The sequence below is a fragment of the Iodobacter sp. BJB302 genome, from assembly GCF_002735645.1.
Taxonomy (GTDB): Bacteria; Pseudomonadota; Gammaproteobacteria; order Burkholderiales; family Chitinibacteraceae; genus Iodobacter.
Genome location: NZ_PDZG01000036.1, coordinates 1 through 50,506 on the forward strand (window position 1 = coordinate 1; position 50,506 = coordinate 50,506).

Genomic DNA, 50,506 nt, shown 5'->3' on the forward strand with positions numbered 1-50,506 from the left:
TTACATCCATTACTATAACCACGACCGAATCAAACTGAAGTTAAAAGGGCTGAGTCCTGTGCAATACAGAACCCAGCCCTTGAGCGCCTAGCTTTTATACTGTCCAACTAATTGGGGTCAGTTCAATAGGCGGCTCTTTGTTTGGGGGCTGAACAAAGCAGGTTTTATTCGCCCAGATATGCTTGCTGAATCTTAGGGTTAGCCAGCAGGTTTTCTGCGGTATCTGCTAAGGTGATTTTTCCTGACTCCATCACATAGCCACGGTTGGCGGTTTGCAAAGCCAGTTTGGCATTTTGTTCTACCAGCAGCATGGTGACCCCTTCGGCGGCGATCATTTTGATGATCTCAAAAATCTTTTGCACAATAATCGGCGCAAGGCCCATCGATGGCTCATCCAGCAGCAGCAGCTTGGGGCGGCCTAATATGGCGCGGCCAATTGCCACCATTTGCTGCTCACCGCCAGACAGCGTGCCCGCCAGCTGCTTCATCCGCTCTTTTAGTCTTGGAAAAAGGTAGTAAACGCGCTCCATATCATGCTCAATGCCTGCTTTATCGTTGCGCGTGTATGCCCCCATTAACAGGTTTTCTTCGACGGTCAGGCGGCTGAAAATGCCCCGGCCTTCGGGCACCATAATCAGCCCTTGTTTAACGTAATCGTAAATAGGTTTTTTAGCGGTCGACTGGCCATCAAATAAAATATCGCCCGAGCTGGGGTTGCACATACCGATCAGCGTTTTAAGGGTTGTGGTTTTACCCGCGCCATTGGCACCAATCAGGGCCACCAGCTCGCCTTGGTGGATTTCTAAATCAATTCCTTTTACGGCATGAATGCCGCCGTAGGCCACTTTTAAGTCTTTTACTTGTAATAATGGGCTACTCATTTTTGTGCAACTCCTTGAAAAGCTTCGCGCCAATTGTTTTTTGAGGGCGCTTTGGCTTGCAGTAACAGCGTGCTCATTCCGGGGCAACGCCCAGATAGGCTTCAATCACACGGGGATCATTTTTTACGATGTCGGGTATGCCTTCGGCGATTTTCTTTCCGTAATCGAGCACCGCGATGCGATCACATAAATCCATCATGAGTTTTACATCGTGCTCGATCAGCAAGATAGTGACGCCATCGTTTCTGATTTTTTCCATCAGCTTTTTCAGATCGTCTGTTTCTTTGGGATTCATCCCCGCAGCCGGCTCATCCAGCGCCAGCAGCTTGGGGCGTGTCGCTAAGGCACGGGCAATTTCCAGACGGCGCTGATCGCCGTAGGATAAGTTGCGTGCCAGCTCTTTGGCGTGCTTGCTGATTCCTACATAGGCAAGCAGTTCAGTCGCTTTAGTGTGGATATCGCGCTCTTCTTTGACGGCTTTGGGGCTATGGAAAATCGCGCCCAGAATACCGGACTGAGTGCGCACGTGCTGGCCGACCATTACGTTTTCGAGTGCCGTCATATTGGCAAAAAGGCGGATATTCTGAAAAGTGCGGGCAATGCCTGATTCAACAACGATATTGGGTTTTTGGCGGAATAAATCCAGACCATTAAAACTAAAGTGGCCTTCATCAGGCTGATACAGCCCGGTAAGCACATTAAACAGCGTGGTTTTGCCAGCGCCATTAGGGCCGATTAAGCCGTAAATTTCGCCTTTATTGATGGTCAGCCCAACACCAGACAAAGCATGCAGCCCGCCAAAACGCTTGGTAATGCCTTCAATTTTTAACAGTAATTCGCTCATGCTTTTGCCTCCTCATCTTTTTCATGAAATTCTGCTTTGCGGCGCTTGGATGGCCACAGGCCTTCGGGGCGGAGCAGCATAATCACGATCATGGCAAGGCCAAAAATCAGCATGCGTAAATTTTCTGGATCAACGACTTTGCGGCCAACGATGGCTTGTTGCAGCGGGTTGATTACATCACGCAAAATCTCAGGCGTGATCGATACAATAATCGCCCCCAGAATTACGCCAGGGATATGCCCCATTCCGCCTAAGACCACCATGCACAGCACCATGATGGATTCCATCAGCACAAATGATTCTGGTGAAACAAAACCCTGGAAGCTGGCAAATAAAGCCCCAGATACACCGCCAAAGCTTGCGCCCATTGCAAACGCCAGCAGTTTGATATTTCGGGTGTTAATGCCCATGGCGTTGGCGGCAATTTCATCTTCACGAATTGCTACCCATGCACGGCCAATACGGGAGTTTTGCAGGCGCATGGAGACAAAAATAATCAAAAGACAAAACGCCAGAATCAAGTAGTAGTAGAGGTGTACTTTTTCAAAAGAGAGGCCCAAAAACTCAATAGGGCGGCCAAAATCGTAACCGGCTACATGAATGCTCTTAATATTGTTAATGCCCTGTGGCCCATTGGTGATGTTGATGGGGCGATCCAGGTTGTTCATAAAAATACGGATAATTTCACCAAAGCCTAAGGTAACAATGGCCAGATAATCACCGCGCAGCTTTAAAGTGGGTGAGCCTAATAAAACACCAAACAGCCCGGCAACTAAGCCTGCCATTAGAATCATGACAGGAAAAGAAGGAGAAATAAGCCAAGCAGGCAAAACAGCAGCCAGATGAGGCGAGTTTAAAATGGCATAGAGATAGGCGCCTACGGCATAAAAAGCGATATAACCTAAATCCAGAAGGCCTGCGTAGCCGACAACAATATTCAGCCCGAGGGCCAGCATGATATAGAGCAGGGCAAAATCGATGGTGCGAATCCAGGATTTGCCGCTTTCAAAGCTGCCTGTTAATGCAAAAGGCAGGACCAGCATCACGACTGTCAGCACCGCCATGGCGATCAGCCGTGTGCGGGGATTTTCAAGTTTTAATAGCATCATGTTTCCCCTGGGCATTAAGCACGGTCAGCAACACGCTCGCCCAACAGGCCGGACGGACGGAAGACCAGTACGATAATCAGTACGATAAAAGCGAAGATGTCTTTGTAGTTACTGCCAAATGCACCACCGGTTAAATCGCCCAGATAGCCAGAGCCCAGGCTTTCGATGAGGCCGAGCAACAGCCCGCCTAATACTGCACCACCTAAATTACCAATCCCGCCCAGAACCGCTGCAGTAAAGGCTTTCAGGCCAATCAGAAAACCCATATAGGCATGGGCCTGGTCGTAATTTGCGGCAACCATGACGCCTGCTACCGCGCCCAGTGCAGAGCCAATCATAAATACCATAGAAATGATGGAGTTGATGTTTACACCCATTAAGCCTGCAACTTCCGGATTTTGTGCAGTTGCGCGCATGGCACGGCCCAGCTTGGTGCGCTCAATCAGGAAAAACAGGCCTGCCATTAAAGCTAGGGCTAGCCCAATGATGGCGATTTGCAGGCTGGTAATGGTTGCGCCGCCAATTTCATGCACGGTGCTGGGCAAAATGGCTGGGAAAGGGCGGTAGTTGCGGCCCCAGATCAGCATGGCGGCTTGTTGCAAGACAATGGATACGCCAATGGCTGTAATCAGGGGGGCAAGCCTTGGGGCTTTACGCAGCGGGCGATAGGCAATTTTCTCAATCGCATAGCCTAAAAGAATCGAGACAGGCACGGCCATCATAAAGCCAATTAATAAAAGCATAGGGCCGGGCAAGGCGACGTTGTGGCCAATTAAGACGTTGATGCAGGTAATGGTGACCATCGCGCCAATCATCACAATCTCGCCGTGGGCAAAATTGATCAGCTGCATGATGCCGTACACCATGGTGTAGCCAAGGGCAATCAGCGCATAAATGCTACCGACAACCAAGCCATTAAAAATTTGCTGGAGAAAAATATCCACGTTGTTTAGGCCCAAGTAAGGAGTGCAGATGCGATTGAATAAGACCATTACAGTTTGGTCTGAGTACAAAAATTAACCTTGAATAATTGCTGCGGATACTTGTGAATTTCCCCAACTGGCAATCTGGGGTGAGGCCGTTTTAAACAGGAAGATTAAAGCCTATTGGCTAATGTATTCTATTTAGATATAAGTTTGTTGTTATTTCATTATCATTGTTTTGAATGCTTTATTCTTTTTTTAAAACAGGAGTATAGGGTTTTTGCTCTGTAATCAGGATGAGGAATTAATTTAAGCTCGCTAAATAGGTGCTGGGGTTTAAACCTTAGGGAGTGGCGGGGGTGAACTTAGTTTTAGAAAAGGATATTAGCTAGGCGGCGTTGAAAATTGGCGGGGTAAGAATAGACAGACTGTTGTTTACAGAAATAAAAAAGCCACCGGATAGGATCCGGTGGCTTTGGGTAGGCTTATTTCAGACCTGATTAAAACTGCTTGGTTTGAACCTGAACTAAAGGCTCTGCAGTGTGATCACTTGCTGGCGCAGCTGCATCACGGCGCGGCGCACGGGGTGTATCTGCTGCCGGTTTTGCTGCTGCTTCAGTATTGCCAGCAGCTTGTGTTTCAACTTGCTGCAGCATCGGTGCTTCGTTCACCAGCGGTGTGTTTGCAGCTTGCACGTCACTGCGGCGACGGCGCACTGGTGCCACAACAACCGGCTCTTCGGCAGCTGCCGGCAGGCTGCGGGTAGCAACCATGACCAGTCCTGCGGCTTCAGGTGTACCAATTTGTAATGCTGGTGCTGGTGCAGCCGGCGTCACAGGTGCAGGTACAACAGGCGCTGGCTCAGCCGGGGTAACTGCAACAACAGGGGCTGCAGGAGCTGCAACCGGTGCTGGCGCAGCAACAGGCTCTGCCACGACAACAGGCGCAGGTGTGTTGGCTACTGCCGGAGCAGGAGTCGCTTCTGCCACCGGAGCAGCCGGAGCAATCACCGGTGCGGCAGGGATGACCACTGCAGGTACAACAACCGGGGCAGCAGGAGCAATCTCAGCAACTGCCGCAGGTGCTGCCGGAGCGACTGGTGCAGCTACAGTTTCCACTGGCGCAATATTAACCACAGGGGCCGCAGGTGTAACGTTTACAGCCGGAGCAATAACCGGTGCTGGCGCTGGGGCAGGGATGCTCACAACGGGCGCTGGTGCAGGGGCTGAAGCCACAAAGCCGGGTGCTGGTGCATCAATGGCTGTGAAGGCTGCTTCTGCACCGCTGGTTTCAACACGCTCACCACGACGCTCGCCACGGCGGCTGCGACGGCGGCGGCTGCGTTGCTGCTCGCTGGCTTCATCTGTGTTGTTTTCTGCAACAGGTGCATTTAACAACGCTTCTGTATTACTTGCTGCAGCGGCTTCTTTGCGTGGCTGACGTTCCTGACGTGGCGGGCGCTCGTTACGCGGGCGTTGTTCTGCCGGGGCTTCGCTGCGTTCAGTGCGATCATTGCGCTCGTTCCGTTCACGTGGCTCGCGGTTTTCACGCGCTTCACGATTTTCACGGCTCTTTTGCAAGTCTTCTTCGATGCGTGGTTTGCCACTGCCGCGACGTGCCTGTGCAGGTGCTTCTTCATTACGGGCAGGACGCTCTGCGCGTGGTGCCTGGCCTTCACGTGGCTCACGCGGCGGACGCTGGCCACGATCATTGCGGTTACGCGAGTTATTTTGCGGACGCGCGGCAGCCACAGGTTTAGGTGGCTCAACCGGAGCAGCAGGCTCACCCTGGAACCATGTCAGCAGTTTTTTCCACAGTGATGGTGCAGCAACGGTGTCGCTCGGTGCGGCAATACGATCACGGGCAGAGATTGGCGCTGGCTGGTCAGGCGTAATACCCTTCACCATGGCTTCCTGACGCTTGGTTTGCTCTTCTTTTACCTTACCTGGCTGGTAGCCGGTTTCACTTGGCTGATCAACCATTTTGTAGGAAGGAATGACGTCTTCATTGCTGCCAATGTCTTCGTGACGAAGGCGTGACAGGTTGTAGTTGGGTGTTTCCAGATGGGTATTTGGAATCAGTACCACACTGACTTTCAGGCGCGCTTCAAGTGCAAAAATTTCAGCACGTTTTTCATTGAGCAGGAAGGTCGCAACATCAACCGGCACCTGTGCATGGATTGCACCGGTGTTTTCCTTCATTGATTCTTCTTGAATAATCCGCAGAATATTGAGTGCAGAAGATTCGATGCCGCGTGTAAAGCCGGTGCCGTGGCAGCGCGGGCAAGCAATATGGCTGGTTTCTTCTAATGAAGGCTGCAGGCGCTGGCGGGATAATTCCATTAGGCCAAAGCGGCTGATTTTGCCTGTCTGAACGCGGGCACGGTCGTGGTGTAGGGCGTCACGCAGACGGTTTTCTACTTCGCGCTGATTCTTTGGGTTTTCCATGTCGATAAAATCGATCACGATCAAACCACCCACGTCACGCAGACGCATCTGACGAGCGATTTCGTCAGCGGCTTCCATATTGGTGCGCAATGCGGTTTCTTCGATGTCGGCACCCTTGGTGGAGCGGGCCGAGTTCACGTCAATAGAATAAAGCGCTTCGGTTTTGTCGATCACAATTGCGCCGCCGGAAGGCAAATTCACTTCGCGGGCAAAGGCTGTTTCGATCTGATGCTCGATTTGGAAGCGTGAAAACAGCGGTACGTCATCCTGGTAGAACTTCACGCGGTTTACATTGGCCGGCATTACATGGCTCATAAACTGGCGTGCCTGCTCATAAATATCGAGCTTATCAATCAGAAGTTCGCCGATTTCAGGCTGGAAGTAATCACGGATTGCACGGATGACTAAGCTTGATTCTTGATAAATCAAGAATGCGCCAGTCTGGGTAGAAGCAGCGCCCTCAACTGCACGCCAGAGTTGCAGCAGGTAGTTTAAATCCCACTGTAATTCTTCGGCATTGCGGCCAATCGCTGCAGTGCGTGCGATCAGGCTCATGCCGTTTGGCGTTTCAAGCTGATCAAGAACGGCGCGAAGCTCGTTGCGCTCTTCACCCTCAATGCGGCGGGAAACACCACCACCACGCGGGTTGTTTGGCATCAGTACCAAATAACGGCCAGCAAGACTGATATAGGTCGTCAGGGCTGCGCCTTTATTGCCACGCTCGTCTTTCTCTACCTGAACGATCAGTTCCTGACCTTCTTTAAGAGAATCACCGATACGCGGGCGGCCATTGCCGTCGCCATTGTCGTTCAGGTAGGCGCGGGCGACTTCCTTAAACGGCAAAAAGCCATGGCGATCGCAGCCGTAATCAATGAAGCAGGCTTCAAGGCTAGGCTCTACGCGGGTAATCACACCCTTGTAGATATTGGATTTCCGCTGTTCTTTACCAACGGTTTCAATGTCGAGGTCAACTAGCTTCTGACCATCAACAATCGCAACGCGCAGCTCTTCAGCCTGCGTTGCGTTAAATAACATACGTTTCATAAAAAAGACTCCAGCACGCACTCACGCGGCAGGAATTAGGTTCTGGCATGCCCAGTGTAACTGCCTGAACGCAGGCGGTTAATAAGTGCCCGCATCATATTGATGGCGCTGGGGGAGTTAGGCTGTTTCCATGCAATTATTTACAGCGGCCTGCAAAAGGGCGGTGAAGTTTATACCTGGACTTGGAAATCGGCCTAAAATCCTTGTTAAGCAATGATTTAAACAAGGATCTGGATTCGGTTTCTTGCTGGTTTTTATTCTTCTCTCACCTTTTTTTTGCGGCCATTACAATGGTGACTAGCTGCCGAACGTACCATACCGGCGTTTTTACTTGTTTTTCTGTAAAAGTAGGCCAGTACGCTAATAAGAATCCGATGAGTGCTTTATATATATAAATCAATTACCATCGCTGCTTTTTGCGGTGAGCGAGATAACCGCTTCCCGGAACTTGTTGCATCAGCTTGACGGCAGATAGGCGAGCCCCGCGCTCGCGCTCCCAGTTTTGCTAAGACTGGCTTTTTGTGCCAGTTGGGAGGGGCAGAGCATATTTCTCTACGGCGGGAAGGTAATCGCCGACTGTATCGTCTTGCAGTATTGCTTTAAGAGCGGGATCTAAAAGTGGCCTTGGCCACCTTGCGCAGTGCTTGTTCTGAGGGGGCTGTTAAAAAGTCCCTTATCAAAACAAGCCCTTGCGGTAATCGTTGCCGTTGCGTTTTTATCGCACCGGCCAACCTGCCGCAACCTTCTGGGTTGTGGCGTGCGGAGAGTATAAGTCAAGATGAAGGGCAGTAGCAAAGCATCCGTCACGTTCCTGACCGTGGATGAAGAAGATGCCGGCCAAAGGCTGGATAATTTTTTGTTAAAACACCTCAAGGGCGTACCCAAAAGTCATGTTTATCGTATTGTGCGCAGCGGTGAAGTTCGCGTAAATAAAGGCCGCAGTGATGTGACTTATCGCATCGTTGCCGGTGATATTTTACGTTTGCCGCCGGTCCGTGTTGCAGAGAAGCCAGATGCCACGCCAGCTGTGGCGGCTTCGCACCGTATTGATATACCCATCATCTTTGAAGATGATGCCATTTTAATTTTAAATAAACCCGCCGGACTGGCAGTTCATGGTGGATCGGGCGTCAGTTTTGGTCTGATTGAGCTGATTCGTGCTCAGCGGCCGCAAGCTAAATTTCTGGAATTAGTGCACAGGCTGGACAGAGAAACGTCGGGCATTCTGATGGTGGCCAAAAAGCGCTCTGCGCTGACTGTTTTGCAAGATGCCTTGCGTGATAATCACCGGATTGATAAGCGATATTTGGCTTTGGTGAAAGGTGTGTGGGAAAATCCACGCAGCCATGTTAAATTTTCTTTGCTGAAATACAACACTGCCGAGGGTGAGCGTCGTGTGCGTGTTTCGCCGGAAGGTAAGATTTCGCACACGGTTGTGAATCGCCGTCAGGTCTGGAAAGATTGTTCCTTGCTGGAATGCGAGCTTAAAACTGGGCGCACTCATCAGATTCGGGTGCACCTTGCTGCAAGCGAGCATCCTATTCTGGGCGATGAGAAATACGGTGACTTTGCTTTAAATAAAATCTTGCCAAGGCTAGGGCTGCGGCGCATGTTTCTGCATGCATGGCGCCTGGTGGTTGATCACCCCATTACTGGTAAATCATTAGAGCTGGAAGCGCCTTTGCCGCCCGAATTACAATCTTATATCGACCAACTTGAGAAAACGCATGCCTAAGCAATTTGATTTGCTGGTTTTTGATTGGGATGGCACTTTGATGGATTCCACGGGCACGATCGCCCGTGCTATTCAATCGGCTTTTGCAGAGGTTGGCTTAGCTGTGCCATCAGATAAAGAAGCGCGTTATGTGATTGGCTACGGTATGCATGAGGCCATGCAGCATCTTGCACCTGAAGCCAGTGCCACGCAGATTACTGAGGTTGTAGGGGCGTACCGGCGCTTTTATTTAGCCCAGGATCAGGATGTGGCTTTATACGACGGGGTGCTGGATGCACTGCCTTTGTTTGCTGATGCAGGCTTTCAAATGGCTGTGGCAACGGGTAAATCCAGAGTGGGTTTAGACCGGGTGCTGGCGTCTACGGGGCTGGATGCGTTTTTTAAAATTACGCGCACGGCTGATGAAGCGTTTTCCAAGCCTCATCCTGCAATGCTGCATTACATTCTGGATAAATGCGGAGTGGAGGGTAGCCGGGCAGTGATGATTGGTGACACCACGCATGATTTGCAACTGGCACAAAATGCGGGGACGCAAAGTTTAGCGCTCACCTATGGCGCACACAAATTGCCTGAGTTATTAACATGCAAGCCGCTGGCGCATTTTGATGATTTCCATGCTTTAAAAGACTGGATTTTATTAAATGCCTGATCGGGTGCTGTGCCAGAGCCAGAACTTAGCAGAGCGGGGCCTGGCGCTGCGCTTTACCCTTATGTGGGGAGGGCGTGAACGGAATGCTTTCGTACTTCGGTATGATGGTCAGGTGTATGCATATATTAACGAGTGTGCACATATTCCAATTGAGCTGGATTTTAAACCGGGAGATTTTTTTGATTACTCCCGCTCCTGGCTTGTTTGTTCTACACACGGCGCATATTATGCGCCCGACACGGGTCTTTGCTTGGGCGGCCCTTGCCCGGGCCGCAAGCTTGTTTCTTTACCGGTTCGCGAATACGCGGGCCAAGTCTGCCTGATTGAGGAAAAAACACAGCATGAATGAATCCTGGGAACGCGAACAATTACAAAGTTTGCTGCATGCCGGTATTAAAGAAAGACGCAGTGCACGCCGCTGGAATATCTTTTTTAAGCTGGTCACTTTTAGTATTGTGATTCTGATTCTGGCCATGATGATGGGCTGGGTGGGCAAGAAAGCCAGTGATGAGCTGGCTGGGCCGCATACTGCCGTGGTTCGGCTGGAGGGGGCTATTTCAGCGGGTGGCGAGGCCGATGCAGCTACCCTGATCGAAGGTTTAACTGCTGCGTTTGAAGATAAAAACACCAAAGCGGTGATTTTACAGGCCAACAGCCCGGGTGGCAGCCCGGTGCAGGCAGGGATGATGTCGGATGAAATTGCCCGCTTGAAAAAGCTGCATCCTAAGATCCCTTTCTATGTGGTGATTGAGGAAATTTGCGCTTCGGGTTGCTATTACGCAGCCGCAGGCGCAGACAAAATCTACGCGGATAAGGCTTCTATGGTGGGCTCGATTGGCGTATTGATGGATGGTTTTGGTTTTAGCGGTGTCATGGAAAAACTGGGCGTAGAGCGTCGTTTGCTGACGGCTGGTGCAAATAAAGGCTTTTTAGACCCTTATTCGCCAATGAGCCAGGGCCAGCGGGATAAGGCGCAGGTCATGCTGGATGAGATTCATCAGCAGTTTATTGCGGTGGTTAAAGCTGGCCGCGGGAATAAGCTGGCAGATAATCCAGATCTCTTTTCCGGCCTGGTATGGAGTGGTGCGGCCAGCGTCAAAATGGGTCTGGTTGATGCATTAGGCTCGGTGGACAGCGTTGCGCGTGATGTGGTTAAGGCGAAAGATATTGTCGATTTTACGCCCCGCCCAAGTTATGCAGACCGCCTGGCCCGCCAGATTGGGGTGTCTGCGGCAAACAAGCTGGTTTCAGAATTTAATCTGCAGCTGAAGTAATAGGCAGGACAGGTTTTAATATATTGGCTTGTGCAGGTGGGTGCAGCAATGTACCCGCCTTTTATCTTGAAAAGGAGCTCAGCATGGCACGCAAGCGCAGGCACGAGGAGCATGATAACCATGAGCGCTGGTTAGTGTCTTATGCAGACTTTATTACCCTGTTATTTGCTTTTTTTGTGGTGATGTACGCTATTTCATCGGTGAATGAAGGCAAATACAAGGTGTTGTCAAATTCAATGGTGGATGCATTTAAGCAAACACCAACCAGCAAAGAAGTGATCAAACAAAACCAGCCTGTTGCAGGTGTGCCGGATAAGCTTGTGGTGCTGACGGCTGTATCTACCCCTTTGCCCAGCCCTAAAGTGCTTGAGCAGACACAAAAAATGCAAGGCATGGCTGGTGATTTAAAAAAATCGTTGGGTACTTTGATTGATCAGGGCAAGGTGCGCGTCACTCAGTCCAAGCGGGGTATTGCGGTAGAAATCAGCGATTCAGTTTTGTTTGATACTGCCAAGGCAGATTTGCATACTGAATCGGCCACCGCGCTGATTGCGGTGGCTGAAATGGTTAAGAATACGGATAACCTGATTCAGATCGAAGGCAATACGGATAATCAGGCCATGCGCTCCGGGCAGTTTCCTTCCAACTGGGAATTATCTGCGGCCCGTGCAGCCAGCGTGGTGCGTTTATTTGTTGATGTAGGCGTAGCGCCGCAGCGTCTGGTGGCAATCGGCTATGGTGAATTTCGGCCGCAAGGCAGTAATGACACCCCGGAAGGCCGGGCCAGCAATCGCAGGGTGACTTTGAATATTCTTGCTGATAATAAAGACGAAGTAGCGGTGCTGCCCCTGGGGAATGAAGCCAGGCCTGCTCCCGCACCTCCTGCGCCTAAATAAAGGCGCATCAGTCATGCCTCCCTCAGGAAAAAGATCTGCAGGCACAGAGAACACGAAGTTTAAAGGCAGTACGCCAGGAATATCCTGAGGGATGATGGCGTTTGCTTTTCTGTTTGTGTTCTGTGTCCCGCTTATCCCGGTGTTTACAGGTCTGAGGCTGGGGCTTTCTGTTTAAATCGAAAAATCCTCACTCACTCCGCTTAAGGCCTGCATGGCTAAGTGGGCGCTGAGAAATACTTCCCCGTCCAGCGTGCTCAGCATTTCACTGCGGCGCAAATGATCCATAACAGGGCCTTTTACTTCGGCCAGATGGATTTTAATTTGCCGCACCCGCAGGTTTTCTTGCAGCAGGCTGATCGCCTGCATGGCACTGTAATCAATACTGTTAACCGCAGACAGAATAAGCAGCAGATGTTTCGCGGCAGGTGCCTGGGCAAGAATTTGGATAAGTTCAGCCTGTATTTTTGCGCTATTGCCAAAATAAAGGCTTTCATCAATTCGGATGGCCACAACGGCCGGACAGGTTTGGGTGGTAAAACGGTTGATGTTTCTAAAATGCTCTGTGCCCGCAATCCGGCCGACGACGGCGATATGCGGCTGGCTGCTGCGGCATAAAAACAGAATGAGCGATACCCCTGTCCCGGCCACAATGCCCTGCATGGCGCCTAAAAGTAAAACAGCGATGGCTGTGCTGATAAAAGCAGCCCCGTCACGCCAGTCATAGCGCCAGCTGCGAATCAGAAAATCAAAATCAATCAGGCGAATGGCTACCAGAATAATGGTGGCGGCTAACAGTACTTGCGGCAGGAGCGCTAAGTAATCGCTGAACCAGTGTGCCGCCAGAGCAATCCATACTGCCGTCATCACGCCCGCCAGAGGGGTATGTGCGCCCGAAGCGGCATTGACGGCTGTGCGGGAAAACCCGCCGCTCACTGGAAACCCGCCACTTGCTGCAGCTGCAATATTGGCGGCACCCAAACCAATCAGCTCCTGATTGCTGTCGATATTTCGCCTGGCTTTGAGCGCCAGGCTTTGAGCAATGGTGATGCTTTGCAAAAAGCCAGCCAAACCAATGGTGATGGCAGGCAGCCAGAGCCTGGCGAGCTGATCCGGATGAAGATCAGGCCAGGAAAACACGGGCAACTGGCCGGGGAATGGGCCAATTAAGCGCGTTTGGATGTTTAAGCGGTGCACTGCGGCGGTGATTAGCAGTATCAGAAACAGCGGGCTGAGTTTGGCGATCAGCTGGGCATGGGGCACTTTTTTATTCAGCAGCAGGGTATTGAGTGGCTGCCCCAGCAGCCAGAGTAAAGCAAGGCAAGTCAGGCCCAAAAGAAGGTGATGGGGCTGATGCATGATGACGTGCAGCAGCGTGTGATCCTGCGCGCCAAGCAGTGGGGCGGTTTGCCCAATGATGATCAGGATGGCGGCACCGCTGGTAAAGCCGTTAATCACGGGGTGGGAAAGAAGTTGCGTTATAAAGCCGAGCCTCAGCAAGCCAAGGGCGGCTAAAAACAAGCCAGAGAGCAGGGCAAGGCTGGCGGCCAGTGCGCTGTATTCTGCCGAACCCATGGCGGCCAGCGGCGCTAAGGCACTGGCGGTCATCACGGCGCTGATGGCCATGGGGCCGACCGATTGCACCATGCTGCTGGCAAAAAATGCATAAACCACCAGCGGTAAAATACTGGCATAAATTCCGGCTTGCGGCGGCAGGCCTGCCAGCAAGGCGTAGGCCAGGCTTTGTGGAATAAGAAGCACGGCAACAATCAGGCTGGCGCTTAAATCTCCGGCAAAAGTTTTTTTCTGGTACTGGGGCAGCCATTGCAAAATCGGAAAAAACTTTGCCAGGGATTGGGTGGCCTTCATGACTTTTTGGGGATCAGAGTAAAAATAAACATGCCAATAAGCATGGATACGACAAAGATAAACGCCTTCACTTCGCCCATGGCAAGCGCAACAAGGCCAGGGCCCGGGCAAATGCCAGCCAGCCCCCAGCCAATACCAAAAAGAATGCTGCCTGCAATCAGCGGGCGATCAATGATCTTGCTGTCTGGCAAAGCCATTTTTTCATGGGTCAGCAAGGTTTGTTTACGGGTTTGGGCCCAAATAAAAAAGGGAGTGGCAGTTGCAATGGCGCCTGCCATGACCAGCGCCAGGCTTGGATCCCAGTGACCGGTTAAATCAAGAAAACCAATCACTTTGGCCGGGTTAACCATGCCAGAAATAATCAGCCCAAGGCTGAACAGCAGCCCGGCAAATAAAGCAATCATCTTGAGCATTTGATCTCTCAGAGCAGGTGGTGGGTAAGAAATACGGTGATAAAGCCTGCGCCCATAAAGCTGGCGACCGCGGCGAGAGAGCGGATCGAAAAACGGGATAAGCCGCAAACTCCGTGGCCGCTGGTGCAGCCACTGCCATAGCGCGTGCCTGTGCCCACTAATAATCCGGCAACGATAATGACCGGTGTGCTGGCGCTGATTTGAATCTCTGCGGGAGTTTTAAAGGCAAGCCAAAGCAGGGGGGTAAGCAGCATGCCAACCAAGAAAAAAACACGCCATGCCATATCTGCAGAAGCGCTGAGTAAACCGCCTAAAATACCACTGATGCCTGCAATTTTTCCGGCCAGCAGGGCGAGCAAGCCACTGGCAAGACCAAGTAATGCACCGCCAAGCAAGGCGCTCCATGGTGTGAAATGAATCCAGTCAATTTGCATCCGGTGTCTCCCTGGTCTCAATCGGGCAGTAAAGGGCGTAGAGCACTTCCAGCAATTGCTGTACTTCGGCACTGGCCAGGCTGTAATAAATTCGTTTGCCATCCCGGCGTGTATTGACCAGGCCTTCTTTGCGTAAAACCGTAAGCTGCTGTGAGAGCGTAGGCTGGCGAATATCGAGCAGGGTTTCAAAATCAGAAACGCATTTTTCGCTGTCAACCATCTGGCAGAGCAGCAGCAGGCGGTCTTCATTGGCCATTACTTTTAAAATACGGGTTGCGCCATGTGCGGACTGGCGCATAGCAAGAATCTGTTGTGGAGTCATGATGTGTTCACTGGTGGTTCGTATTTTGACACATTATAGTTTTATATATAATATTTGCAAACATAATTATTATGGAGCAAGAAAAATGCAACAACCTCAAGTTGAAGCTTTTTATGACCCGAACACCTCAACCATCAGCTATATCGTGTTTGAGCAGCAGGGAGGGTATGCCGCTCTGATCGATACGGTGCTGGATTACGATGCCAAATCCGGGCGCACATCCTGTGTAAGCGCAGATAAATTGATTGAGTTTGTAAAGGCGAACGATTTAAAAGTAGATTGGATTCTTGAAACGCATGCTCACGCAGATCATCTGTCAGCGGCAGCATATTTAAAAGACAAGCTTGGCGGGAAAATTGCAATTGGCCAGCACATCAATCAGGTACAGGGTATTTTTAAACCAATCTTTGGCATGGAAGCGGATTTTGCCGTGGATGGCAGCCAGTTTGATGTGCTGTTTGCGGCTGGGGATGTATTTCAGATTGGCGCATTAAACGCCGAAGTTTTATTTGTGCCTGGCCATACACCCGCGGACATCGCTTTTTTGATAGGTGATGCTTTGTTTGTGGGCGATACCCTGTTTATGCCTGATGTGGGCACTGCACGCTGTGATTTCCCCGGGGGCGATGCGGCCTTGCTTTACGACTCTATTCAGCAGCTGCTGGCGCTGCCAGATACAAGCCGTGTCTTTGTCTGCCATGATTATGTACCCGCAGGGCGGTCTGCCGTGGCCTGGCAAAGCAGCATTGCCGATCAGCGTGAGGGCAATATTCATGTGCACCAAGGGATCAGCAAGGTTGAGTTTATTGCAATGCGGCAGGCAAGAGATAAAACGCTCGATATGCCACAATTGATTTTACCTTCGATTCAAATCAATATTCGGGCAGGCAGCTTTCCTCCGGCTGAGGTAGATGGACAGCGCTACATAAAAATACCCCTGAATGTTTTGTAATTTTTCTTTAAACAAACGAGATAGCGCCCAATGGCCGGAACCAGTCTTTTAGTATTGCTTGATGATATTGCTGCTGTTTTAGACGATGTCGCCCTGATGACCAAAGTAGCCGCTAAAAAAACAGCGGGCGTCTTAGGGGATGATTTGGCACTGAATGCCGAGCAAGTTTCCGGTGTGCGGGCTGAGCGTGAGCTGCCTGTGGTCTGGGCGGTGGCAAAGGGCTCACTGATTAATAAGCTCATTCTGGTGCCGGCTGCGCTGGCAATCAGTGCGGTAGCGCCGGGGGTGATTACGCCACTTCTTATGCTGGGTGGTGCCTATCTTTGCTTTGAAGGTTTTGAAAAGCTGGCTCACCCTTTTTTACACCACGCTGAGGCGGATCAGGCTGCGCGTCCTTTAACAGATAATGGGGTGGTTATCGATTTAGTTGCTTATGAAAAAGACAAGATAAAGGGCGCTATTCGCACTGATTTTGTACTCTCGGCTGAAATTATCGTGATTTCATTGGGCACGGTTGCCACTGCGCCATTTTTATCACAATTCACCGTGCTGGCTTTAATTGCGCTGGTGATGACTGTGGGTGTTTATGGTCTTGTAGCCGGGATTGTCAGGCTGGATGATATTGGCCTGGCGCTTTGTAAAAAACAGGGGCAGGGTGGGCTGGCGCATTTGCAGCACAAGCTGGGCACGGTTTGTTTATTGGGTGCGCCTTACTTGATGAAAACGCTGACCATCGTGGGCACAATTGCGATGTTTATGGTGGGAGGCGGGATTTTGACCCATGGCTTTACGCCCGCTCATGATTTGATCCATCACTGGGCAGAGATGGGTGCTCAGGTGCCTGGCGTGGATTGGCTGCTGTCTGCAATATTGCCTTCTGTTTTAAATGCAGTGGCAGGTGTGCTGGCGGGGGCTGTATTGCTTGGGCTGTTTATGCTGATATCAGTGATTTTCAAAAAAAGGATTTGATTATATAGAGCATTTAATTGCATGATTGCCTGTGTTGCATAAGCATTTTCTAAAAAAGAAATGGGCTATGATTAATTAAATGCAATATTTTTTTCATTTGCTGGCCGGGGATTGTGTCTTATATTGTCTTTGTGCTGCGGTGTAACACGATGCTTGCTGCGGCTTGCTGATTACCTTGCTGAAGCAAATGGATTGTTTGGTTTTTTGCGGGCTGAGCCTCATCTGGCCGGTATTTTTAGTTGTTTACGTTTCTGTGTCATTATTTTAATGAGAAAACACAGGCGTATTGAATTGCCGCAGCAGATGATTGGGTGATCTGAGTGGGACTCTTAAATAAAGTACATTGTTTATGGTGTCCGTGGCTTAGAATTGATTTATAACATGCTGATTGTAATAGTTTAATTTTTGCCGAGTCAGTGTATGTCCTCCGGATTGCAATCAGTCATTAAATCAGCAGCCATTCATTTAAATATCTGTGTTGTCTGACGTTTGTGGTGCATTGAGTGTCGCTGTCAGCAGTTTTGATGCAAATAATGCGGCAGTGCTTGGGTAAAAAGTACGGTGAAAATGAGCTACGATGGGGCTTGAAGGGGGTACTGAGTCCCTTAAGTCTGGTATCCTTACTCTTTTGCTTCGGGCTTTATCTCATTTTTTGCGGAGCTGCATGTTTTTTGTGCTGCATGAGCAATGGATGAATAGGGGTGTAAGCGATTTAAGTCGAAAAACAAGCATCCGGACCTCATTTTTCTTGCCCTTGGGTTTGAGACGGATGGCATTGGTGGTGCTTGTGAAAGCAGCGTGTTGCGGCTGGTGTGTTTTTTCTGGCTGCGTACCTAATTAACACTGAATAATAGGCCAGAGCGATAAGCGTTTGGTTTGTCCGTTTTTGCTATGCAATTAATAGCCTGCATAAAGGAATGGGATAGCCGATGATTGATCGATCTGCCAAGAGACCATAAGAATGACCGATTTGCAACTAGGATCGCTGATTGTGGGTGGCGTGATTGTCGCCACTGTCTATGCCTTCAATTGGTGGCAGGAATATCGCTATCGTAAGCAGGCTTCAAAAGCATTTGCGCGTAATGAAAGCGATGCGCTTCTTGATGTGCCTAAAAACATGGTTCGAAGCGGTGAAGCTGCCCGCATGGAGCCCTCGCTGGAGCGGGCCGAGCCAATGGCTGATCGCTTTGAGCCACAATTTGCAGAGCCAGCGTTTGAAGAAGACGATTTGCCCGTGCAGCCCGCCCCTGCCGCATATGCAGAGCCCAGGGTTGCACCGCCTGCCCCCGCCCCGGCGCCGGCACCTGTGACTATTTTGCCGGAAGTCCCTGTTCAGCCCGCCGCGACAGTGGGCGACGATCATGATGCCCTCACTAGTAGCTTGCTTGATCCGGCGCTGGATTTTGTAGCAGAAATTCATGCAATCGAGCCCATTGCTGCGCTTGAGCTTCCCGTGTTCAGGGGCTCTAAGCGTGTACAGGTGATGGGGCTCTTGCAGGATCGCCGCTGGGAAGCCTGTGTGCCCGGCTCGCGTTCCCGCTACAAAGAATTAAAGGTTGGCTTGCAGCTGGCTGATCGTCAGGGCGCATTAAGCTCTGAGCAGCTCAATGCGTTTTGTATGTCAGTGCAACAGTTTGCAGATGAGCACGAGGCGGTTGTTACTTTTCCTCAGCGCTCGGCCAAGCTAAATGCTGCAGCGAATCTGGACGAGTTTTGTGCCGGGGTTGATGTGCTGATCGGCCTGAATGTCATGGCCGCCAGCCGTCCGTTTCCAATGGAGCGGGTTCGTTTGCTGGCAGAAAATGCAGGTTTGGTTCGCAGCCCTGAAGGTGCATTCCACTACCGCAGTGATTCAGGCAAAACATTGTTTACATTGTCTAATCACGATCATTCGCCACTGGGAAATACATCTAACGGCTTAACTCTGCTGTTTGATGTGCCAAGGGTGGCAGGTGGCGTTTCAGTGTTTGATTACTTTGCCGAATTTGCCCAGCATCTGTCTGTTGCGCTTTCTGGTGAGCTGGTTGACGATAATGGCAAGCCTTTAACTGAGGCAAGCCTGGATAATATTCGTAAACAACTGGGCGTTTTGTACGCAAAAATGGACGACAGAGGTATTGCGCCAGGCTCGGTAGCGGCTTTGCGTTTGTTTGCCTGAGTGCTGTTTGCTGTGTGGGTGAGAAGTTTTACAACAATGCCGCTGCTTGTCAGCGGCATTGCTACTTTTAGCCATAAACAGGCAGTTTGTGCTGCATTTTTCGACTAGAGTGCCGATATGAGTCAAGCAGCCTGTCGGACTTAAGCGATCGTAGCGAGGGAAAGTCCGGTTTGAGACAGATTTTATGCGTTTATGAGGCGAATAGCTGGCTATTCAACGAAAAAATGCGTGAAATATGGCCGAATCCGGCTATTCCGCAGTAGATTAGTCTTAAGTCCGGCAGGCTGCTGGCGCTTTTGTGCTGTCGGAGGGTGTATGAAACACGCTCAAATAAGCTGTGCGATTGCCTGTGTAGTCCTGACATCCTGTGCTGCCCTTCTGCCCGATTCAGAGCAAATCAGCCGTACTCCCTGGCCCGATTATCAAACGGCAGAGCAGGCTTTTAAAAGTATGACGCTTGAAACCACCAGTCTGCAGCAATTGCATGATATGGGTCTGGATCCGCTGAAAACACCCAATATTGTTGTGCTCAGCTATGCCGATCTAATGCGTCGTCTGGCTTTGAGCGGCGCGGGCGAGCCGCGATTATTGGCGCCGCAAATTCAGGCCTGTATTGCCGCGCAAACCTCGTGCTTTGCTTATGAAATTGAGCAAAAAAGCATGACGAAAAAACGCTATGGCAATTTTTGGGCGGATTTTTTAAATTTTGAACGCAAAACTATGATTTCCGGCTGGCATTTCGATGTGATCTACATTATTCAAAATGAGCGCCTAGTGTATAAATTATGGAGTGGTACGCCCAGTATTGAGCAATTTGAACAAGAAAATACCCCGCTGGGGCCGTTTCAGGGAATGGGTATTTCGATTTTTACTCAATAATTGTGGTGATTTGCTTCTGATCCTGATTATGCAGAGGCGCAGATTGCTTGTGCCTCTGCAATTAGCAATATAATGCTGCTATGCGTCCTGAAAAATGAACTCAAGCTTCTGTTTATTCATTCAAGCTTAATCCCGCCTTAATCTGAAAATCTGCACATAACCACGAAAAAAATGATGACATTGCCAGAACAGGCGCAATCTCTGCGCAAACAGCTCCACCAATATGCCCATGAATACTATGTGCTTGATGCGCCCACGGTGCCCGATGCGGAGTACGACCGGCTGTTTCGTGAGCTGCAGGCGCTGGAAATCGCGCACCCCGAATTGGCGACGCCCGATTCGCCCACGCTGCGGGTAGGCGGCAAGCCTTTGCCGCAGTTCGACTCTGTTACCCACACCATTGCCATGCTGTCGATACGCACCGAAACCGATGTCACGCCTGCGGGCGCACTGGCTTTTGATGCCAGCGTGCGTAAAGAGCTGGATTTACCGCTAAGCGCTGCTGCGATTGAATACGCGGCCGAGCTGAAGTTTGATGGCCTCGCCATTAGTCTGCGCTATAAAAACGGCGTACTGGTGCAGGCCGCCACGCGGGGCGATGGCGCGACGGGTGAAGATGTTACGCAAAATATCCGTACCATTTTACAGATCCCCTTGCGTTTACAGGGTGAGGTTTTGCCTGCGGTGCTGGAGGTGCGGGGCGAGGTGTATATGCGCCGCGACGATTTTGATCGCCTTAATGAGCGCCAGCTGGCTGCGGGCGACAAAACTTTTGTGAATCCAAGAAATACCGCAGCGGGTGCGGTGCGCCAGCTCGATCCGGCCATTGCAGCCGCAAGGCCATTGTCTTTCTTTGCCTATGGCCTCGGCGTGGTTGAGGGCTGGGCGCAGCCGGAAACACATTCGGCCGTGCTGGATGCGCTGGCAGGCTTGGGTTTCCCTGTTTGCGCAGAGCGGGCTGTGCTGCAAGGGGGAGCGGGCCTCGCGGAGTTTCATGCGCATGTGAGCGATATTCGTGACAGCCTGCCGTTTGATATCGACGGTGTGGTTTACAAAGTCAACAGCATGGCGCTGCAAAAAGAGCTGGGCTTCAGAACCCGCGAGCCACGCTGGGCCGTAGCGCATAAATTCCCGGCTCAGGAAGCCTTAACCATTGTGGAGGCGATTGATGTGCAGGTAGGGCGCACGGGTGCAATCACGCCAGTGGCGCGTTTGCAGCCCGTGTTTGTGGGCGGTGTAACCGTCACCAATGCCACACTGCACAACGAAGACGAAGCAAGGCGCAAAGATGTGCGGGTGGGTGATACCGTTGCTGTGCGCCGCGCAGGCGATGTGATTCCTGAAGTGGTGAATGTGGTGCTGGAGCGCCGCCCGATGAAAGAGGTGCAGGGCGCAGATTTATTCTCACCCGCGCAAGAGCCGCTTTACCCTGTGTTTTCCTTGCCTAAGTCTTGCCCGGTCTGTGGTTCGCATGTGGTGCGTGAAGAGGGCGAGGCCGTTGCACGTTGTTCTGGCGGCTTAAGCTGCTCCGCGCAGCGTAAAGAAGCGATTCGCCACTTTGCGGGCCGGCGCATGATGGATATCGATGGCCTTGGCGAGCGCTATGTAGAAAGCCTGGTTGATTTGGGCTATGTGAAATCGCTGGCGGATTTATACGCGCTGACTCTGGCCGATTTTCAGAATATGAAAGCCGCCGCCGACGAAGCTGCCGGTGTCAGTGCCGAAAGTATTGCGCAAGGCCGCCTTGCGACCAAATGGGCGGAAAACTTGCTGGAAGGCATTGCAGCCAGTAAAACGCCGCTGTTGGCGCGTTTTCTGTTTGCGCTGGGCATTCGTCATGTGGGTGAATCAACCGCCAAAACACTGGCTGATTGGCTGGGTAGTCTGGCTGTCATTCGCCATGCACCTGCGCCACTATTGAGATCGCTGCCTGATATTGGTGATACCGTGGCCGTGGCCATTAGTGAGTTTTTTGCCGAGCCCAAAAATCAGCTCGCGCTTGATGCTTTGCTCGTGGCGGGCGTTGCGCCTAAGGACGAGCATGCCCCAAGTGGCTTATTGCGTGAAAAACTACAGCCCGCTGCACTCTACGCCCATCTGGGTGTGCCTAAATTATCGACAGTGCGCAGTGGCCAGCTGGCTGAGCGGGTTACAAGTTTAAGTGCTTTGGCTGAGGCCGATTGGCTGACGCTCACCTTTTTACCCAGTGATGTGGCAAAAGCATTGCTGGCCTGGCTGGATGAAGAAGGGCGGCGTGTATCATTACAGCGCTTGGCACTTTGGTGTGCCGATTTGGAAAAGCAGTTGCCGAGTGTTGTTGAATCAGTCGCAGGGGTATTTAAAGATAAAACACTGGTGTTAACCGGGACATTGCCTACTTTATCGCGCGATGCGGCGAAGGATCTGATTGAAGCCGCTGGGGGCAAGGTATCTGGTAGTGTTTCGAAAAAAACTCACTTTGTGGTGGCGGGAAGCGATGCGGGCAGTAAGTTGGCAAAGGCTCAGGATCTGGGTGTGTCTGTTTTGGATGAGGCGGCATTGCTGCGAATGCTGGAAGCTCAGGCTTAGGGTTTGTTTATAATATTAAACATTCGTGAATACCATCTTTTTAGTTGACGTGAATGTTTATTTATATAAACATTGCGGCATGCAAAAGTCTGAAGCAATCAAACTCTTTGGCACCCAAACCCGCCTTGCTGATGCACTCGGGCTTGGGCGTTCTGCCGTATCCCAGTGGCCCGATCCGCTTTTGCAGCGCCAGGCCGATCAGGTACTGGGGGCTGCTCTTCGATTAGGCTTACTCTCTACTTCATATCAGGATTCTCAAATGCAAAAAGTACGCAAGGCCGTATTCCCCGTTGCGGGCATGGGCACCCGTTTTCTGCCTGCTACCAAAGCCAGCCCAAAAGAAATGATGCCGGTAGTGGATAAGCCGCTGATTCAGTATGCGGTAGAAGAAGCACTGGCAGCAGGCATTACTGAAATGATCTTTATTACTGGCCGTAATAAACGCAGCATCGAAGATCACTTTGATAAAGCCTACGAATTAGAAGCCGAGCTGGAAGCAAAAAACAAACAGGCGCTGCTGGAAATCCTGCGTGGCATTATTCCCAAGTCAGTCAGCTGCATCTATATCCGCCAGCCAGAAGCGCTGGGCCTGGGTCACGCCGTACTCTGCGCCAAGCCTGTCGTTGGCGATGAGCCGTTTGCCGTGATTCTGGCTGACGACTTAATCGATGGCGGTGCAACCAGCGAAATGAAACGTATGGTTGATGTGTTCAGCGATACTCACTGCTCCATCCTTGGTGTTGAGCAAGTGCCGCAGCAAGATACCGGCTCTTACGGCATTGTTGAAGTACAAGATGGTAATAACCGCTTAAAAATCACCAATATCGTTGAAAAACCAAAGCCAGAAGAAGCACCGTCTAATCTGGCTGTGGTTGGCCGCTATATCTTAACGCCACGTATTTTTCACCATCTGCAGCATGTGCAGCCAGGTAAGGGTGGTGAAATCCAGCTTACTGATGGCATCTTTGCCCTGATGCAAGAACAGCACATTCTTGCACATAAGATTGTAGGCACCCGCTACGATTGCGGCTCTAAGCTGGGCTACCTGAAAGCCACTATGGCTTATGGCATGAAGCACAGCGAAGTCGGTGAAGAGTTTTCGGCTTACGTGAAGGGTCTAGAGGCTTAAGTGCTTTTTCTATAAGCTTGCAAAAAAGGCGGCACCTCTGGTGCCGCCTTTTTTTTTGCTCTATGATGCTTAAAGAAATTTAAAGAATTAAATCTAAAATAACTCTTTTGCCTCTGAAGGGTTTTATGTGTATCCCTGAAAAAAAAATTGTAATCGTTCAGTCAAATTATATTCCATGGAAAGGATATTTTGATTTAATTCGTCAGTCCGATGTTTTTGTTTTATATGATGATATGCAATATACCCGGCGTGATTGGCGCAACCGCAATCTGATTAAAACCGCTCAGGGTTTACAGTGGTTAACCATCCCCGTTAAGGTGAAAGGCAAATACGAGCAGCGAATTGATGAAACAGAAGTCAGCGAGCATAGCTGGGCTGAATCTCACTGGAAATCGATTAATAACAGCTATCGCCGCGCGCCATTTTTTGCTGAATATGCACCCGGAATTCAATCCCTTTATGAAGATGCATCGCATCTGCATATGCTTTCAGAGATTAATTATTTATTTTTAAAGCGACTTTGCCAGTTGCTGGGCATTGATACACCTATTATGTGGTCTGCTCAGTTTCCGAAAGTGGCGGGCAGAACAGAAAATCTCGTTCATTTATGCAAGTCATTTCATGCAACAGATTATATCTCAGGGCCATCTGCTTCAAATTATATTGATATTGATCAATTTGAGAAGGCAAATATTCGTCTGCAATATATGACATATGATCATTACCCTGAGTATCCTCAGTTATATGGTGATTTTGTACATGGCGTCAGTATTTTAGATTTGTTGTTTAATTGCGGTGAGGGTGCGGCGCAATTTTTAATCCAAAGTGAGCCAGTATGAGCGACGAAATAAAAACCAGAGTGGCGCAATATTACAGCCAGCGCGCTCAAACTTTTGGCGCTACACCGGCAGGAGTGGATTGGAATAGCGAGGCATCACAACGATTGCGCTTTAAGCAGCTTTTGCAGATTACGGCCAATCAGCCATATAGCCTGAATGATATGGGATGTGGCTACGGTGCACTGCTTGAATACCTGCGTGCGGAAGGGGCAGATGCGGATTATCTTGGTTATGATCTCTCCTCTGAAATGATTTCTAATGCTAAAGCAAAATTTGCCGATAAGACGGGTGTGACGTTTCTTTGTGCGGATCAGGCCGGGCGGCAGGCTGATTATGCAGTGGCAAGTGGCCTGCTGAGCGTTAAGCAGGATGTTGCCGTGCAGGATTGGGAAGTGTTTGTATTTAATATGGTTAATCAGCTTAATCAGGAAAGCCGCCTGGGTTTTTCATTTAATTGCCTGACGCTTTATTCAGATCAGGAAAAAATGAAGCCTCATTTATATTATGGTGATCCATGCCGCTTTTTTGATTACTGCAAAAGAAATTTTTCCAGAAATGTGGCTTTACTGCATGATTATGATCTTTATGAATTTACCATTCTGGTCAGGAAAGGGGGCTAGCAATGAAGCGCAATCTGGTTTTATTTGGCGATGGCTTGTTTGCAGATATTGCATATGAGTATTTTACGCACGATTCGGATTACCAGGTCGTGGCTTTTTGTGTCGATCGCCCTTATCTGCAATGCGAGCAGAAATTTGGTCTGCCTGTGTTTGCCACGGATGAAATTGCTGAAAAATTTAATCCGGCAGAGCACAGCTTTTACGCCGCCATCACCTATGGGCAGCTTAACCGGGTCAGAGAGCGTTTTTTTAATCAGGCAAAAAAAATGGGCTATACCCCGGCCAGCTATATCAGCTCGCGGGCATTTGTCTGGCGAAATGTTGAATTAGGCGAGCATTGCTTTATTTTTGAAGACAACACTGTGCAACCCTTTGTAAAGCTTGGCGATAATGTGGTGCTCTGGAGTGGAAACCACATTGGTCATCATTCTGAAATTGGCAGCCATGTGTTTATTGCTTCGCATGCAGTTATTTCAGGTTGTTGTCATATTGGTGATCATCAATTTATCGGCGTGAATGCCACGCTGTCTAATAATTTAACCATTGCAGATGATTGCATGATTGGTGCAGCGGCATTAGTCACCCGAAATATGGAAGAAGATGGCTTTGCCAAAGGCGCACGCTCAGAAGTAAGTGCAGGCGCGCGGCGGTTTTTCAAGGTTGTGACTGAATGACTAAGCAAGTATGGCAAAGAATAGGACGCTTGTTTGAGCCCAATCAGCAAAGGGATTGGCTGCATAGCCATGCGGCAAATCCAATGCCATTAGTGCTTGCCGATGGGCGCGTCCGTATTTATTTTAATTACCGTAATACACAAAATTGCGCAGGCGTGGCATGGCTGGATTGGCAGCCTGATGAAGAAGGGCTGGGTAAGATTATTGCCATAGCAGAAACTCCTGTTTTATTGCCTGGGGAAGCAGGTAGCTATGATGACAGCGGAATATCTTTGGGCTGTATTACACCGGTTAACCATGAATTGTGGCTCTATTATATTGGCTGGAATTTAGCAGTTACCGTGCCATGGCGTAATAGCATTGGTATTGCTACAGGCACTTTGGATGGTGTTTTTAAACGTCCTAAACTTGCCCCTGTTCTTGACCGCCATGAGCATGATCCCTATTCATTGTCTTATCCCTGGGTATTGCGTGATGCAAATCAAAAATGGCATATGTGGTATGGCTCTACGCTGACCTGGGGTGTTAATCAGGGTGGAATGCAGCACGTTTTAAAATATGCCAGCTCAGCAGATGGTCAGTTATGGCAAAGAGAAGGTGTGGTTTGTTTGGATTTATTGCCTGGCGAAATTGCGCTGACACGTCCTTGTGTTTGTCATGATGGCCATATCTGGCGCATGTGGTATTCAATTCGCACTGTTACTCAATATTCAATTGGTTATGCAGAATCAGATGATGGCATTCACTGGCAAAGACATGATGAATATTTCAGCTGGCAGGGAAATGCTGAAGAATGGGAATCGTTTGAGCAAACCTATCCCTGCGTGTTTCAGTATGGTAAAGAGTGGTACATGATTTATAACGGCAATCACTATGGTGCCACAGGCTTTGGTTTAGCAAAGCTGGTGCTTGCTTAGCATATTCAGCAAATGAGATATCATCAATGATGGCAAAAAATAATATTCCAGAGGCATCGTACGGCATTCTTATTCAGAATCAAACTGATTCCGTGATTGATGAGGTCGTTGAGCAGATCAGAATGCTTGGCTATGGCGTGATTGATTCTGGTTATTCTTCTTCAGAGTTAAAAAAATTCTCTGAAGTGTTTAACCATACCCGTGCTGAATATATTAAAAACCAGGGTGAGGAAAAACTGAGGGCTGCCAATGAGTACAATACGATTCGGGCACCTCTGACTCATGGTGATGAAGCGTTTCTCCGGCTGGCGCTGAATAAAAACCTATTACCCGTAATTAAAAAACTAATTATGGGGAAGTTTATTCTGAATCAGCAGAATGGAGTCATTAATCCGCCGGGGGAAACTTATAATCAAGCTGCGTGGCACAGGGATATTCCTTATCAGCATTTTGTATCTTCCATGCCGGTTGCCATTAATGCCCTGTTTTGTGTTGATGATTTTACTTATGAAAATGGATCCACCTTTTTATTACCGGCATCACATAAGACAGAGGCTTTCCCTTCTGCACATTTTATTAAAAATAATGCTGTGCAAATTGAAGCAAAGGCAGGCTCTTTTATTATTCTGGATTGTATGGTGTTTCATTCGGGCGGGTTTAATAGCACAGGCTCAGAGCGCAGGGCGGTGAACCATTTATATAATATTCCATTTTTTAAGCAGCAAATCAATATTCCCAGGATTATGCCTGATGTTTCTCTGACGGATGAGGAAAAAGAAATTTTAGGGTTTACATTTCAGGAATTTAATTCTGTATCTGAATATTTATCTCGCTGAGAGCACCAGCGACTGTTTGCTATAAAGGGGTATTTATGTCTATGAGTCAATATTGCTGTCCATTATCAAAAGAAAAATTATTTTTTTCTGATTCTGGTTTAAGCAGCTTGCAGGGGGTCTGCTACCCATTTCTTAATGCAGATATGATTAATAAAATTCCGGTATTTATTGATGAAAATCTATTGTCAGGCGGAGATAAAATATCTCAGGTAATGTACAGCAGAGATAATTCTGAGCAAGCCTATGATAATTTTCTTTCGTGGTTGTTTGAAACATTTAATGTTGATGAGTCAATGTTCAGAAGCACATTGCTTGATAAATTAAATTTAAAAAAAGGTGATCGGGTATTGATCACCGGCTGCGGTTTGGGTAATGATATTTTGAGCGTGCTGCCTAAAGTGGGCACTGGTGGGGAGGTTTATGCCCAGGATATCTCTGATTTAATGGTTGCAGCAACAGCCCGGATATTAAAAAATATTGTTTCAGATGAAATTAATCTGAAAAATATTTATCTGAGTGTTTCTAATGCGTCCATGCTGCCCTTTGAGGATGATTATTTTGATGCAGCATATCATTTTGGAGGCATCAATTTATTTTCTGATATGAAAATGGCCATTAGTGAAATGTCTCGTGTGGTGAAAGTGGGCGGCAGGGTTGTATTGGGGGATGAAGGGATTGCGCCGTGGCTGAAAGAGCATGAGTATGGAAAAATGGCTGTTTGCAATAATAAGTTGTGGGCTTTAGAGCCGCCACTGGCATTGCTTCCGGAAACAGCATCCGATGTTCATTTAAGCTGGGTATTGGGAAATTGTTTTTATATTATTGATTTTACAGTTGCGTCCTCAATGCCTTATATGAATATTGATGTACCTCATCAGGGTGTGCGGGGTGGAAGTATCAGAAAAAGATACTATGGCCAGTTAGAGGGGGTTGATCCCGTGCTTAAGCAGAAAATAGCTGAAGCAGCTGCTTCTGCGGGGGTAAGTGCAAGCGCATGGCTGGAAAAAGCGATTGAGAATTCACTTATTAAAAACGAAAAAAAATAATGAACAATATTTGAGCTGAATTTCTCATCGCTTAATGGCTTGTGATAAATGGTGTAACCATATTAGGGTGTTGCTTTGATTGATCTTGATAAAAACCGCTTTGATGCGGCGCTAATTCCCGGAACCCGGTCTGCTTTGGCATCTGCAGTTGGATTATTGCGGCAAGCAGAAAAAGAAACTTTTGCTGCGTTATTAGATTCAGCAGGAGATTTTTTGCCGGGGCTTACCTATCAGCGTGATTGCCCTCAGTGTGGGGCTTTGCATCAAAATGCAGAATTGGTCATGACAGCGCATGGAATGCATCTATTATCCTGCAGTGATTGTGGTTTTATTTATAGCTGTGAAGTCATTACACCAGAGCAAGAGCGTTTGCGTTATCAGAATAGTTCTTCAGCGCAGTGTCATTTGTTGCAAAAGCAAACGGATACTTATGCTTTTCTGGAGCGTGAAAAGGCCCGGTATGTGGCTGGCCGGATGCACCAGTTTATTGGGCAGGGTAAGGGTTTGGAAATTGGCTCATCAAATGGTGTTTTGCTTGAAGCCGCTCAGGAGCTGGGCTGGCAAATGATGGGCGTCGAGATTAATGCCGACGCGGTGGCATTATCGCAAACTAAGGGGTTTACCGTTGTAGAGGGGGAATACCCTGAGGCGTTGCCGGCAGATGAAATGCCTTTTGATGCAATCGTTGTCCTGGATGTCCTAGAGCATATTGCAGACCCCTTGCCATTTTTATCTATAGTCAGCAGCCAGTTGGCAGACCCTGGCTATTTAATTGTTCAGGTGCCCAATTTCAACAGCCTGTTGCTGCGGATCGAAGGCGCGAAAAATTCAAATGTATGTCATGGGCATTGGAGTTATTTTACCCCTGATACCTTAAGCGCTTTATTACTTAAGGCCGGTTTTGAAGTGTGTTTCCTGGAAACCTATATTACCGAGCTGGACCGGATTCAGGCTTATCCCGAAGACACTGTGGCCGCTATGTACCAGCAATTAAGCGGAAAACCGCTGTCAGGCCTGCAGGCGCTGAATACAGATATGCTGCACGATGATTATTTGGGATATAAACTCTTTGGCATCTTCAGGAAAATAAAAAAATGAGTCTGTTACCTATTCCTTTTGCCAAGCCTTTTATTGTTGGCAAAGAGTTGTTTTATATTGCCCAGGCAGTGATTAATGGCTCTATTTCCGGAGATGGCCAATTTACCCGGCGTTGTCAGGCCTGGCTGGAAACAGAATTACACTGCAAAAAAGTGCTGCTTACACAGTCTTGTACAGCAGCGCTGGAAATGAGTGCAATTCTGGCAGATGTAGGGCCGGGGGATGAGGTGATTATGCCTTCATTTACCTTTGTTTCTACCGCGAATGCTTTTGTGTTGCGCGGAGCGACGCCCGTATTTGTGGATATTCGCCCGGATACTTTAAATCTGGATGAAAGCCTGGTTGAGGCGGCGATTACAGACCGCACCAAAGCCATTGTTGCCGTGCATTATGCAGGCCAGCCCTGCGCCATGCATGCATTAGAAGCGCTATGCAAAAAATATAATATCAAACTGATTGAAGACGCTGCTCAGGCTATCCTGGCTTTTGATGAGAGCAGGGCGCTGGGTACGATTGGTGATTTGGGCTGCCTTAGTTTTCATGAGACCAAAAATATTATCAGCGGAGAAGGCGGAGCACTGCTGATTAATAATCCCGAGCTGATTGAGCGGGCCGAAATAATCTGGCATAAAGGCACAAATCGGAAAGCATTTTTTCAGGGGCAGGTTGATAAATATACATGGGTAGATATTGGCTCATCATTCTTACCCAGCGAATTAACGGCTGCTTTTTTGTTTGCCCAATTAGAGCAGGCGAAAAGAATTAATTCCAACCGCCGTGCTTTATATGAAAAATACATGCAGCTTTTACAGCCGCTGGCAGATGCAGGGCATCTGGTATTGCCCTATGTGCGTGATGGGCATCGCTCAATAGGCCATATTTTTTACGTATTATGCAAAAATGAAATTGAGCGTAAAAACCTGATTCACTATTTAACTAAGCAGGGGATTAATGCTGTTTTTCATTATGTACCCTTGCATAATTCTCCTGCGGGGATACGCCTCGGGCGGGCGCATGGTAATTTAAATGTCACGATTGATGTTTCCGTGCGCTTACTAAGATTGCCGATGTTTAATGAAATGAACCATGATCAGGTACGCTTTGTTTGCCATCATGTTACCCATTTTTTTCAGAATATTGCTCTTTACAGCTAGTCTTTTGCTCATTTTGATCGCTGCTTGTGGCCACTGGCGATTCAATAATAATTTATGGTGGTACTTATGTCATTTGAATCGCAAGTTTCTGAAAACCTGCTTAAATTTGAACGCGATATTAAAGAAATAAAATCCTTACTTGCAAATAAAAAATACGAGCAAGTATTGCGCCAGGCTCAGGATTTAGCCATGTTTGCCTGGCATCATAGTATGGGCTTATTTGCCAGCAGCGAGCTTGAACAGCTGATTGCGGGTGTATCAGGCCATCTGCCGGTATTAAAAAATGGGGTTTCTGCCCCCAGCAAGCAGCGCCGTATTTTAACGATTATGACCAATGTTTCAGCAAGCGGCGGGCACAGCCGTATTGCGTGGCGCTGGATTGAGCTGGATAAAAATTCTCACCATACTTTAGTATTAACTCAGCAAATTGATCCTGTACCCGTGCAATTGCAAGCTCTTTCTGAAGAGGGAAGGCTCACCATTGTTGTATTAAATTCTCCCACTCTTTTAGAGCGTGCAAGTCATTTGCGCCAAAGAATAAATGATGCTGATCGGGTGGTATTACTGATTCATCCTCATGATGTATTGGCGAATGCCGCACTGGCAGGTATGAAGACACCTCCGCCGGTTATTTTTCAGGACCATGCTGCCCACACATTCTGGCTGGGGGCGACGGTATCAAATATTGTATTAAGTATGTCGGCGGCCCTGCTGAACAGCCGCCGTGGTATTGCTAAAGAAAACATCGGCTGGATTCCTATTCCTTTGGATTTTCAAAGGCTTGAAAAAGCCGCTGTGCGTGATATTCGTGCGGAATGCGCAATTGATAAAGATGCTTTTGTATTAATGTCTTGTGGTTCGCCTTATAAATACCTTCCAATTGAAGGTGTTTGCCTGGCGGATTTACTTGCGCCTGTGCTTGAAAAGAATCCCGGAGCGCATTTGATTTTGGTTGGCCCTGATCTTACTGCGCCATGGGCTGAATTTTCTGCAAGATTTCCCGGGCGCGTGCATTGCATTGGTCATTTGTTTGAAGAGAGCCTGGTGGCGGCTTACACGGCCTGCGATGTTTACCTGGATGCAGTGCCTTTTACTTCACCAACTGCATTATTTGAAGCTGCTGCGATGGGTAAGCCTGTGGTGCGCTTTGCGCCGGCAGCCTGGAGAGCATGCGAGTTTGCTTTAGATATTGAAGCCACCATGCCTACTTCACTGTATGTATGGTCGGATGCGCCTTCTTATCAGAGAGATATTCAGCGATTAATGGACGATCGCGCCTTTCGCGAGTGGCGCGGTCTTTTTGGGCATACGGCAACACGGCTTTATCATGCAGATGAAACGTTTGTCCACTCGCTGGAAGCGGCCTACGATCGCGCAGCCGTTCTGCCCAAAATTTGTTTAGATCCCGTTTTGTCTGCAGCCCGGTTTGAATTATTTGATCGTTTAGAATTGCAGCTGGCACAAAATATGGCGCTGCAGGTTGGTCTTGATCATGAATACCGGCAGCAGGGATTACTGAAGAAAAACGGTCCCTTACGCATTGCAGTGGCTTTACATTTATATTATGTGGAGCAGTGGGATGATATTCGTGAGTTATTAAAAAACATCCCGTTCCCCTTTGATTTATTTGTAACCACGACGGCTGAAAATAAACATATTGTCAGCGAGTTGCTCGCGCTTCATTTTCCGGATGCAAAATTATATATCACCGCAAACAGAGGGCGTGATATTGGCCCCTTGTTTGGTCTTTTGCAGTACGAGAATCTGGCTGCGTATGATTTCGTATGTAAATTGCATACCAAAAAATCCCCGCATTTAGATCCGGAGCTGGTGCAGAAATGGCGTGAGGAATTATTAATTTCTTTATTGCCTTCAAAAGAAGGCGTGCAGGCTATTTTTGATTTATTTAATACCCGCCCGGAGGTTGGAATTGTGACCGGGGCGGGGGTGCTGGTGCATGCGCATTATACGCCGGGTGGCAATATTGGTTTATTGCGCGAATTGGCGGCGCGCCTTGGTTTTAATTTAGATGAAATGGCGTATGAGTTTCCGGGCGGCTCTATGTTCTGGTGCCGCGGGCGGATTTTTAATTCATTGAATGCGCTGAATATTTCTGAGGAAGACTTTGAGCCCGAATCAGGCCAGACCAATGGCACGCTGGCGCACGCGATTGAGCGGATATTCCCCTTAATTGCTTATCATCAGGGCTTACTCACAGTTGATTCGGGTTATCAGGGCAATGTACCTAATCCACGCTTCCCTAATAGCAGTGAAGAATATTTGCACTGGCTATCTAAGCAGGAATTGTGCATCCCTGAAGCTAAGTTATTTGATTGGCATGCAGAAGCGGTTGCTTTGCCTGAAGTTAAAATTTGTATTGTTGATCGCTTTGCAAATAAAAGTGGCTTAATTGAAACCATTAATAGTGTTTCACGCCAGTTTTATGCCAATGTAAAACTGCTTGTTTGCTCCAGCTCGGCCAATCCAATGCCGAAATCCGGTGTTGAGTGGATTCAGGTTCAAGATGGTTTTTATTCTGCCATCTTAAATACGCTGGCTCATCAGGATGGTGGTTGGCTGGGGGTTTTGGAGGCGGGTGATCAGTTAACCATGAGCGGTTTGTTATTGGCTATGCATCAGCTGGTGGATCACCCCGAATGGAAGCTGGTTTATTTTGATGATGATGTAATGAATGCGGACGGGCGGCCTGCCTGCCCCCGTTTTAAACCTGATTTTGATATCAATTTGTTACGCAGTATTCCCTATGCGGATGGCTTTTTATTGCTCAGGTCAGCCGCTGATTTTTCTGATGTTTATGCTGAAATGGAAGGCTGGGGTGCGGAGCAGCTGGCTCTTTTATTACATTGCTATGAGCAGGATGGGGCCGGCGCAATTGGGCATATTCCTGAAGTATTAACGCATTTGCAAATTAATGAATCACGGCAATTGTCGAATCCACTGCGCTATAAAGCCTTCTCAGATTTGATTGATTTACACTTGCAGCGCCAGAATGTCGTTGCTGAAATTTTACCTAATGGCCGGGTAGAGGGGGCGCTGAGGGTGAAATATGCGCTGCCAGAGCAGCCATTGGTCAGCATTATTATTCCGACTAAAAATCAGCTGCCTATGCTGCAGCGTTGCATTGAATCTATTTTAGAAAAAACCAGTTATCCGAATTATGAAATCATTATTATTGATAATAATAGTGATGATCCGCTGGTGCTGCCTTATCTTGAGCAGCTTGAATTATTACTGAGTGATCGTTTGCGGGTGTTTGAATATCCGCATGCATTTAATTTTTCTGCCATTAATAATGCCGCTGTGGGCCAGGCCAACGGTGATTATCTTGTGCTGCTTAATAACGATACCGCCATTATTCAGAATTCATGGCTGGAAGAGTTATTGCATCATGCCATGCGGCCTGAGGTGGGCATTGTAGGTGCGAAGTTATTGTATCCGAATGGCTTGGTTCAGCATGCCGGGGTTGTGCTGGGCTTGCGCGGGCCGGCTGATCATCCCTGCATTGGAGCTTCATTAGAAGAATCCGGCTATATGCATCGTTTGCAGTTAGATCAGCAATATTCTGTGGTTACCGCGGCTTGCATGATGGTGCGCAAATCGGTGTATGAGCAGGCTGGCGGGATGGATGAAGTTGATTTTAAGGTGTCTTATAACGATGTGGATTTATGTTTAAAGGTAAGAGCGTTGGGTTATTCCACGGTCTGGACGCCTTATTCAGTGGTGATGCATGAGGGTAGTGTCAGCCAGTCGCAAATTAATCCTGATAAAGCCGCGGCTAAACAATTACGCTTTGAAGGTGAGCAAGTGGCGATGTACCGCAAGTGGTTGCCGGAGATTGGCAATGATCCTGCATACAATAAAAACTTAACGCTCAGTGGCAATGGTTTTGAATTAGAGCACCGTTCTTTATTATCTTGGCGGCCATTAAGCTGGAAGCCGCTGCCAACGGTGCTTTGCCATCCTGCGGATCAGACGGGCTGCGGGCAGTATCGTATTTTGCAGCCTTTTGCTGCGATGCTGGAGGCGCAAAAAATAGCGGGTGCCATTGCGTTTGAGCTTTTCCCTGCTTTTGAGCTGGCCAAGCTGGCGCCGGATGTGATGGTTTTTCAGCGGCAAATTTCTGCTCAGCAAATTGATTTCTTAAGATTATCTAAAGCGTGCTCGCCTTCATTTAAGGTGTACGAGCTGGACGATTACCTGCCTAATATCCCGATTAAAAGCGCTCATCGAGCCCATATGCCTAAGGATGTGGTGAAGTCTTTGCGTAAAGCGCTCACCTTTGTTGATCGCTTTACGGTGTCCACGGATGAGCTGGCGAATGCTTATGAGGGCATGCATTCGGTGATGCATGTGGTGAACAATTATTTACCTGTACCCATCTGGGGCAATCTTCAATCTGAACGCAATCAAGGTAAAAAGCCACGCGTGGGCTGGGCGGGGGGCGCAAGCCACACTGGTGATTTGGAGCTTATTGAAAGCGTGGTAAAGGCGCTGGCTCATGAGGTGGAGTGGGTATTTTTTGGGATGTGCCCAGATAAGCTGCGCCCCTTTGTGCATGAATTTCATGCGGGTGTGCCGATTGGCCTTTATCCGGCAAAGTTAGCTAGTTTAAATCTTGATTTAGCTTTAGCGCCTTTAGAGCAAAATATATTTAATCAGTGCAAGAGTAATTTGCGCCTGCTGGAATACGGTGCTTGTGGCTTTCCGGTGATTTGTACAGATATTGCCCCTTATCGCGGCAGCCTGCCGGTTACCCGTGTGAGAAATAAGCACAAGGATTGGGTGGATGCCATTCGTGATCATTTATCTGATCCCGACTCGCGTGCTGAGAGCGGCCGGGTATTAAAAGAAGCGGTATTAAAAGACTGGATGCTGGATGGGGCCAATTTAGATAAATGGCGTGCAGCATGGTTGCCCGCTTAGGATTTATTGATAATCAAATCAGCGTCGCTACAAATTAAGCCTTTGTAGCGGTGGGCTTTCAGGCAAGTAAAAAAAGATTACAAATAGTCCTCAAGTTTATCGGTGCTCTTCCGATAAAGCATACAAGGGCTTACTTATATGCCTGAAACACTAAGCACCGATTCCAGGACAAGCAAGGGGAAGTACCATGTCTCAAGTCATTAACACCAACGTACCATCACTCAATGCGCAGCGAAACTTAAATACCTCGCAAATGAGTTTAACCAATTCTCTGCAACGCTTGTCCTCTGGTCTGCGTATTAATAGTGCCAAGGACGATGCAGCGGGTCTGGCGATTTCCGAGCGTTTTACTTCCCAGATTAAAGGGATGGATCAAGCCAAGCGTAATGCTAACGATGGCGTGTCGCTTGCGCAGACTGGTGAAGGCGCGCTGGGCCAAATGGGTGATATTTTGCAACGTGTACGTGAATTGGCGGTGCAATCTGCCAATGCCACCAACACTTCAAATGACCGCCTAGCGATCAACTCTGAAGTAACGCAGCTCGTATCCGAGCTGGATCGCTTCGCAACTTCTACCGAGTTTAACGGCCAAAAATTATTTGACGGCAGCTTTACTGCCGCGACCTATCAGGTTGGCGCAAACACTAATCAAACGATTACTGCCAATACCGCTAATTTGCGTACTAACCAATATGGTACTTACCAAATGGGTGTGGGTAATGGTACAGGTAATCTTACGACAACCAATTCTGTTTCTGGCTCGACCTCTGTAACAGCCGGCGCAACAGGTACGGTGAATGTGGATGGTGCTGCGGTGACTTCTTCCGGCTCATTCAGTATTAACGGCACCAACATTTCGGTTTCTGGTACGGATATGGCAAAGGATATTGCCAATAAGATTAATGCCGCGGGTACTGGTGTAACTGCCACGGCACGTACTGAAGTCAACTTAAGTTTGGCGTCTGGTACATATAGCTTAACTGCCGCTTCAAAAAGCAGCACATTTGAGTCCGTATCATTTAACGTGAATGACTTGGATAACAACGGTAAAATTGAAGCCGATGAGTATTCGCAAGCGATTCAGGCGTTTAATGCTAAGTCTTCCAAGACTGGGATTACTGCAGAGCTAGCAACTTTCCAAGATTCTTCTAAAACCACTCAATATGCCTTGAAATTAACAGCTGCGGATGGCTCTAATATTGCGCTGAGTAATGACCCAAGCAACGTCAGTGGCTTTGGTGGTGGTGTTACTAAATGGGATATGGATGTTACCAATTCCAGTGGTGCGATTCAGTATATGTCCAGTGGTCAAGCAGGGGCGATCTCTACCTCGGCAGCGGGCTCGGGTGTCGTCACCTTTGGTGGTCAGGTCGTCCTGAATTCCACTAACTCGTACTCTGTAACAACCAGTGGTGCCGGTTTTGCTTCTGGTGTGTTGGCGGTGGGTGGTTCTTCTACTACGACAGCCTTAACCAGTGGTGCAGCTTATGCATCTACCCTGAAAACCGTTGAAAAGCTGGATATTTCAACCGTTCAAGGTTCTAACCAAGCTTTACGTGTGGTTGACGACGCTTTGTCGACAGTAAATGACCAACGTGCTAAGTTTGGTGCGCTGCAAAGCCGCTTCACTGCTACCATTAATAATCTGGCTACAACGTCAGAAAACATGAGTGCAGCACGCAGCCGGATCAGAGATGCAGACTTCGCAAGTGAAACAGCTGCGCTGACTCGTGCTCAGGTCTTGCAACAAGCGGGTACGGCAATGTTAGGTCAGGCGAATGCGTTGCCTAACCAGGTTCTGAGTTTGTTACGCGGTTAATATGTATTAAGCTTAATGAGTTAAGGCCCCGGCAAACTCGTGTTGCCGGGGCGTTTCCACAGGAAGGTGTATCATGGATATCCAATCTACATCGTCGCTTGTAACGCCTGTTGCGACAAAAACTGTTAGTGAGCGCTTTCATGATGCGCCAGCAGGCGATCTGGCAAAGGTGGCAAGTGCTGAGCCTGTTAAGGTTAGTCCTGATGCAGTACAGGCCTTGAAGGCTGCCCCGGATAGTAAAGATGTTAAACAGGCTGTTGAAAAATTAAATCAGGCTGTGCAGGGGTTTTCGAATTCTTTGCAGTTTTCCGTTGAAGAAGAAACGAAATTACCTGTTGTGAAACTGATTGATACAAAAACAAAAGAAGTGATACGGCAGTTTCCAAGTGAAGAGGCGATTTCAATAGCTAAAGCAATTGATCGTTTTCAGGGTTTACTGATAAAAGATCGTGCGTAATTTCGCCGCTCTGATAAATAGATAAATTTAAAAGGGAGGGCATCATGGCTTCTATTGCTTCTTTAGGCTCAGGATCAGGAATGGATCTGAACGGCCTGATCGATAAATTAATGACGGCTGAAAAAGCGCCATTACAAACTTTATTGCTGAAAGAAGCTTCATATCAAGCCAAGATATCCGCCTATGGCTCTGTAAAAAGTGCTTTGGCTGCTTTTCAGACGTCTTTAAAAGGTCTTTCAAGCGTACAAACATTCAGAAGTACGACCGCCACACTGGCTGATTCGTCGATTGCAACGGTTAATTCAAATAGCCTTGCCCAGCCAGGATCCTATAGCTTAGAAGTTTCGCAGCTGGCACAAAATCAGAAGCTGACATCTAACGCATTCAGCAGCATTAACACCGGCTTGGGAACAGGTACAATTACTTTGCAGTTTGGTACTGTAGATTCGCACGGCACGGATGCAACGGGCGATGACACATTCACTGCCAATGCTAAAAAAGCGGCTTTTTCAATTGAAATTACAGATAAAAACAATAGTTTGGCTGGCGTTCGTGATGCCATTAATTTGGCCAATAAAGGGGTCAGTGCCAGTATTCTGAATGATGGTACGGGCAGCCGTTTAGTTTTGACGAGCAAAGATTCTGGTGCTGAAAATTCAATTAAATTAACGGTTACGGATTCTGATGGCAACAGCACAGATACCGCGGGGCTTTCTGCCTTGGCTTATGATCCGGCCGGCACACGGAATTTAATTGAAACTCAGGCGGCTAAAGACGCAAAGTTTAAAATTGACGGGATTAATGTCAGTAAACCCACAAATTCTGTATCGGATGCTATTCAGGGTTTAACCATTAATTTAACCAAGGTGTCATCCCCAACCAGTACGGGTGCTACAACCCTGGCGCCAACCACGATTACGATTGGTGCTGATTTATCTGGCCTTAAAGATTCTATTAAAGGTTTTATTAAGACATATAACGAATTAAATAAGACACTTAAAGATGTGTCCAGCTACACGCCTGGAAATGCAACAACGTCGGCTAAAGCTGCTCCGCTCAATGGTGACTCTGCGATTCGTGCAATACAAAACCAAATGCGCTCAGTTGTGAATGAAATGCAGGGTGAGGGCAGTTATTTTAAATCGCTCAGTGATATTGGTGTGTCATTTACAGGCTATCAGACGGATGCGAAAGGCACAATTGTGGGTGGTGCGACGCCTAAAGGTGATTTATCGCTTAATGAGGCCAAATTACAAGCCGCTATTTCCAGCCACCCCGGGGATGTAGCCAATCTGTTTACTGTAAATGGTGTGGCCAGCAGTAATCAGATTACTTTTTTATCCGGCTCTCTTGCAACTCAATCGGGAAAATATGCCATTGAGGTTACAACACCTGCAACTCAGGCTAAATATAGCGGCGCTGCATTATCGTTTTTTAAAGTTGATTCAAGCAATAACACTAAAAATGTTACTTTGGGCGGCGTAAGTGCGAGCCTGACGTTTGATAATAACGATTACACAACGGAAAGCCTGGCTGCTCAAATCAAGTCAAAAATTGAAGCAGACTCCACTTTGTTTACCTCCGGTAGTGATACGGTAAAGGTGGAATACAATAAGCTGAATAAAAACTTTGATATCAGTCGTGAAAGAGTGGTTGCAGGCACACCGCCAACCACTCAGAAAGACTCAATGGCTCTGGCAATCAGCTCTGCGCCTAAGCCAATCACGATTGACGACAATAATAAAACATTGATGGTGTCTGTGGATGGGGTGATCAGCCAGCCTGTGACCTTGTCAAAAGGAAGTTATGCCACGATGGCTGATTTGGCGGCTGAAATGCAGTCAAAAATAAATAGTGATCAGTCTTTGGTTCGGGGTGGAAAAACGGTTGGTGTGGCGTTTAATGAATCAACCAGTAAATTCGACTTGTCTTCAGGGCTTTATGGCAGCGCTTCCAAAATCAAAATTACCGGTGTTGGCGATGTGGCAACAAGCACCACAGCTGCTACTTTAGGCATTGTGGTTGGTGGTTATTCTGATACGCCTTCAGGCCCGACGGTTGGATATACATATACCGCTGGCGCTGATGTCGAGGGGTTGATTGGTGGTGAAAAAGCGAAGGGCACCGGACAATCCTTAACGGGGACGGGGGCCAGTGAAGGGTTGAGTCTGATTGTGACGGCCAGTACGGCAGGGGATTATGGCTCTGTATCCTTTAACCGCGGGGTTGCTTTTGCATTAGATAAGTTACTTGATGGAATGGTCAAGGACCGTACTGGCTTGGTTGCAAAGCAAACAGAAGGCGTGAATGCCAGTATTGCGCAGTTGGGAGAAAAACGGGTCAGGATGAACCGCCAGTATGATGCTACTGAGGCTCTGTATCGCAAGCAGTTTACCGCGATGGATATTGCCATTGCCACGATGCGAAATACAAGCAGCAATTTAACGGCGCAGCTTGCTAATCTGCCAAAATAAACCGAATGAGGGCAGCTTGCTAATCTGCCAAAATAAACCGAATGAGGGCAGCTTTTAAGTTGTTGATTACTTGTGTTTAAGTTTTTTATATGTCCCGGAAATAGTGTTGCCGATATTTGTTTTTGTATTTATTGCCAAATTTTAGAGAGTTATTCTTATGAGTGCTGTCAAAAAAGCGCTTTCTGCCTATGGGCAAACTAGCTTAGATACCGTGGTTGAGTCTGCCAGCCCCCATCAATTAATTGTGCTGCTCTATGAGGGGGCTATCAAAGCGATTCAGCTGGGTAAAATCTATATGCAGCAAGGCTTGATCGCGCAAAAAGGCGCTGCGATTTCAAAAGCAATTGCAATTATTGAAGATGGCCTGCGTTTGGCTCTGGATAAGGAAAATGGCGGCGAGCTGGCAGAAAACCTTGATGCCTTATACGACTACATCAGTTTTGAATTGCTGCAAGCCAATATCAATAATACCCCTGAGCGTTTAGATGAGATGCTGGGTTTGCTTGATCAGCTGAAAGATGCCTGGTTGTCTATTGGCTTTAGTAAAGTAGAATCAGCCGTGCCGGCCACGGAGCGGGATGAACAAGACCGGAGTCTTTTAAGTTATGGGCGTATCTGATTTTTCTGTGTATGCAGATTTGAAAGCGTGCACAACAAAAATGCTTTCAGCCGCTAAGGCGGAAGATTGGGATAATATGTTGTTGCAGTCGCAATTTTTTGCAGAATTAAGCTCGAATTTGCCTATTATTCAATGGGGCGCGTTAACTAGCTTGGAGCAGCAACAGCTCGCTGAACTGTTGCAAGAATGCAATCAAGACGTGCAAGAGTTGGAGCAAAGGGCGATTAGCCAACGTGGGGAGTTGGCTGCGCTTTTGCAAAATATGCATAACACCGGAAAACTACAACGCGCGTATGACGTCTAATAATGACCTGCCAGCCCCGGCAGGGGAGATCGTCTTATGAATGGCATCGTCATCACTTGGGTACAGTTGCTTTATATCAGCCTCGTATTAATTTTATTTTACGTGGCTGAATTGCTTCTGTTTATGCGCAAAGCTTCTGCGCATAAGGGAGTTAGCCCTGATTCTTTTGAAGCGGATGCGCTTCGGAAGGAAATTGCTCAGCTTCGGTTTGAAATGGATGCACTTAAATTGCGCCTTGTGGCAACACAGGCCGAGTGGAGCCAGCCGGCTGAGCTGGTTTTAGAGTCCAGCCAGGAAAGCCCTTATAGTCACGCAATACGCTTGGCCAAATTAGGGGCTGATTCAAATAGTGTCGCGCACCAATGCGGCATATCGCGTGGTGAGGCCGATTTAATCGTGGCTCTCTACCGATCCAGTACACAAAGATAATCATGTTGCCCGGCACCAGTCCAATCAGCCTTGTTCAGCACTACCTTAAAGCACAAGAGGGGGTGGCTGAAGTCACGCGAATTTCTGCGGATGATGTGCGTTATACCGTAGGGGAGCGTGTGCATGCGACGGTGGCCAGTCTGCTTCCTAACGGGCGCTTTGCTGTGCTGATAAAAGATCAGCTGCTTGATTTAAATTTGCCCAGAAATACGGAGCCGGGTGAAAAGCTGGATCTGACCGTGGTGACCAGTAATCCCAAACTCACTTTTTCGATTAATAGTGGCGCTGCGCAGCAGCCTGCGCTGCCTCAGGAGATGGCCCTGAGCCAGGGGGCGCGTTTTTTGTCCTCGCTTCTGGCTAAGGGGGAGGCAGGCAAGGATGGCCTTGCTTCTGTTTTAAATCAGGCCCAGCCGCTGTTTGAGGGCGCGCCAGATACTGCAAAGCTGGCCGATAAGCTTGCGCAAAAGCTGGCCAACAGCGGCTTGTTTTATGAATCGCATCAGGCCGAGTGGGTGAATGGCGAGCGGCCTTTGCAGGCTTTACTCAAGGAGCCACAGGCGGGCTTACTTAAAGTGCCCTTGCAAAGTACTGCTGCATCGCCTGATGGTGCTGAAAAAAATACTGCTGTAATTCCCTCTAAAGAAAATGGCACAGAGAAACCGGCATTGGCACCTGATGCCAGTGCTGCCTTGCGTCATTTAGTGCAGCAGCAACTTGATGTGTTGGAGCAGCGTCCGGTTGTCTGGAATGGGCAAGCTTGGTCTGGGCAGGCTGTGCGCTGGGAAGTGGCCCCGGAAAATGAGCGCGAAGCCAGTGGCAGACAAGAAGAAATGCAGCGCAGCTGGCAATCCAGAATGGATTTGCAGCTTCCAAACTTAGGTGATGTGGGTATTGTTGCTGTGTTACGTAATGGTGAGTTTTCTTTACGTTTTGAAGCCTCAGCTGAAACAGCAGATAAAATTCGTGCTGAAACCAAGTCATTACAGAATCGTTTTGAGGCCGCAGGGCTCACCCTCATCTCAAGTCAGGTCGTGAATGCAGAGCCTGTGAATGTCACGTAAACACCCCAGTAGTGCACGTCAGCAAGCTGTTGCTCTGGCTTACCAGCAGGGTAATAGCTCGCCCCGTGTTGTTGCTAAGGGTAAAGGCTTATTGGCCGAGCGTATTATTGAACGTGCTCAGGAAGCAGGTGTGTTTGTGCATGAGTCGCCAGAGCTGGTGGCCATGCTGATGCAAGTGGATTTAGATCAACATATTCCCCCGCAGCTGTATCGTGCCATCGCTGAATTGCTGGCCTTCGTTTATCATCTGGAACGCGGAGAAACAGCGATCGCGCCTGTTTTTGATTTACCGCCCCTCGTCGACGATCAGCCAGAGTAAATACATGCTTCGCCATCATTTAAAAACGGCAACCTATGCAGTTGCCGCGCTTTTCTTTGCCCTCGGTTTTAACTACGGTAGCTGGGCTTCTCGTTTGCCCGCTATTAAATCACAACTTAATTTAGATCCGGCACAGGTTGGTTTTTTGCTTTTGGCTGCGGGCCTAGGCGCTGTGTTTTCTTTTCCGGTGACGACTTCTGTCTTACAGCGCTTTGGATCAAAAAAAGTATGCCTAGGGGCGGGGCTGGCTTTGCCGCTGGTGTTGCCCGCTTTGGCTTTTGCGCCAAATTATGGTTTTGCTCTGGCGATTATGGTTTTTGAGGGCGTAGCGCACAGCTGCCTGAATGTGGCAATGAATGCGCAGGGTGTCGCTGTAGAGTTAGAAAACGGCAAGCCGATTATGTCCAGGCTCCATGCCATATTTAGCTTAGGTGGCTTAGCTGCTGCTTTGTTTGCTTCTTTAATGACTGGGGTTTCTCCTGGGCTGCCTCTGCATCTTTGTATTGTGGCTGTGTTGATCTGGGGGGGCGTGCTGTGGGCTTCGCCCCGTTTATTTGCTGATCGCACTGAGGCCGCATCTGCGGGCGGAAAGCGTTTTTCCCTGCCAACAGGAATGGCCGTTTTGCTTGGCTTGACTGCCTTGTTCGGCACCATTGTTGAAGGCTCAATGGTGGATTGGACAGCGCTGTATTTACGCAATGACTTACAGGCCGAGCAATGGATTGCACCGCTTGGTCTGGCCAGCTTTTCTGGTGCAATGCTTTTGGCCCGCTGGTTTGGTGATGGCTGGCGTGCTCGCTGGGGTGAGCGAACGCTCTTACTGGCAGGCAGCAGTGTTGCCGGGTTGGGTTTGTTGCTGGGGCTGGCTGTGGGTGGCGTTCTGCCTGCGCTGATTGCTTTTGCACTGGTGGGCTTGGGCGTAGCCGCCGTTTCGCCGTGTGTTTATATGGCTGCAGCAAGGCAGGGGGCTGTGGCTTTGGCTGCGGTCACGACGATGGGGTCGATTGGTGCTTTGATGGGGCCGCCTGTGATCGGCTTTATTGCTCATATCAGTACCCTGGGGTGGGGCTTGGCCTTTGTGGCGCTTGGGGCGCTGATGATTGCGCTGTTGGTGAGGAAAATAAGCTGGCCCGCTTGAACTAAAAAGCATCGCTGGCTTGATTGCCACGCGATGCTTTTTTTCATCAGGTTTAAATCCAGCCAAAACCATTTAAAAGAATAATGCCAATTAATAAAGGTGCAATATAGCGCAGTAAAACAAACAGCACTCTGATCAGAGTGGCATTGTTTAATGTACCACTATTAGAGAGCGCTTCTTTTAGCTTGGGTAATCCATAAGACCAGCCTGCAAACAGGCAGATAAAAATGCCGCCCAGTGGTAAAAGAATATTTGAGCTGATGTAATCAAATAAATCAAAAGCATTCAGGCCAAACAATTTAAAATTAGCGGTAAGCGATTGTGACAGCGCAGCAGGCAACCCAAAGAGAGCAATAATCAAAATGCTGATGGCCGTGGCTTTTTTACGGCTCCAGTCGCAGCGTTCAATCAGCATGGCAACTGGCACTTCTAAAATGGAAAGAATGGCGCCCGTAGCGGCAATGGCTGTCAGGATAAAAAACAGCGCCATAAAAATGCTGCCGCCTGGCATGCTGTGAAATACCGCTGGAATCGTAATAAATACCAGCGACGGGCCCGCTGCGGGCTCAAAGCCAAACGCAAACACGGCTGGAAAAATCGCAATCCCGGCAAGCAGGGAAACGGTCAAGTCAGCAAACATCACCCGAGTCGCTGTCAAAGGAATATTTTGTTCGGCACGGAAATAGCTGCCATAAGTGAGCATTGTGCCCATGCCGATGGATAGTTTAAAGAAAGCCAGGCCCACTGCCGTTAAAATAACAGCTGCATTAATTTTACTAAAATCAGGGGTAAATAAGAATTCAAGGCCACGCATCGCGCCAGGTAAAGTCAGGCTGCGGATACATAGCGCAATCAGCAGCAAAAACAAGATGGGCATTAGTTTTTTGCTGACCGCTTCAATGCCCTTGGATACGCCACACATAATAATTGTGCCGGTAAAGCCCAGTACAATCCATTGCCAGATTAATGCAGATTGTGGATTAGCAACTAATTCACCAAATACCGCTTTGGTGTGTGCTGGATCAACTGAGCTTAACTGGCCTGAGAGTGCTTTAAAAATATAGGCAAAAACCCAGCCTGCCACTTCGGTGTAAAAGGCCAGAATAAGGACTGCAGCCGCTACGCCCATATAACCAATTAATTTCCATCCCCCTTGGCTTTTGGGGGCCAGCTTTTCAAAGGTGGTAATTGCATTGGCTCTGGATGCGCGGCCCAGCATGATTTCAGTAATCATCACGGGTAAGCCCACTAAAAGCGTGGCAATGATGTAAACCAAAAGAAAGCTTGCGCCACCGTTCGTCCCGGTGAGGTAGGGAAATTTCCAGATGTTGCCAAGGCCAACGGCGGAGCCTAGGGTGGCAACAAGCACGCCAAAGGTAGAAGTAAAGCCGTCGCGGGATGAACTGCTCATAATGTATTTCCTGTTCTTGAAAGCAAATTAACGTTGTTTATGTCTTTAAACACCCGGCATGGCTTACTTGCTGAGTGCTGGCCGGGCTGGGGCGGGTATAATCGGCCATGCAGCCAGCCGTACTTAAGCCCGGCAAGCTGCTTAATAACGGAGCCCTGCATGTTTAAGTATCTAGAAGACTTTGTCGGCCACACGCCTTTAGTGCGTTTGAAACGGATGCCCGGCAATACCAGCAATATTATTTTAGTGAAGCTTGAAGGTAATAACCCCGCTGGATCAGTGAAAGACCGGCCCGCATTATCCATGATTCGGCACGCGGCGCTACGGGGCGATATAAAAACAGGCGATACTTTAATCGAAGCGACATCAGGAAATACCGGTATTGCACTGGCAATGGCCGCTGCTGTGATGGGTTATAAAATGGTTTTAATCATGCCCAAAAGCGCCAGTATTGAGCGGGTGCAAAGCATGAAAGCCTATGGCGCGGAAGTAATTTTGGAAGAAAGCATGGAAAGCGCCCGTGATTTGGCGCAAACAATGGTGGAAAAAGGGCGGGGCATCGTGCTTGATCAGTTTGCCAATGGCGATAATCCGCTGGCTCATTTTGAAAGCACAGGGCCAGAGATCTGGCAGGATACTCAGGGTTTAATCACCCACTTTGTTTCCAGTATGGGCACCACCGGCACAATTATGGGCACGGGGCGTTATTTAAAACAGCAAAATCCAGCGGTGCAGATTGTGGGTGTGCAGCCTTGCGATGGGGCGCAAATTCCGGGTATTCGCAAATGGCCTCTTGAATACGTGCCTGCTATTTGTGATTTTTCAAAATTAGACCGGATAATGGAAGTCAATCAGACGCTTTCAGAAGAAACCACGCGCCGTTTGGCAAGAGAAGAAGGCATTTTTGCTGGGATTTCATCGGGGGGGGCTTTGGCTGCAGCCCTGCAGTTATCGCAAGAAGTAGAAAACGCAGTGATTGTTTCCATTGTATGTGATCGCGGGGACCGCTATCTTTCGACCGGCGTGTTTCCTGCGTAAGGGGTTTATTCCCGCAGGCGGGTCTGAGCGCCTTAAGGCCTGCATTATTTCTCTTCTTTGAGCGAGCACCTTGGGCTTCAGCATAAAAAGTGGATCGCTGGCTCACAGAGAAAGTCATTAAATTGTTCGTTTTTTCTGTAACACTTTGCGTTCTCTTTGATTCGTGATTTTGCGCTTTCAGCTTTAAACTGACGCATCTTTATAGTCAGGGATGCTTTGAAGTATTCATTTAGATGTATTTGTAAGGAACAAGCATGACCCCTGTCGATCTGCATTGCCATTCAAACCATTCCGATGGCCTGCTCCCTGCGCGTGAAGTGGTGCGTAAAGCATTTGACCGGGGCTGCCAATTATTTGCACTCACCGATCATGACGAAACGCGCGGCCTTGCCGAGGCGGAAGACGAAGCCCGGCAATTAGGGATGAAGTTTATTAATGGCGTGGAAATCTCGGTGAGCTGGGGCAAGCATATTTTGCATATCGTTGGTCTTGGTTTTGATCGCAATAATGAAGCCCTGCTGGCAGGGCTGGCCAGCGTGCGCTCCGGCCGGGGTGAGCGTGCAGAGCGTATGGCCGCCGAGCTGGATAAGGTGGGCATTCATGGCTCTTTAGAAGGTGCACGTCAGTATGCAGATAACCCGGAAATCCTGAGCCGGGCACACTTTGCCCGTCATTTGGTCAAAACAGGCGTGTGCAAAGATATGGGCTCAGTGTTTAAGCGCTATTTAGTGCGGGGCAAACCAGGCTTTGTTGAGCACGAATGGGCGCGTTTGCACGAAGCGATTGAGTGGATTACCGGCGCGGGCGGTGTGGCTGTACTGGCTCATCCGGCCCGTTATGAAATGGGCAATGAAACTTTACGCGTACTACTCACCGAATATAAACGCCTTGGTGGCGAAGCCATTGAAGTGGTTTCCGGCTGCCACGGTATTCCTGATGCAGCGCGATTTGGCCGGCTGGCTCAGGAATTTGGCTTTTTGGCTTCTTGTGGCACGGATTATCACGCAACCGGCGAAGGCGCACGTGAGCCAGGTCTAAACCCTGATTTACCTATGGACTGCCAGCCCGTCTGGCATCGCTGGTTGCCACCAGAGACGATGCCCTCTTCAATTTCAGCAGGTTAAACAATGTCTCAGTTTTTTTCTATTCATGCAGAAAACCCGCAAGCACGTCTGATTAAACAAGCGGTCGATATCATTCATAAGGGTGGGGTGGTGGTTTACCCAACCGATTCCTGTTATGCCATTGGCTGTAAGCTTGACTCAAAAGATGCATTAGAGCGGATCAGGCGTATCCGCCAGCTGGATGATAAGCATCACTTCACCTTGGTTTGCAGTGATTTATCGCAAATTGGCACTTACGCCAAAGTGGATAATCGTGTTTACCGCATCCTGAAGGCAACAACGCCTGGCAGCTATACTTTTATTTTGGAAGCCACCAAGGAAGTACCACGCCGGGTTTGGCATCCTAAAAAATCCACAATTGGCCTGCGCGTGCCTGATCATCCGATTGCCCTGGCCATGCTGGAAGAATTGGGCGAGCCGATATTGTCTTCCACACTGATTTTGCCTGGCGATGAAGAGGCTTTAACCGATGCATGGGAAATTCGGGACCGGCTGGAGCACGAGGTGGATCTGGTGATTGAAGGCGGTTATTGCGGTATGGAGCCAACAACAGTGGTGGATTTATCCGGTGATACTGCCGAGCTGATGCGGGCTGGTAAAGGCAGCTTGGCTCCTTTGGGTTTATAAAGCATCAGCATCGTTGTATGGCACATTAATAAGGATTGTGAATGGAATTAAATCTGATTCAGAAAATCGCCATTTGGGCATTGCCGGTTTTGTTTGCCATTACAGCACACGAGGCAGCCCATGCTTATGTGGCGAAAAAGTTTGGCGATCCAACTGCTTACTTATTAGGCAGGGTTACATTTAATCCGCTTAAGCATATTGATCCGGTTGGGACCATTTTATTGCCTTTAATTTTTCTTATCCTACCTGGCGGCTTTTTATTTGGCTGGGCAAAGCCCGTGCCGGTCGATTTTGGGCGGCTGAAAAAACCTAAGCAGGATATGTTGTGGGTAGCCGCTGCAGGGCCTGCGGCTAATTTTGTGATGGCGATAATCTGGGGCTTGTTTTTTAAGCTGGCTGAAGGCTTGGACGGCAACTCGTTTCAATTGCCGCTGGCTTATATGTCGCAAGCAGGGATCAGCATTAATGTGTCTTTGATGGTGCTGAATTTAATTCCGCTGCCACCGCTGGATGGCGGACGAATACTGCTCTCATTATTGCCCAATCATCTTGCTGTAAAGCTGGCGCTTGTTGAGCCCTATGGCATGTTTGTTCTGATTGGTTTGCTGGCTACAGGTGTACTAGGCAGCATCATGGCGCCATTTATGGCGTTGGCTTATCGCCTGATCCATTTTATTGTTTAAATAATGCTTTTGAATGCTGCCGGACAGGGCTTTGCCCTGTCCTTTGATTGTTTTTTATAGGATTTGCGATGTTCCCCGATCGTGTTCTTTCTGGCATGCGCCCTACTGGCAAGCTGCATCTTGGTCATTATCATGGTGTACTAAAAAATTGGGTGCAGTTACAGAGTGAATACCAGTGCCTGTTTATGGTGGCTGACTGGCATGCATTAACCACGAATTATGATGATGTAAGCATCATTGAAAAAAGTGTATGGGATATGGTGATTGACTGGCTTGCTGCTGGTGTAGACCCGGCACAAGCCACCATCTTTATTCAAAGCCGTGTGCCGGAGCATGCGGAATTGCAGCTATTACTCTCCATGATTACACCGCTGTCCTGGCTGGAGCGCGCCCCAAGCTATAAAGATCAGATCGAAAAGCTCAGCCATAAAGATTTAGATACCTTTGGTTTTTTAGGCTACCCGCTATTGCAGGCTGCGGATATTTTGCTTTATCGCAGTAATTTAGTGCCGGTTGGCGAGGATCAGGTGCCGCATATAGAAATCACCCGCGATGTGGCCCGTCGTTTTAACCATGTGTTTGGTAAAGAAGTGGGTTTTGCAGAAAAAGCTGAAGCCGCAATTAAGAAAATTGGCGGTAAAAAAGGTAAGCTTTACGATGGATTACGCACCCGATATCAGCAGGATGGTGATGTGGAAGCGCTGGAGGCTGCGCGCTCGCTGCTGCAGGAAACACAAAATCTGAGCCATGGCGACAGAGAAAGATTGTTTGGTTATTTAGAGGGCGGTGGAAAAATGATTCTGCCCGAAGCTCAGCCGCTGCTGACTGAGGCGCCGCGTTTGCCTGGGCTGGATGGGCAAAAGATGTCCAAGTCTTACGGAAATACTATTAATTTGCGTGAAAGTGCCGATGCAGTGGCAAAGAAAATCCGGCAAATGCCTACTGATCCGGCCCGTGCACGCCGTACAGATGCGGGAGAGCCTGAGCGTTGCCCTGTATGGAAATTGCATCAGGTTTATTCATCACCCGAAGCCCAAAGCTGGGTGGTTGAAGGCTGTAAGAGCGCGGGCATTGGTTGCCTGGAGTGCAAACAGCCGGTGATTGATGGCGTGCTTGCAGAGCAAAAACCAATGTTTGAGCGTGCTCAGCCCTATTTGGAAGACCTTACTTTAGTGAAAAGCATTGTGGCCGATGGCTGTGAGCGCGCAAGAGATCTGGCCAGAGATACTATGCGGGATGTTCGGGAAGCCATGGGGCCGGTAATTGTCAAGATAGTTGAGATGTTTTTACGATTTAAGCGACCTGTAATTCCTCGCTTGTTTTAGGCTCAATAGCCCGGTCGGGGTTCAATTGCACTTCATCTTGCCAGCTCCAGTTCCGAGT

45 protein-coding genes are annotated in these 50,506 nt (G+C 48.6%); 35 read left to right on the forward strand and 10 right to left on the reverse strand.

Going from position 1 to position 50,506, the window contains the following annotated elements; genetic code table 11:
- Positions 1 to 91 (forward strand): IS3 family transposase (locus CSQ88_RS12620; protein WP_143449393.1); only part of this gene is annotated, 91 nt, incomplete at its 5' end.
- Between the two features lie 73 nt (positions 92 to 164).
- Here CSQ88_RS12620 and CSQ88_RS12625 read toward each other — a convergent pair.
- From CSQ88_RS12625 to CSQ88_RS12645, 5 genes are all read right to left on the reverse strand, one after another.
- The gene (locus tag CSQ88_RS12625; protein WP_099398452.1) at positions 165 to 881 is read right to left on the reverse strand and encodes an ABC transporter ATP-binding protein; all 717 of its coding nucleotides are present in this window, start codon (positions 879 to 881) and stop codon (positions 165 to 167) included.
- A gap of 73 nt (positions 882 to 954) precedes the next feature.
- Positions 955 to 1,725, reverse strand: coding sequence for an ABC transporter ATP-binding protein (locus CSQ88_RS12630; protein ID WP_099398453.1), 771 nt, complete (start codon positions 1,723 to 1,725; stop codon positions 955 to 957).
- A complete protein-coding gene (locus CSQ88_RS12635; RefSeq protein ID WP_099398454.1) occupies positions 1,722 to 2,834 on the reverse strand; it encodes an ABC transporter ATP-binding protein in 1,113 nt (370 codons plus the stop codon). Before CSQ88_RS12635 ends, CSQ88_RS12630 begins: the two co-directional genes overlap by 4 nt.
- A gap of 14 nt (positions 2,835 to 2,848) precedes the next feature.
- A complete protein-coding gene (locus tag CSQ88_RS12640; protein WP_099398492.1) occupies positions 2,849 to 3,778 on the reverse strand; it encodes a branched-chain amino acid ABC transporter permease in 930 nt (309 codons plus the stop codon).
- A 479-nt stretch (positions 3,779 to 4,257) separates the two neighbouring features.
- Complete coding sequence (locus CSQ88_RS12645; RefSeq protein WP_099398455.1) at positions 4,258 to 7,248, reverse strand: Rne/Rng family ribonuclease; 2,991 nt, start codon at positions 7,246 to 7,248, stop codon at positions 4,258 to 4,260.
- Positions 7,249 to 8,026: 778 nt separating this feature from the next.
- Between CSQ88_RS12645 and CSQ88_RS12650 the strand changes: the two genes are divergently transcribed.
- The 5 genes from CSQ88_RS12650 (at position 8,027) to motD (ending at position 11,802) form a co-directional block, all read left to right on the forward strand.
- Positions 8,027 to 8,983, forward strand: coding sequence for an RluA family pseudouridine synthase (locus CSQ88_RS12650; protein ID WP_099398456.1), 957 nt, complete (start codon positions 8,027 to 8,029; stop codon positions 8,981 to 8,983).
- Positions 8,976 to 9,632: an HAD-IA family hydrolase gene (locus CSQ88_RS12655; RefSeq protein WP_099398457.1), complete on the forward strand. Its 657-nt coding sequence runs from the start codon at positions 8,976 to 8,978 to the stop codon at positions 9,630 to 9,632. Before CSQ88_RS12650 ends, CSQ88_RS12655 begins: the two co-directional genes overlap by 8 nt.
- Positions 9,625 to 9,981 carry a Rieske 2Fe-2S domain-containing protein gene (locus tag CSQ88_RS12660; protein WP_099398458.1) on the forward strand — a complete coding sequence of 119 codons (357 nt, stop codon included), beginning with the start codon at positions 9,625 to 9,627 and terminating at the stop codon, positions 9,979 to 9,981. Before CSQ88_RS12655 ends, CSQ88_RS12660 begins: the two co-directional genes overlap by 8 nt.
- Positions 9,974 to 10,906, forward strand: coding sequence for a S49 family peptidase (locus tag CSQ88_RS12665; RefSeq protein ID WP_099398459.1), 933 nt, complete (start codon positions 9,974 to 9,976; stop codon positions 10,904 to 10,906). The genes CSQ88_RS12660 and CSQ88_RS12665 overlap by 8 nt, the downstream gene beginning before the upstream one ends.
- Positions 10,907 to 10,989: 83 nt before the next feature.
- Entirely contained in the window at positions 10,990 to 11,802 is an 813-nt protein-coding gene (motD, locus tag CSQ88_RS12670; protein ID WP_099398460.1) for a flagellar motor protein MotD, read from the forward strand.
- A 171-nt stretch (positions 11,803 to 11,973) separates the two neighbouring features.
- Here the strand turns inward: motD and CSQ88_RS12675 are convergent, their stop codons facing one another.
- The 4 genes from CSQ88_RS12675 to CSQ88_RS12690 are packed head-to-tail and all read right to left on the reverse strand — an operon-like array spanning position 11,974 to position 14,837.
- Entirely contained in the window at positions 11,974 to 13,668 is a 1,695-nt protein-coding gene (locus CSQ88_RS12675) for a SulP family inorganic anion transporter (RefSeq protein WP_099398461.1), read from the reverse strand.
- Positions 13,665 to 14,081: a DUF6691 family protein gene (locus tag CSQ88_RS12680; protein ID WP_099398462.1), complete on the reverse strand. Its 417-nt coding sequence runs from the start codon at positions 14,079 to 14,081 to the stop codon at positions 13,665 to 13,667. The genes CSQ88_RS12675 and CSQ88_RS12680 overlap by 4 nt, the downstream gene beginning before the upstream one ends.
- An 8-nt stretch (positions 14,082 to 14,089) precedes the next feature.
- Positions 14,090 to 14,515, reverse strand: coding sequence for a YeeE/YedE family protein (locus tag CSQ88_RS12685; protein ID WP_099398463.1), 426 nt, complete (start codon positions 14,513 to 14,515; stop codon positions 14,090 to 14,092).
- Positions 14,505 to 14,837 (reverse strand): helix-turn-helix transcriptional regulator, encoded by a 333-nt coding sequence (locus CSQ88_RS12690; RefSeq protein WP_218963081.1) that lies wholly within the window; start codon positions 14,835 to 14,837, stop codon positions 14,505 to 14,507. Before CSQ88_RS12690 ends, CSQ88_RS12685 begins: the two co-directional genes overlap by 11 nt.
- Positions 14,838 to 14,922: 85 nt before the next feature.
- Between CSQ88_RS12690 and CSQ88_RS12695 the strand changes: the two genes are divergently transcribed.
- The 24 genes from CSQ88_RS12695 (at position 14,923) to CSQ88_RS12810 (ending at position 44,240) form a co-directional block, all read left to right on the forward strand.
- Positions 14,923 to 15,789, forward strand: a complete 867-nt coding sequence (locus tag CSQ88_RS12695) for an MBL fold metallo-hydrolase (RefSeq protein ID WP_099398465.1) — start codon at positions 14,923 to 14,925, stop codon at positions 15,787 to 15,789.
- 30 nt (positions 15,790 to 15,819) lie between these two features.
- Complete coding sequence (locus tag CSQ88_RS12700; protein WP_099398466.1) at positions 15,820 to 16,758, forward strand: DUF808 domain-containing protein; 939 nt, start codon at positions 15,820 to 15,822, stop codon at positions 16,756 to 16,758.
- Between the two features lie 961 nt (positions 16,759 to 17,719).
- A complete protein-coding gene (locus CSQ88_RS12705; RefSeq protein WP_099398467.1) occupies positions 17,720 to 18,916 on the forward strand; it encodes a cell division protein ZipA C-terminal FtsZ-binding domain-containing protein in 1,197 nt (398 codons plus the stop codon).
- Positions 18,917 to 19,231: 315 nt separating this feature from the next.
- On the forward strand, positions 19,232 to 19,795 hold the full coding sequence (locus CSQ88_RS12710) for a hypothetical protein (protein WP_099398468.1): 564 nt from the start codon (positions 19,232 to 19,234) through the stop codon (positions 19,793 to 19,795).
- Positions 19,796 to 19,966: 171 nt separating this feature from the next.
- Positions 19,967 to 22,363: an NAD-dependent DNA ligase LigA gene (ligA, locus tag CSQ88_RS12715; RefSeq protein WP_099398469.1), complete on the forward strand. Its 2,397-nt coding sequence runs from the start codon at positions 19,967 to 19,969 to the stop codon at positions 22,361 to 22,363.
- A 259-nt stretch (positions 22,364 to 22,622) separates the two neighbouring features.
- The gene (gene galU / locus CSQ88_RS12720) at positions 22,623 to 23,492 is read left to right on the forward strand and encodes a UTP--glucose-1-phosphate uridylyltransferase GalU (protein WP_099398493.1); all 870 of its coding nucleotides are present in this window, start codon (positions 22,623 to 22,625) and stop codon (positions 23,490 to 23,492) included.
- Positions 23,493 to 23,617: 125 nt separating this feature from the next.
- Complete coding sequence (locus tag CSQ88_RS12725; protein ID WP_099398470.1) at positions 23,618 to 24,331, forward strand: WbqC family protein; 714 nt, start codon at positions 23,618 to 23,620, stop codon at positions 24,329 to 24,331.
- Complete coding sequence (locus CSQ88_RS12730; protein WP_099398471.1) at positions 24,328 to 24,951, forward strand: trans-aconitate 2-methyltransferase; 624 nt, start codon at positions 24,328 to 24,330, stop codon at positions 24,949 to 24,951. The genes CSQ88_RS12725 and CSQ88_RS12730 overlap by 4 nt, the downstream gene beginning before the upstream one ends.
- A gap of 2 nt (positions 24,952 to 24,953) precedes the next feature.
- Positions 24,954 to 25,625 carry an acetyltransferase gene (locus CSQ88_RS12735; RefSeq protein ID WP_099398472.1) on the forward strand — a complete coding sequence of 224 codons (672 nt, stop codon included), beginning with the start codon at positions 24,954 to 24,956 and terminating at the stop codon, positions 25,623 to 25,625.
- Positions 25,622 to 26,542, forward strand: coding sequence for a hypothetical protein (locus CSQ88_RS12740; RefSeq protein ID WP_099398473.1), 921 nt, complete (start codon positions 25,622 to 25,624; stop codon positions 26,540 to 26,542). The genes CSQ88_RS12735 and CSQ88_RS12740 overlap by 4 nt, the downstream gene beginning before the upstream one ends.
- Positions 26,543 to 26,568: 26 nt before the next feature.
- The gene (locus CSQ88_RS12745) at positions 26,569 to 27,378 is read left to right on the forward strand and encodes a phytanoyl-CoA dioxygenase family protein (RefSeq protein ID WP_218963082.1); all 810 of its coding nucleotides are present in this window, start codon (positions 26,569 to 26,571) and stop codon (positions 27,376 to 27,378) included.
- Positions 27,379 to 27,413: 35 nt separating this feature from the next.
- On the forward strand, positions 27,414 to 28,424 hold the full coding sequence (locus CSQ88_RS12750; protein WP_099398474.1) for a class I SAM-dependent methyltransferase: 1,011 nt from the start codon (positions 27,414 to 27,416) through the stop codon (positions 28,422 to 28,424).
- Positions 28,425 to 28,499: 75 nt separating this feature from the next.
- Positions 28,500 to 29,522 carry a bifunctional 2-polyprenyl-6-hydroxyphenol methylase/3-demethylubiquinol 3-O-methyltransferase UbiG gene (locus CSQ88_RS12755; protein WP_257212588.1) on the forward strand — a complete coding sequence of 341 codons (1,023 nt, stop codon included), beginning with the start codon at positions 28,500 to 28,502 and terminating at the stop codon, positions 29,520 to 29,522.
- Positions 29,519 to 30,676, forward strand: a complete 1,158-nt coding sequence (gene rffA, locus CSQ88_RS12760; protein ID WP_099398475.1) for a dTDP-4-amino-4,6-dideoxygalactose transaminase — start codon at positions 29,519 to 29,521, stop codon at positions 30,674 to 30,676. The genes CSQ88_RS12755 and rffA overlap by 4 nt, the downstream gene beginning before the upstream one ends.
- A 66-nt stretch (positions 30,677 to 30,742) precedes the next feature.
- Positions 30,743 to 35,620: a rhamnan synthesis F family protein gene (locus CSQ88_RS12765; protein ID WP_180273648.1), complete on the forward strand. Its 4,878-nt coding sequence runs from the start codon at positions 30,743 to 30,745 to the stop codon at positions 35,618 to 35,620.
- Between the two features lie 187 nt (positions 35,621 to 35,807).
- Positions 35,808 to 37,439 (forward strand): flagellin, encoded by a 1,632-nt coding sequence (locus tag CSQ88_RS12770; protein ID WP_099398477.1) that lies wholly within the window; start codon positions 35,808 to 35,810, stop codon positions 37,437 to 37,439.
- 73 nt (positions 37,440 to 37,512) lie between these two features.
- A complete protein-coding gene (locus CSQ88_RS12775) occupies positions 37,513 to 37,896 on the forward strand; it encodes a flagellar protein FlaG (protein WP_099398478.1) in 384 nt (127 codons plus the stop codon).
- A 44-nt stretch (positions 37,897 to 37,940) separates the two neighbouring features.
- Complete coding sequence (gene fliD / locus CSQ88_RS12780) at positions 37,941 to 40,370, forward strand: flagellar filament capping protein FliD (RefSeq protein ID WP_099398479.1); 2,430 nt, start codon at positions 37,941 to 37,943, stop codon at positions 40,368 to 40,370.
- 157 nt (positions 40,371 to 40,527) lie between these two features.
- Entirely contained in the window at positions 40,528 to 40,989 is a 462-nt protein-coding gene (fliS, locus tag CSQ88_RS12785) for a flagellar export chaperone FliS (RefSeq protein ID WP_099398480.1), read from the forward strand.
- The gene (locus tag CSQ88_RS12790) at positions 40,976 to 41,293 is read left to right on the forward strand and encodes a flagellar protein FliT (protein ID WP_099398481.1); all 318 of its coding nucleotides are present in this window, start codon (positions 40,976 to 40,978) and stop codon (positions 41,291 to 41,293) included. The genes fliS and CSQ88_RS12790 overlap by 14 nt, the downstream gene beginning before the upstream one ends.
- Before the next feature lie 36 nt (positions 41,294 to 41,329).
- Positions 41,330 to 41,722 carry a DUF2802 domain-containing protein gene (locus CSQ88_RS12795; protein ID WP_099398482.1) on the forward strand — a complete coding sequence of 131 codons (393 nt, stop codon included), beginning with the start codon at positions 41,330 to 41,332 and terminating at the stop codon, positions 41,720 to 41,722.
- Positions 41,723 to 41,724: 2 nt separating this feature from the next.
- Positions 41,725 to 42,783, forward strand: a complete 1,059-nt coding sequence (locus tag CSQ88_RS12800; RefSeq protein ID WP_099398483.1) for a flagellar hook-length control protein FliK — start codon at positions 41,725 to 41,727, stop codon at positions 42,781 to 42,783.
- Entirely contained in the window at positions 42,773 to 43,102 is a 330-nt protein-coding gene (locus tag CSQ88_RS12805) for an EscU/YscU/HrcU family type III secretion system export apparatus switch protein (RefSeq protein WP_099398484.1), read from the forward strand. The genes CSQ88_RS12800 and CSQ88_RS12805 overlap by 11 nt, the downstream gene beginning before the upstream one ends.
- Positions 43,103 to 43,106: 4 nt before the next feature.
- The gene (locus CSQ88_RS12810) at positions 43,107 to 44,240 is read left to right on the forward strand and encodes an MFS transporter (RefSeq protein WP_099398485.1); all 1,134 of its coding nucleotides are present in this window, start codon (positions 43,107 to 43,109) and stop codon (positions 44,238 to 44,240) included.
- 52 nt (positions 44,241 to 44,292) lie between these two features.
- On the opposite strand, the gene CSQ88_RS12815 is transcribed toward CSQ88_RS12810, so the two are convergent.
- Positions 44,293 to 45,651 carry a sodium-dependent transporter gene (locus CSQ88_RS12815; RefSeq protein ID WP_099398486.1) on the reverse strand — a complete coding sequence of 453 codons (1,359 nt, stop codon included), beginning with the start codon at positions 45,649 to 45,651 and terminating at the stop codon, positions 44,293 to 44,295.
- Positions 45,652 to 45,810: 159 nt separating this feature from the next.
- On the opposite strand from CSQ88_RS12815, the gene cysM reads away from it, so the two are divergent.
- The 5 genes from cysM (at position 45,811) to CSQ88_RS12840 (ending at position 50,448) form a co-directional block, all read left to right on the forward strand.
- On the forward strand, positions 45,811 to 46,689 hold the full coding sequence (gene cysM, locus CSQ88_RS12820; RefSeq protein ID WP_099398487.1) for a cysteine synthase CysM: 879 nt from the start codon (positions 45,811 to 45,813) through the stop codon (positions 46,687 to 46,689).
- 254 nt (positions 46,690 to 46,943) lie between these two features.
- Positions 46,944 to 47,813, forward strand: a complete 870-nt coding sequence (locus tag CSQ88_RS12825) for a 3',5'-nucleoside bisphosphate phosphatase (protein WP_099398488.1) — start codon at positions 46,944 to 46,946, stop codon at positions 47,811 to 47,813.
- Positions 47,814 to 47,816: 3 nt separating this feature from the next.
- Positions 47,817 to 48,440: an L-threonylcarbamoyladenylate synthase gene (locus tag CSQ88_RS12830; RefSeq protein WP_099398489.1), complete on the forward strand. Its 624-nt coding sequence runs from the start codon at positions 47,817 to 47,819 to the stop codon at positions 48,438 to 48,440.
- A 41-nt stretch (positions 48,441 to 48,481) separates the two neighbouring features.
- Positions 48,482 to 49,123: a site-2 protease family protein gene (locus tag CSQ88_RS12835; RefSeq protein WP_099398490.1), complete on the forward strand. Its 642-nt coding sequence runs from the start codon at positions 48,482 to 48,484 to the stop codon at positions 49,121 to 49,123.
- 68 nt (positions 49,124 to 49,191) lie between these two features.
- A complete protein-coding gene (locus CSQ88_RS12840) occupies positions 49,192 to 50,448 on the forward strand; it encodes a tryptophan--tRNA ligase (protein WP_099398491.1) in 1,257 nt (418 codons plus the stop codon).
- Positions 50,449 to 50,506: the final 58 nt, after the last annotated feature.

Excerpts from the sequence above, each read along its gene's own strand:
- CSQ88_RS12765 (WP_180273648.1), top strand. The coding sequence starts at position 30,743 with ATGTCATTTGAATCGCAAGTTTCTGAAAACCTGCTTAAATTTGAACGC.
- CSQ88_RS12680 (WP_099398462.1), bottom strand. The coding sequence starts at position 14,081 with ATGCTCAAGATGATTGCTTTATTTGCCGGGCTGCTGTTCAGCCTTGGG.
- CSQ88_RS12625 (WP_099398452.1), bottom strand. The coding sequence starts at position 881 with ATGAGTAGCCCATTATTACAAGTAAAAGACTTAAAAGTGGCCTACGGC.
- CSQ88_RS12675 (WP_099398461.1), bottom strand. The coding sequence starts at position 13,668 with ATGAAGGCCACCCAATCCCTGGCAAAGTTTTTTCCGATTTTGCAATGG.
- fliD (WP_099398479.1), top strand. The coding sequence starts at position 37,941 with ATGGCTTCTATTGCTTCTTTAGGCTCAGGATCAGGAATGGATCTGAAC.
- CSQ88_RS12635 (WP_099398454.1), bottom strand. The coding sequence starts at position 2,834 with ATGATGCTATTAAAACTTGAAAATCCCCGCACACGGCTGATCGCCATG.
- CSQ88_RS12745 (WP_218963082.1), top strand. The coding sequence starts at position 26,569 with ATGATGGCAAAAAATAATATTCCAGAGGCATCGTACGGCATTCTTATT.
- CSQ88_RS12750 (WP_099398474.1), top strand. The coding sequence starts at position 27,414 with ATGTCTATGAGTCAATATTGCTGTCCATTATCAAAAGAAAAATTATTT.
- CSQ88_RS12655 (WP_099398457.1), top strand. The coding sequence starts at position 8,976 with ATGCCTAAGCAATTTGATTTGCTGGTTTTTGATTGGGATGGCACTTTG.
- CSQ88_RS12650 (WP_099398456.1), top strand. The coding sequence starts at position 8,027 with ATGAAGGGCAGTAGCAAAGCATCCGTCACGTTCCTGACCGTGGATGAA.
- CSQ88_RS12665 (WP_099398459.1), top strand. The coding sequence starts at position 9,974 with ATGAATGAATCCTGGGAACGCGAACAATTACAAAGTTTGCTGCATGCC.
- CSQ88_RS12685 (WP_099398463.1), bottom strand. The coding sequence starts at position 14,515 with ATGCAAATTGACTGGATTCATTTCACACCATGGAGCGCCTTGCTTGGC.
- CSQ88_RS12790 (WP_099398481.1), top strand. The coding sequence starts at position 40,976 with ATGGGCGTATCTGATTTTTCTGTGTATGCAGATTTGAAAGCGTGCACA.
- CSQ88_RS12795 (WP_099398482.1), top strand. The coding sequence starts at position 41,330 with ATGAATGGCATCGTCATCACTTGGGTACAGTTGCTTTATATCAGCCTC.
- CSQ88_RS12710 (WP_099398468.1), top strand. The coding sequence starts at position 19,232 with ATGAAACACGCTCAAATAAGCTGTGCGATTGCCTGTGTAGTCCTGACA.
- CSQ88_RS12835 (WP_099398490.1), top strand. The coding sequence starts at position 48,482 with ATGGAATTAAATCTGATTCAGAAAATCGCCATTTGGGCATTGCCGGTT.
- CSQ88_RS12840 (WP_099398491.1), top strand. The coding sequence starts at position 49,192 with ATGTTCCCCGATCGTGTTCTTTCTGGCATGCGCCCTACTGGCAAGCTG.
- CSQ88_RS12700 (WP_099398466.1), top strand. The coding sequence starts at position 15,820 with ATGGCCGGAACCAGTCTTTTAGTATTGCTTGATGATATTGCTGCTGTT.
- CSQ88_RS12810 (WP_099398485.1), top strand. The coding sequence starts at position 43,107 with ATGCTTCGCCATCATTTAAAAACGGCAACCTATGCAGTTGCCGCGCTT.
- CSQ88_RS12830 (WP_099398489.1), top strand. The coding sequence starts at position 47,817 with ATGTCTCAGTTTTTTTCTATTCATGCAGAAAACCCGCAAGCACGTCTG.
- CSQ88_RS12740 (WP_099398473.1), top strand. The coding sequence starts at position 25,622 with ATGACTAAGCAAGTATGGCAAAGAATAGGACGCTTGTTTGAGCCCAAT.
- cysM (WP_099398487.1), top strand. The coding sequence starts at position 45,811 with ATGTTTAAGTATCTAGAAGACTTTGTCGGCCACACGCCTTTAGTGCGT.
- CSQ88_RS12660 (WP_099398458.1), top strand. The coding sequence starts at position 9,625 with ATGCCTGATCGGGTGCTGTGCCAGAGCCAGAACTTAGCAGAGCGGGGC.
- CSQ88_RS12645 (WP_099398455.1), bottom strand. The coding sequence starts at position 7,248 with ATGAAACGTATGTTATTTAACGCAACGCAGGCTGAAGAGCTGCGCGTT.
- motD (WP_099398460.1), top strand. The coding sequence starts at position 10,990 with ATGGCACGCAAGCGCAGGCACGAGGAGCATGATAACCATGAGCGCTGG.
- CSQ88_RS12815 (WP_099398486.1), bottom strand. The coding sequence starts at position 45,651 with ATGAGCAGTTCATCCCGCGACGGCTTTACTTCTACCTTTGGCGTGCTT.
- CSQ88_RS12725 (WP_099398470.1), top strand. The coding sequence starts at position 23,618 with ATGTGTATCCCTGAAAAAAAAATTGTAATCGTTCAGTCAAATTATATT.
- fliS (WP_099398480.1), top strand. The coding sequence starts at position 40,528 with ATGAGTGCTGTCAAAAAAGCGCTTTCTGCCTATGGGCAAACTAGCTTA.
- CSQ88_RS12730 (WP_099398471.1), top strand. The coding sequence starts at position 24,328 with ATGAGCGACGAAATAAAAACCAGAGTGGCGCAATATTACAGCCAGCGC.
- CSQ88_RS12690 (WP_218963081.1), bottom strand. The coding sequence starts at position 14,837 with ATGACTCCACAACAGATTCTTGCTATGCGCCAGTCCGCACATGGCGCA.
- CSQ88_RS12805 (WP_099398484.1), top strand. The coding sequence starts at position 42,773 with ATGTCACGTAAACACCCCAGTAGTGCACGTCAGCAAGCTGTTGCTCTG.
- CSQ88_RS12775 (WP_099398478.1), top strand. The coding sequence starts at position 37,513 with ATGGATATCCAATCTACATCGTCGCTTGTAACGCCTGTTGCGACAAAA.
- CSQ88_RS12705 (WP_099398467.1), top strand. The coding sequence starts at position 17,720 with ATGACCGATTTGCAACTAGGATCGCTGATTGTGGGTGGCGTGATTGTC.
- rffA (WP_099398475.1), top strand. The coding sequence starts at position 29,519 with ATGAGTCTGTTACCTATTCCTTTTGCCAAGCCTTTTATTGTTGGCAAA.
- CSQ88_RS12695 (WP_099398465.1), top strand. The coding sequence starts at position 14,923 with ATGCAACAACCTCAAGTTGAAGCTTTTTATGACCCGAACACCTCAACC.
- CSQ88_RS12630 (WP_099398453.1), bottom strand. The coding sequence starts at position 1,725 with ATGAGCGAATTACTGTTAAAAATTGAAGGCATTACCAAGCGTTTTGGC.
- ligA (WP_099398469.1), top strand. The coding sequence starts at position 19,967 with ATGATGACATTGCCAGAACAGGCGCAATCTCTGCGCAAACAGCTCCAC.
- CSQ88_RS12800 (WP_099398483.1), top strand. The coding sequence starts at position 41,725 with ATGTTGCCCGGCACCAGTCCAATCAGCCTTGTTCAGCACTACCTTAAA.
- CSQ88_RS12770 (WP_099398477.1), top strand. The coding sequence starts at position 35,808 with ATGTCTCAAGTCATTAACACCAACGTACCATCACTCAATGCGCAGCGA.
- CSQ88_RS12735 (WP_099398472.1), top strand. The coding sequence starts at position 24,954 with ATGAAGCGCAATCTGGTTTTATTTGGCGATGGCTTGTTTGCAGATATT.
- CSQ88_RS12825 (WP_099398488.1), top strand. The coding sequence starts at position 46,944 with ATGACCCCTGTCGATCTGCATTGCCATTCAAACCATTCCGATGGCCTG.
- galU (WP_099398493.1), top strand. The coding sequence starts at position 22,623 with ATGCAAAAAGTACGCAAGGCCGTATTCCCCGTTGCGGGCATGGGCACC.